Origin of the sequence: Pseudorhodobacter wandonensis (genome assembly GCF_001202035.1) — a bacterium.
Taxonomy (GTDB): Bacteria; Pseudomonadota; Alphaproteobacteria; order Rhodobacterales; family Rhodobacteraceae; genus Pseudorhodobacter; species Pseudorhodobacter wandonensis.
Genome location: NZ_LGHT01000045.1, coordinates 56,781 through 113,263, shown reverse-complemented (window position 1 = coordinate 113,263; position 56,483 = coordinate 56,781). Strand labels below are relative to the sequence as shown.

General features: G+C 56.8%; 55 protein-coding genes, 1 tRNA gene and 5 pseudogenes (2 of these 61 cut by a window edge). 19 read left to right on the top strand and 42 right to left on the bottom strand.

Annotated features, from left to right (window positions below):
• The 3 genes from hisC to AKU79_RS18115 form a co-directional block, all read right to left on the bottom strand.
• Window positions 1-994, bottom strand: the 5' portion of a protein-coding gene (hisC, locus tag AKU79_RS18125; RefSeq protein ID WP_050524998.1) for a histidinol-phosphate transaminase. Its footprint begins 92 nt before the window's first position; the window shows 994 of its 1,086 coding nt (coding positions 1-994); its start codon is at window positions 992-994; the stop codon falls past the left edge of the window.
• Between the two features lie 136 nt (window positions 995-1,130).
• Window positions 1,131-1,751, bottom strand: a complete 621-nt coding sequence (gene rpsD, locus AKU79_RS18120) for a 30S ribosomal protein S4 (RefSeq protein WP_050524997.1) — start codon at window positions 1,749-1,751, stop codon at window positions 1,131-1,133.
• Between the two features lie 179 nt (window positions 1,752-1,930).
• Window positions 1,931-3,001: a Hint domain-containing protein gene (locus AKU79_RS18115; protein ID WP_050524996.1), complete on the bottom strand. Its 1,071-nt coding sequence runs from the start codon at window positions 2,999-3,001 to the stop codon at window positions 1,931-1,933.
• Window positions 3,002-3,170: 169 nt separating this feature from the next.
• On the opposite strand from AKU79_RS18115, the gene AKU79_RS18110 reads away from it, so the two are divergent.
• The 4 genes from AKU79_RS18110 (at window position 3,171) to AKU79_RS18095 (ending at window position 7,859) form a co-directional block, all read left to right on the top strand.
• Window positions 3,171-4,382, top strand: a complete 1,212-nt coding sequence (locus AKU79_RS18110; protein WP_050524995.1) for an AGE family epimerase/isomerase — start codon at window positions 3,171-3,173, stop codon at window positions 4,380-4,382.
• A gap of 111 nt (window positions 4,383-4,493) precedes the next feature.
• A complete protein-coding gene (locus tag AKU79_RS18105; protein WP_050524994.1) occupies window positions 4,494-5,843 on the top strand; it encodes a DUF1800 domain-containing protein in 1,350 nt (449 codons plus the stop codon).
• A 3-nt stretch (window positions 5,844-5,846) separates the two neighbouring features.
• Entirely contained in the window at window positions 5,847-7,058 is a 1,212-nt protein-coding gene (locus AKU79_RS18100) for a DUF1501 domain-containing protein (protein WP_050524993.1), read from the top strand.
• A gap of 93 nt (window positions 7,059-7,151) precedes the next feature.
• Window positions 7,152-7,859 (top strand): GNAT family N-acetyltransferase, encoded by a 708-nt coding sequence (locus tag AKU79_RS18095; protein ID WP_050524992.1) that lies wholly within the window; start codon window positions 7,152-7,154, stop codon window positions 7,857-7,859.
• 3 nt (window positions 7,860-7,862) lie between these two features.
• On the opposite strand, the gene AKU79_RS18090 is transcribed toward AKU79_RS18095, so the two are convergent.
• On the bottom strand, window positions 7,863-8,651 hold the full coding sequence (locus tag AKU79_RS18090; RefSeq protein ID WP_050524991.1) for a response regulator: 789 nt from the start codon (window positions 8,649-8,651) through the stop codon (window positions 7,863-7,865).
• Between the two features lie 182 nt (window positions 8,652-8,833).
• On the opposite strand from AKU79_RS18090, the gene mce reads away from it, so the two are divergent.
• Entirely contained in the window at window positions 8,834-9,238 is a 405-nt protein-coding gene (mce, locus tag AKU79_RS18085) for a methylmalonyl-CoA epimerase (RefSeq protein WP_050524990.1), read from the top strand.
• Window positions 9,235-9,519, top strand: coding sequence for a DUF1467 family protein (locus AKU79_RS18080; RefSeq protein WP_050524989.1), 285 nt, complete (start codon window positions 9,235-9,237; stop codon window positions 9,517-9,519). The genes mce and AKU79_RS18080 overlap by 4 nt, the downstream gene beginning before the upstream one ends.
• Here the strand turns inward: AKU79_RS18080 and AKU79_RS18075 are convergent.
• From AKU79_RS18075 to AKU79_RS19900, 17 genes are all read right to left on the bottom strand, one after another.
• Window positions 9,516-10,217, bottom strand: coding sequence for an EI24 domain-containing protein (locus AKU79_RS18075; protein ID WP_050524988.1), 702 nt, complete (start codon window positions 10,215-10,217; stop codon window positions 9,516-9,518). The genes AKU79_RS18080 and AKU79_RS18075 overlap by 4 nt on opposite strands.
• Window positions 10,214-10,792, bottom strand: coding sequence for a nitroreductase family protein (locus AKU79_RS18070; RefSeq protein WP_050524987.1), 579 nt, complete (start codon window positions 10,790-10,792; stop codon window positions 10,214-10,216). The genes AKU79_RS18075 and AKU79_RS18070 overlap by 4 nt, the downstream gene beginning before the upstream one ends.
• Window positions 10,793-11,017: 225 nt before the next feature.
• Window positions 11,018-11,710: a phosphate regulon transcriptional regulator PhoB gene (gene phoB, locus AKU79_RS18065; protein ID WP_050524986.1), complete on the bottom strand. Its 693-nt coding sequence runs from the start codon at window positions 11,708-11,710 to the stop codon at window positions 11,018-11,020.
• The gene (gene phoU, locus AKU79_RS18060) at window positions 11,710-12,432 is read right to left on the bottom strand and encodes a phosphate signaling complex protein PhoU (protein WP_050524985.1); all 723 of its coding nucleotides are present in this window, start codon (window positions 12,430-12,432) and stop codon (window positions 11,710-11,712) included. Before phoU ends, phoB begins: the two co-directional genes overlap by 1 nt.
• A gap of 12 nt (window positions 12,433-12,444) precedes the next feature.
• Entirely contained in the window at window positions 12,445-13,242 is a 798-nt protein-coding gene (gene pstB / locus AKU79_RS18055) for a phosphate ABC transporter ATP-binding protein PstB (RefSeq protein WP_050524984.1), read from the bottom strand.
• A 12-nt stretch (window positions 13,243-13,254) separates the two neighbouring features.
• Window positions 13,255-14,592 carry a phosphate ABC transporter permease PstA gene (gene pstA, locus AKU79_RS18050; protein ID WP_050524983.1) on the bottom strand — a complete coding sequence of 446 codons (1,338 nt, stop codon included), beginning with the start codon at window positions 14,590-14,592 and terminating at the stop codon, window positions 13,255-13,257.
• Window positions 14,589-16,049 carry a phosphate ABC transporter permease subunit PstC gene (gene pstC / locus AKU79_RS18045; protein ID WP_050524982.1) on the bottom strand — a complete coding sequence of 487 codons (1,461 nt, stop codon included), beginning with the start codon at window positions 16,047-16,049 and terminating at the stop codon, window positions 14,589-14,591. Before pstC ends, pstA begins: the two co-directional genes overlap by 4 nt.
• Window positions 16,050-16,111: 62 nt before the next feature.
• On the bottom strand, window positions 16,112-17,137 hold the full coding sequence (locus tag AKU79_RS18040) for a substrate-binding domain-containing protein (RefSeq protein WP_050524981.1): 1,026 nt from the start codon (window positions 17,135-17,137) through the stop codon (window positions 16,112-16,114).
• A 363-nt stretch (window positions 17,138-17,500) separates the two neighbouring features.
• Window positions 17,501-18,373 carry a carbon-nitrogen hydrolase family protein gene (locus AKU79_RS18035; protein ID WP_050524980.1) on the bottom strand — a complete coding sequence of 291 codons (873 nt, stop codon included), beginning with the start codon at window positions 18,371-18,373 and terminating at the stop codon, window positions 17,501-17,503.
• Between the two features lie 12 nt (window positions 18,374-18,385).
• Window positions 18,386-18,973 (bottom strand): GNAT family N-acetyltransferase, encoded by a 588-nt coding sequence (locus tag AKU79_RS18030; protein WP_156209893.1) that lies wholly within the window; start codon window positions 18,971-18,973, stop codon window positions 18,386-18,388.
• On the bottom strand, window positions 18,967-19,362 hold the full coding sequence (locus tag AKU79_RS18025) for a ketosteroid isomerase-related protein (RefSeq protein WP_050524978.1): 396 nt from the start codon (window positions 19,360-19,362) through the stop codon (window positions 18,967-18,969). The genes AKU79_RS18030 and AKU79_RS18025 overlap by 7 nt, the downstream gene beginning before the upstream one ends.
• Window positions 19,359-19,760: an arsenate-mycothiol transferase ArsC gene (locus tag AKU79_RS18020; protein ID WP_231580234.1), complete on the bottom strand. Its 402-nt coding sequence runs from the start codon at window positions 19,758-19,760 to the stop codon at window positions 19,359-19,361. Before AKU79_RS18020 ends, AKU79_RS18025 begins: the two co-directional genes overlap by 4 nt.
• A 62-nt stretch (window positions 19,761-19,822) precedes the next feature.
• Window positions 19,823-20,299 carry a UPF0262 family protein gene (locus AKU79_RS18015; RefSeq protein ID WP_050525111.1) on the bottom strand — a complete coding sequence of 159 codons (477 nt, stop codon included), beginning with the start codon at window positions 20,297-20,299 and terminating at the stop codon, window positions 19,823-19,825.
• A 63-nt stretch (window positions 20,300-20,362) separates the two neighbouring features.
• The gene (gene hisD, locus AKU79_RS18010) at window positions 20,363-21,664 is read right to left on the bottom strand and encodes a histidinol dehydrogenase (RefSeq protein WP_050524976.1); all 1,302 of its coding nucleotides are present in this window, start codon (window positions 21,662-21,664) and stop codon (window positions 20,363-20,365) included.
• A gap of 148 nt (window positions 21,665-21,812) precedes the next feature.
• Entirely contained in the window at window positions 21,813-22,289 is a 477-nt protein-coding gene (locus AKU79_RS18005; protein WP_050524975.1) for a DUF2948 family protein, read from the bottom strand.
• Window positions 22,286-23,554: a UDP-N-acetylglucosamine 1-carboxyvinyltransferase gene (murA, locus tag AKU79_RS18000; RefSeq protein ID WP_050524974.1), complete on the bottom strand. Its 1,269-nt coding sequence runs from the start codon at window positions 23,552-23,554 to the stop codon at window positions 22,286-22,288. Before murA ends, AKU79_RS18005 begins: the two co-directional genes overlap by 4 nt.
• On the bottom strand, window positions 23,555-23,689 hold the full coding sequence (locus tag AKU79_RS19900) for a hypothetical protein (RefSeq protein ID WP_269430781.1): 135 nt from the start codon (window positions 23,687-23,689) through the stop codon (window positions 23,555-23,557).
• Window positions 23,690-23,846: 157 nt separating this feature from the next.
• Here AKU79_RS19900 and AKU79_RS17995 point away from each other — a divergent pair.
• From AKU79_RS17995 to AKU79_RS17990, 3 genes and pseudogenes are all read left to right on the top strand, one after another.
• A tRNA-Thr gene (locus tag AKU79_RS17995) sits at window positions 23,847-23,921 on the top strand.
• Between the two features lie 89 nt (window positions 23,922-24,010).
• Window positions 24,011-24,181, top strand: a pseudogene (locus tag AKU79_RS19960) (DUF6538 domain-containing protein); the annotation flags it as partial.
• A gap of 255 nt (window positions 24,182-24,436) precedes the next feature.
• Window positions 24,437-25,105, top strand: a pseudogene (locus AKU79_RS17990) (IS6 family transposase).
• Between the two features lie 359 nt (window positions 25,106-25,464).
• On the opposite strand, the gene AKU79_RS17985 reads toward AKU79_RS17990, so the two are convergent.
• From AKU79_RS17985 to AKU79_RS17970, 4 genes are all read right to left on the bottom strand, one after another.
• Window positions 25,465-26,454 carry an ABC transporter permease gene (locus AKU79_RS17985; RefSeq protein WP_050524973.1) on the bottom strand — a complete coding sequence of 330 codons (990 nt, stop codon included), beginning with the start codon at window positions 26,452-26,454 and terminating at the stop codon, window positions 25,465-25,467.
• Window positions 26,444-27,949: a sugar ABC transporter ATP-binding protein gene (locus AKU79_RS17980; RefSeq protein WP_082224116.1), complete on the bottom strand. Its 1,506-nt coding sequence runs from the start codon at window positions 27,947-27,949 to the stop codon at window positions 26,444-26,446. Before AKU79_RS17980 ends, AKU79_RS17985 begins: the two co-directional genes overlap by 11 nt.
• On the bottom strand, window positions 27,946-28,887 hold the full coding sequence (locus tag AKU79_RS17975; protein WP_050524972.1) for an ABC transporter permease: 942 nt from the start codon (window positions 28,885-28,887) through the stop codon (window positions 27,946-27,948). Before AKU79_RS17975 ends, AKU79_RS17980 begins: the two co-directional genes overlap by 4 nt.
• A 69-nt stretch (window positions 28,888-28,956) precedes the next feature.
• Window positions 28,957-29,910 carry a sugar ABC transporter substrate-binding protein gene (locus AKU79_RS17970; RefSeq protein WP_050524971.1) on the bottom strand — a complete coding sequence of 318 codons (954 nt, stop codon included), beginning with the start codon at window positions 29,908-29,910 and terminating at the stop codon, window positions 28,957-28,959.
• Window positions 29,911-30,254: 344 nt separating this feature from the next.
• Here AKU79_RS17970 and AKU79_RS17965 point away from each other — a divergent pair, with 344 nt between their 5' ends.
• Window positions 30,255-30,959: a FadR/GntR family transcriptional regulator gene (locus AKU79_RS17965; protein ID WP_050524970.1), complete on the top strand. Its 705-nt coding sequence runs from the start codon at window positions 30,255-30,257 to the stop codon at window positions 30,957-30,959.
• A gap of 18 nt (window positions 30,960-30,977) precedes the next feature.
• On the opposite strand, the gene AKU79_RS17960 is transcribed toward AKU79_RS17965, so the two are convergent.
• The 9 genes from AKU79_RS17960 to AKU79_RS17920 form a co-directional block, all read right to left on the bottom strand.
• The gene (locus AKU79_RS17960) at window positions 30,978-32,414 is read right to left on the bottom strand and encodes an aldehyde dehydrogenase family protein (protein ID WP_050524969.1); all 1,437 of its coding nucleotides are present in this window, start codon (window positions 32,412-32,414) and stop codon (window positions 30,978-30,980) included.
• A gap of 10 nt (window positions 32,415-32,424) precedes the next feature.
• Window positions 32,425-33,939, bottom strand: a complete 1,515-nt coding sequence (locus tag AKU79_RS17955) for a sugar ABC transporter ATP-binding protein (protein ID WP_050524968.1) — start codon at window positions 33,937-33,939, stop codon at window positions 32,425-32,427.
• Complete coding sequence (locus AKU79_RS17950; protein WP_050524967.1) at window positions 33,936-34,904, bottom strand: ABC transporter permease; 969 nt, start codon at window positions 34,902-34,904, stop codon at window positions 33,936-33,938. The genes AKU79_RS17955 and AKU79_RS17950 overlap by 4 nt, the downstream gene beginning before the upstream one ends.
• A 58-nt stretch (window positions 34,905-34,962) precedes the next feature.
• On the bottom strand, window positions 34,963-35,997 hold the full coding sequence (locus tag AKU79_RS17945; RefSeq protein WP_050524966.1) for a sugar ABC transporter substrate-binding protein: 1,035 nt from the start codon (window positions 35,995-35,997) through the stop codon (window positions 34,963-34,965).
• A gap of 63 nt (window positions 35,998-36,060) precedes the next feature.
• Window positions 36,061-37,017 (bottom strand): ABC transporter permease, encoded by a 957-nt coding sequence (locus tag AKU79_RS17940; RefSeq protein WP_082224113.1) that lies wholly within the window; start codon window positions 37,015-37,017, stop codon window positions 36,061-36,063.
• Window positions 37,018-37,118: 101 nt separating this feature from the next.
• The gene (locus AKU79_RS17935) at window positions 37,119-38,735 is read right to left on the bottom strand and encodes a GMC family oxidoreductase (protein WP_050524964.1); all 1,617 of its coding nucleotides are present in this window, start codon (window positions 38,733-38,735) and stop codon (window positions 37,119-37,121) included.
• Window positions 38,736-38,737: 2 nt separating this feature from the next.
• Window positions 38,738-39,763: a zinc-binding dehydrogenase gene (locus AKU79_RS17930; protein ID WP_050524963.1), complete on the bottom strand. Its 1,026-nt coding sequence runs from the start codon at window positions 39,761-39,763 to the stop codon at window positions 38,738-38,740.
• A 2-nt stretch (window positions 39,764-39,765) separates the two neighbouring features.
• Window positions 39,766-40,482, bottom strand: coding sequence for an SDR family NAD(P)-dependent oxidoreductase (locus AKU79_RS17925; protein ID WP_082224112.1), 717 nt, complete (start codon window positions 40,480-40,482; stop codon window positions 39,766-39,768).
• A gap of 3 nt (window positions 40,483-40,485) precedes the next feature.
• Window positions 40,486-41,601 (bottom strand): extracellular solute-binding protein, encoded by a 1,116-nt coding sequence (locus AKU79_RS17920; RefSeq protein ID WP_156209891.1) that lies wholly within the window; start codon window positions 41,599-41,601, stop codon window positions 40,486-40,488.
• A gap of 210 nt (window positions 41,602-41,811) precedes the next feature.
• Here AKU79_RS17920 and AKU79_RS17915 point away from each other — a divergent pair, with 210 nt between their 5' ends.
• The 7 genes from AKU79_RS17915 to AKU79_RS17885 are packed head-to-tail and all read left to right on the top strand — an operon-like array spanning window position 41,812 to window position 48,501.
• Complete coding sequence (locus AKU79_RS17915) at window positions 41,812-42,765, top strand: C4-dicarboxylate TRAP transporter substrate-binding protein (protein ID WP_197087404.1); 954 nt, start codon at window positions 41,812-41,814, stop codon at window positions 42,763-42,765.
• A 54-nt stretch (window positions 42,766-42,819) separates the two neighbouring features.
• A complete protein-coding gene (locus AKU79_RS17910) occupies window positions 42,820-43,311 on the top strand; it encodes a TRAP transporter small permease (RefSeq protein WP_082224110.1) in 492 nt (163 codons plus the stop codon).
• On the top strand, window positions 43,308-44,588 hold the full coding sequence (locus AKU79_RS17905; protein WP_050524958.1) for a TRAP transporter large permease: 1,281 nt from the start codon (window positions 43,308-43,310) through the stop codon (window positions 44,586-44,588). The genes AKU79_RS17910 and AKU79_RS17905 overlap by 4 nt, the downstream gene beginning before the upstream one ends.
• 11 nt (window positions 44,589-44,599) lie before the next feature.
• Window positions 44,600-45,361 (top strand): enoyl-CoA hydratase/isomerase family protein, encoded by a 762-nt coding sequence (locus AKU79_RS17900; protein ID WP_197087402.1) that lies wholly within the window; start codon window positions 44,600-44,602, stop codon window positions 45,359-45,361.
• An 8-nt stretch (window positions 45,362-45,369) separates the two neighbouring features.
• A complete protein-coding gene (locus tag AKU79_RS17895; RefSeq protein WP_050524956.1) occupies window positions 45,370-46,167 on the top strand; it encodes an IclR family transcriptional regulator in 798 nt (265 codons plus the stop codon).
• A 19-nt stretch (window positions 46,168-46,186) separates the two neighbouring features.
• Window positions 46,187-47,356 (top strand): CaiB/BaiF CoA transferase family protein, encoded by a 1,170-nt coding sequence (locus tag AKU79_RS17890; RefSeq protein ID WP_050524955.1) that lies wholly within the window; start codon window positions 46,187-46,189, stop codon window positions 47,354-47,356.
• Complete coding sequence (locus AKU79_RS17885; RefSeq protein ID WP_050524954.1) at window positions 47,353-48,501, top strand: CaiB/BaiF CoA transferase family protein; 1,149 nt, start codon at window positions 47,353-47,355, stop codon at window positions 48,499-48,501. The genes AKU79_RS17890 and AKU79_RS17885 overlap by 4 nt, the downstream gene beginning before the upstream one ends.
• 77 nt (window positions 48,502-48,578) lie before the next feature.
• On the opposite strand, the pseudogene AKU79_RS19400 reads toward AKU79_RS17885, so the two are convergent.
• Window positions 48,579-48,665: pseudogene (locus AKU79_RS19400) on the bottom strand (IS6 family transposase); the annotation flags it as partial.
• Between the two features lie 40 nt (window positions 48,666-48,705).
• Between AKU79_RS19400 and AKU79_RS19395 the strand changes: the two are divergent.
• Window positions 48,706-48,858, top strand: a complete 153-nt coding sequence (locus AKU79_RS19395; protein WP_156209889.1) for a hypothetical protein — start codon at window positions 48,706-48,708, stop codon at window positions 48,856-48,858.
• Here the strand turns inward: AKU79_RS19395 and AKU79_RS17875 are convergent.
• The 6 genes and pseudogenes from AKU79_RS17875 to AKU79_RS17845 form a co-directional block, all read right to left on the bottom strand.
• Window positions 48,850-49,113, bottom strand: coding sequence for a FeoC-like transcriptional regulator (locus tag AKU79_RS17875; RefSeq protein WP_050524952.1), 264 nt, complete (start codon window positions 49,111-49,113; stop codon window positions 48,850-48,852). The two genes, AKU79_RS19395 and AKU79_RS17875, sit on opposite strands and share 9 nt — an antisense overlap.
• A gap of 1 nt (window position 49,114) precedes the next feature.
• The gene (gene feoB / locus AKU79_RS17870; protein ID WP_050524951.1) at window positions 49,115-51,406 is read right to left on the bottom strand and encodes a Fe(2+) transporter permease subunit FeoB; all 2,292 of its coding nucleotides are present in this window, start codon (window positions 51,404-51,406) and stop codon (window positions 49,115-49,117) included.
• Window positions 51,403-51,639, bottom strand: a complete 237-nt coding sequence (locus AKU79_RS17865) for a FeoA family protein (protein ID WP_269430780.1) — start codon at window positions 51,637-51,639, stop codon at window positions 51,403-51,405. Before AKU79_RS17865 ends, feoB begins: the two co-directional genes overlap by 4 nt.
• Window positions 51,640-51,883: 244 nt before the next feature.
• Window positions 51,884-53,077 carry an anaerobic sulfatase maturase gene (locus AKU79_RS17860; protein ID WP_231580233.1) on the bottom strand — a complete coding sequence of 398 codons (1,194 nt, stop codon included), beginning with the start codon at window positions 53,075-53,077 and terminating at the stop codon, window positions 51,884-51,886.
• Between the two features lie 461 nt (window positions 53,078-53,538).
• Window positions 53,539-53,838: pseudogene (locus AKU79_RS17850) on the bottom strand (transposase); the annotation flags it as partial.
• A gap of 206 nt (window positions 53,839-54,044) precedes the next feature.
• Window positions 54,045-55,226, bottom strand: coding sequence for an MFS transporter (locus AKU79_RS17845; protein WP_050524949.1), 1,182 nt, complete (start codon window positions 55,224-55,226; stop codon window positions 54,045-54,047).
• 162 nt (window positions 55,227-55,388) lie between these two features.
• On the opposite strand from AKU79_RS17845, the gene AKU79_RS17840 reads away from it, so the two are divergent.
• Complete coding sequence (locus AKU79_RS17840; RefSeq protein ID WP_050524948.1) at window positions 55,389-56,273, top strand: LysR substrate-binding domain-containing protein; 885 nt, start codon at window positions 55,389-55,391, stop codon at window positions 56,271-56,273.
• Between the two features lie 12 nt (window positions 56,274-56,285).
• Here the strand turns inward: AKU79_RS17840 and AKU79_RS19090 are convergent.
• A pseudogene (locus AKU79_RS19090) lies at window positions 56,286-56,483 on the bottom strand (heavy metal translocating P-type ATPase) (its annotated part continues 44 nt past the right edge of the window); the annotation flags it as partial.

The window sequence follows — 56,483 nt, the reverse complement described above, 5'->3', positions numbered from 1 at the left end:
TATACCCCGCCACGCGGCGCACGATCAGCCCTTGGTCACGCAAGAACGCATCACATGCCTCGGCCTCGGCGGTATCGGCAAAGCGGGCCAGCACAAAATTGGCCAAGGACGTATCCGAGGGCACACCAAGCTCGGCCAAGGCTTCGGCAAGCCATATCCGCATCCGCGCGTTATCAGCGCGGCACCGGTTGATATAATCCTGGTCGCGCATAGCGGCCTCGGCGGCCTCAAGTTGCGTGTTGGACAGGTTGAACGGACCCCGAATGCGGTTCAAAACGTCGATAATTGCGCGGGGGCCATAGCCCCAGCCGATGCGCAGGCCACCTAAACCATAGATTTTTGAAAACGTCCGCGTCATCACCACGTTGTCGCGCGACTCGATCAGCGACAGACCGCCATCATAGCCATCGACGTATTCGGCATAGGCACCATCCAAAACCAGAATCGCCTGCGGCGGCAAGCCTTCGGCCAGTTGCGCCACTTCGGCGGCCGAAATCATTGTGCCGGTCGGGTTGTTGGGGTTTGCAATAAACACCAGCTTCGTACGCTCGTTGCAGGCAGCCAACAAGGCGGCGACATCGGTTGTGCAGTCACGTTCGGCCACCTCAACCGGGGTTGCACCTGCGGCCATTGCCGAAATGCGATACATCAGAAAGCCGTGCTCGGTGAACAAGACTTCATCGCCCGGCCCGGCATAGGCCTGACAGAGGAAATGGATGATTTCGTCACTGCCAACGCCACAAATCACGCGGTCGGCATCCAGCCCTTGCACCTCGGCAATCGCTTCGCGCAAGGCTGCGTGATCGGTGCTGGGATAACGGTGCAAGTTGTGGACAGACCGCGAAAACGCCTCTTTGGCCTTATCTGACGGGCCAAACGGATTCTCATTCGACGAGAGTTTGATAGTATTGGATTTGCCCGCAACCGTGGCCGCACCGCCTTCGTATAAGGCGATATCCATAATGCCCGGCTGTGGCCGAATGTCAGACGTCATAAACGCGCTCCCCCGAGATGCTGCGCCTTGTTAGCGGCTTCGTCTGCGCCTGACCAGAGGTCGCAAACGCAAAACGCCGCCCAATTTGGGCGGCGTCTCATTTGGCCCACAGTTGAGGGCCGTATTGCAACCAAGATTAGTTCTTGGCGTAATATTCGACCACGAGGTTTGGTTCCATAACAACTGGATATGGCACGTCGCCCAAAGTTGGGGTGCGTACGAAAGTCGCAGTCATTTTCGAGTGGTCTACTTCAACGTAATCAGGAACGTCACGTTCAGCCAGAGCAACAGCTTCTAGAACGATTGCCAATTGCTTGGAACGGTCACGAACAGCGATCACGTCGCCTTCTTTAACGCGGTAGGACGCGATGTTTACGCGCTGGCCGTTTACAGTAACGTGGCCGTGGTTCACGAACTGACGTGCAGCAAACACAGTTGGCACGAATTTCGCGCGGTATACAACAGCGTCCAAGCGACGCTCGAGCAGACCTACCAGCATCTCGCCGGTGTCGCCCTTAACGCGTTCCGCTTCGGTATAGATCTTGCGGAATTGCTTTTCGGTCAGGTCGCCGTAGTAACCCTTCAATTTCTGCTTTGCGCGCAACTGTGTACCGAAATCGGACAGTTTGTTCTTGCGGCGCTGGCCGTGCTGGCCCGGACCGTATTCACGCTTGTTCACTGGCGACTTTGGACGGCCCCAGATGTTTTCGCCCATGCGGCGGTCAATTTTGTACTTGGCAGAGGTGCGTTTTGTCATCTCTGATCTCCTTCTTAGGTTACGAAGGGCGTTGTCCTTCCCCTTGGCCCCCCGATAACTTGGGCAACCGCGGGTGACAGGGTTCCTTTTGCAAGGGCCACCAACACCAATGAAAAGCCCTCGGACGTAAATCCGAAGACAGGCGGGCTTATATAGGCCCATGGCGGGGTGTCAACCAGTTAAGCTGCTAAAGCATGTCGCAAAATAGCGGCTTCGGGGCCCGAAAGATTGCGCCGCGCATAATCGCCGTAGATTTGCGGGGTATCGGCAAGACCCGGCAGAACCTGCAGCAAGCCTTGGCGTTGGTCGGGCGCGACATTATCCAAGGCGGTGTTAGACGGATGAAAGCTCTCGGTTTCAAGCCCGTTTGCCCAGATGACCTGATGGTTTTCCAGCAAGATATGAATATAGGTCACGTCCCGCAAAGTTTGGTCAATGAAAATAGAGGTATCATTAATCAGGTCATGTGCCGCGACCAAAACTTCGGGGGTGTTGAACAGGGCCATCGCCGCCGCGCCTTGCACCAACATGCGGTGTTGCGGCGAAACCAAAAGGTCATGCTCGGGGCGATCAAGGCCCAGCGCCCCTGCCCGCAGCCAAACTGGCCGTAAATGGGGCATTGCGTGCAACCTTGCGCCCGATATCCGGCGAGTGCCAATCCACAGGATTTTCTGCAAGCCATTGTCTTTGGTGGCAATAAAATCGCCGACGCGTAAATTCTCAACCAATCGGGGGCCGTTTACGCCGCGAATGGTGGTTCCGGGGGTAAAGCAAATCACCCCGGCTGGTGCCTCTGCCTCCGCCACTTGCGCACCAAGGTCTACAGCCGTTCGGACAACCCAAAGATCTTGGTTTGCAGGTGGCAGTTCACCGACCAACATCAACAAACGACTGCCGCTGCCAGGCACATCAATCAAAGTAATCGTATAACTCTGGCGGCCATCGGTGACGATAAAGCCTTGTTCTGGCAAGTCATTCCCGATGTCGGTTGCCGCCGATGCGCTGCTGTTTGGCGCAAACTCGGCCCCCAACAGCCGCCGCACCTTGCGCGCCGCGCGCAATCTGAGTTCCGCCGCCCCTTCGGCTCCGCTAAGTAACAAGACATCTTTCGCACCGTCAACGCGAACCGGCTCTCCCATCCAGCGCCACGTGGCGCCAACGGCAAGTACGTCCATCGGTGCGGCCATTAAACCGTCTGTTTCTGTCTGCGCCCAAGAGATGACGAACGTGCCGTATATGCCCGTTCCCATTGCCTGTATGCCTGCTCGTTTCTTTATTGTTTATGGGGTTAGGCTAACAGGTGGTGTGCCGCTTGGCTATGGCATAGGCGCCACAGGTGCGAAGAAATGAATAGTCACGCCCGACATATGGATTCTTAACTAACATACAAGTATACCACTATTGATTTAGCAGGAGTCCATGATGAAACCCTACCCATCTCGCCACACAGACGCACACAATGCCACCAGCCGCGATGCGGCGTTTTGGGCCGATTGGTTTTGGCGCGACCTGTTAGGCGGTTGGATGGCGCAAGTACAGGATGGCGATTTTGGCGTTTTCGACGCGCTTGATGCCAAAGGCAAACCGGACTTGACCGCGCCGAAATCACTGCTGGCGCAGGCGCGCACATTGTTCACCCTGTCCCATGCCGCGCTGCTATCAGGTGACCCTGCCCTAAAGGCCGCAGCCGAAAAGCAAGCGGCCTTTCTGCAGCGTTTTCGCAAGGCACCCGGTCTTTACCGTTGCAATGCCAAGCGTGACGGCAGCCCAACCGGCCAAGCCGCAGATGAGGCCGCCCGCAGCTATGACCAAACCTTTGTCATTCTGGGGCTGGTCACATGGAACCGCCTATCCCCCTCGGATGAGGTTCCACAATTGATTGAGGACTGCTGGCAAGCGCTGACAACCCAGCTGACGGACCCTGCCACGGGGTTGCTGTTGAACGATGACATCGGGGGCAACCTGACGCCAGCCCAGAACCCGCATATGCATTTGTATGAGGCCTGCCTGCAAGCCATACGCATGACGGGCGATCCGCATTGGCTGGAACGAGCGGCAGATTTGCGCAGCATCGCTTTGCGACATTTCATGGACCACGACAGCGGCAGCATTGCCGAATTCCTGACCCCTGACCTTTTGCCCCTGCCCGGTGCCGATGGCCAACGGCGCGAGGTTGGCCATCAATGCGAATGGGCCTGGCTGCTGCTGCAAGAGGCCGAGTTGGCGGCACAACCGGACATCGGCGCACCCGCAGCGCAGCTATTGGCCTTTGCAGACCGCTTTGGATTTGCAAAAACCGGCCCACTGACAGGCGCTGCGTTCGATGCCGTCTCGGCCGCGGGCGAGGTGATGGAAAACAGTTTCCTGTTGTGGCCGCAGACCGAGGCGATCAAGACGCTTGCCATTCGCCACATCGCAGGTGAACCCGAGGCGGCAGCGCGTGCACAAGCCTTGATGTGCCTGATGTTTGAAAGCTGGTTTGCAGGCCGCCCCGTGTTCGTAAACCGGCTGGACGCCACAGGGGATAGCCTGTGGTCCGAGGCACTTACGCGGCTAATGTATCATATCATACTGGCAATGACCGAAGGGGCGCGTGCAGGGCTGTGGCCCGGCCCGACAACACGGGCATAAGATCGGCGGCCTTTTGCTTGTAGGGCATGGCGATCACGGGCTTTGCGTATTGAGAGATGAAAGCGCGGCAGCAATCGGCTAGCCTGTGGTCAAAGTGATTGGACCGCGCGCATGATTGACACGCCAACCCTTGCCGCCTTTCGTTTTGGCTATGGTCTGCCCTATGCCAACTCCCCCTCGCCAAAGGCGATGCTGGCGGCGTTGGCTGGCCCTGATGATATGGCTGTGCACCATCCGACAATGGGCCTGGTCGAGGCATTGCCACTAATGGCCCGCGCGTTTGAGGCGCGGAAAATGGCACGCAAAGACAAGATGTTGGGGGACAAATACAAATCCGCCATCCGCGCGGTTACACTAGCAGCCGAGGCGGATATTCGGGCGCAGTTTGCCCGTGCGTTGGATGCCCAAGACGGGTTTCGCGAACGCTTGGTCGCCTTTTGGGCAGATCATTTCACCACAAAGGCACGGTCGGCAATGGAACGGGGCCTGCCCGGCGCGATGATCCATGATGCGATCCGGCCACATATATCGGGCCGGTTTGCCGATATGTTGATCGCGGCCACCTTGCATCCGGCGATGCTGTCGTTCCTTGATCAATCCGCCTCGACAGGGCCAAATTCGCCGGTTGGCCAAAGGCGCAAACGTGGCCTGAATGAAAACCTTGCACGCGAGCTGTTGGAACTGCACAGCCTTGGCGTAGGGGCAAACTATAGCCAAACCGATGTACGGCAAATGGCGCTATTGCTGACGGGGCTAGAGTCTAACCCGCTGAAAGGGTTTCAGTTTCATGCCAATCGGGCCGAGCCGGGGGCTGAAGTGGTTTTAGGAATGCCCTATGGCGGCGAAGGCATTGCGCCGATCAAAGCCGCGCTGACCGACCTTGCACAACGACCCGAAACTGCCGCCCATATCGCAAACAAGCTTGCCGTGCATTTTGTGGCCGACCAGCCAAACCCTGAATTGGTGGTCGCGATGACCCGCGCCTATCTGGACAGTGGCGGCGATTTGCAAAAGGTTTATGCCGCGATGCTGGATCACCCAGCTGCGTGGGCACCCGAACGGGTAAAGGCCCGCCAACCCGTCGAGTTTGTGCTGGCCGCGCTGCGGGCCTTTGGCATGACGGGTCCTGCACTCCGGCGTATGGGGCGCGGCCAGTTTTTGCGCATTGTTCTGCGGCCTATGCGGTTGATGGGGCAAGAGTGGCAGCAGCCCATCGGCCCCAATGGCTGGCCCGAGGACGCTGCGGCATGGATCACGCCGCAAGGGCTGGGCGCGCGGATCACTTGGGCAATGGAGGTGCCGGGCCGCCTGATGACACCAATGCCCGACCCTGCAGGCTTTGCCAGAACTGCATTGGGCACTGCTGCGGATGAGCGGCTTCGTTGGGCAGTGGCGCGGGCGGAATCAAAACGCGAAGGCGTGGGGCTGGTGCTTGCCTCGCCCGCCTTTAACCGGAGGTAACCGATGGATAGACGGCAGCTTTTGCGTGCGATGACTTGGGCAGGATGCTCGGCTGCGGCCTATCCTTGGCTTACCTCGGTCACGATGGCCCAAGGCGCGGGCCTTGGCGAAAACCGCCTGATTGTTGTGATTTTGCGTGGGGCTATGGACGGGCTTGATGTTGTGCAACCCATAGGGGACCGCGATTTCGCAGCACTGCGACCGGGCCTGCCGACCAGCGAGATCAACCTGTCAGGACCGTTTGCGTTGCATCCGGGTTTAGGGGGGCTGCAAAAGATGTGGCAGGCTGGCCAATTGGGCTTTGTGCATGCAACATCAACGTCTTACCGCGACAAGCGCAGCCATTTCGACGGCCAAACCCTGCTTGAGGCTGGCACCGGAATGGACGTGCCGATCGGCGCGCAACATGATGGTTGGCTGAACCGCATGTTGCAATCTGTTCCGGGTCTGACGGCCGAAACCGCCTATGCCGTTGGGCGAGAGGCACTGCCTTTGCTTGCGGGCAAAGGCGCAAGCCGGGCCTGGACCCCAGAAGTGAAGCTAGTGCTGTCGCAACAAAGCCAGACCTTGCTGGACCACATCTATCACGATGATGACCTGTTTCGAGAGGCCGGGACTGAGGCGATGGAACTGTCACAAGAGCTTGCTGGTCGCGTGGTGCGCAGCGCCAACGAAAGCACAACCGGCAACTCTGCGATGGGCGAAGACAAGGCGTGGCCTGACATCGACAGCTTGGTCGATTTCGCGGCCGGGCGATTGGCCGGTGCCACGCGCATTGCTGCGTTTTCGCTTGCAGGATGGGATACCCACCGCCGACAAGTCGCCGCGATTGGTCGCCCGCTGTCACGTTTACAAAGGATCATCCTGCGCATGCAATCGCAACTCGGTCCGCAGACATGGGGGCGGACCACACTGATTGCGATGACAGAGTTTGGCCGCACCGCACGCCAGAACGGCAGCGGCGGCACCGATCACGGCACGGGCGGTGCGATGATTCTTGCAGGCGGGGCGTTGCGGGGCGGTTCTGTACTGGGCAACTGGCCAGGATTGGCCGAAGCAGCGCTGTATGATCGCCGCGACCTGATGCCAACTTCGGATGTGCGGGCCTGGGCCGCCTGGGCAATGCGCGGCATGTTTGGCCTGCAGCGGTCGGTGCTTGAAGGCGCGGTTTTTCCGGGGCTAGACATGGGCGACGACCCCAAGCTTATCCTGTAACGGCAGCAGGATTATCCTGCATCAATTGGGTGTTGCCGTTGCGCGGGTAAATCCGCATAACTGGGCAATTCACTTTTTGAACAGGGCGCGCATATGTCAAAAGATCTTTCAAAGTGGGCCCCACCTGTGACCCCCGTTGGTGCGCCGCTTAGGGGCATCTATGTCGCGCTAGAACGGCTTGACGCCGATGTACATGCGGCAGATCTTCACCGTGCGTTTTCTGGCCATGATAGTTTGTGGGATTATATGCCCTATGGCCCTTTCGCCTCGGCGGCAGCATATCATCGCTGGGCCAAAGAAATGGCCGCACAGGAGGATCCGCTCTTTTATGTTTTGCGCAATCTGACGACAGGTCATTGCGGTGGCGTTGCAAGTTATTTGCGCATCGCGCCGACTGCCGGCTCTATCGAGGTTGGCCATATCTGCATTAGCCCCGAGCTGCAAAACAGCGCCGCCGCAACTGAGGCGATGTTTTTGATGATGCAATGGGCATTTGACGCGGGCTATCGCCGGTATGAGTGGAAGTGCAACGCAGCCAATTTGGCGTCACGCCGCGCGGCACAGCGCTTTGGCTTTTCTTATGAAGGCATCTTTCGCCAAGCCGCCGTTGTCAAAGGCCGCAACCGCGATACCGCCTGGTTTTCGGTAATCGACAGTGAGTGGCCTGCTTTGCGCGAGGCGTTTTCGGCATGGCTTGCGCCTTCGAATTTCGACACGAACGGTAGGCAGCGCGAACGCCTGAGCGACCTGACCAATCTGGTACGCGCCAATGATGACCCTGCCCTGAAAATGATTACCTGATCGTCAACCACAAGGGTTACTGTCAGCGCTTCGCCTTGTGGTTGCTGGCTTTGCAAATGGATCACTGGCGCAATTTATCCGCTGTGAGAGGGCTTGGCCGAGCCCCGCCAGACCTTGGGACGAGCTACGGGCCTGCATGGCGGCACCTTCAAGGGTCAGATCATGGCTGCTGCGGGCCAGCCCGCGTACAAAATCGACAACATATCGATCGTCAGCACCGCCGCCACTTTCGATCAGATCGGCGGCATGTATCAGATCGTCTTGCAGTGCTTGTTTGTCTGGCTGAATGTGTCGCTTTTCCTGTTCATCGCCATATTGCGCCAACCTGACGTGCGGCGTGCCCGTAAGATGGCCCAAAATCACTTGTTGAAACTTGGACAGGCTTTCCAATGGCTTTTCAATGAACCCGGCCGCGCCTGCCCGCACGGCAGACGACCAGCCATCAGGATCACCGCTAATGGCCAGAACCACGCTTTGGCCTTGTTTGTTCTTGACCAGTTCACGGATCAGATCAACGCCATTGCCATCAGGCAAACCCAGATCGATCAGCACGACATCGGGGCGATACACGGCAAGGTGACGACGTGCCGCTGCCAGAGTGTCAACCCTGCGCAGGCGTGCGCCGCTGCGTTGGCACAACAAGCGCAACGCCTCCGATGCAAAACGGCTGTCTTCGACCGCCAAAATGGTAATTCCGGCTAGTGGAAGCGCAAATGTGTGTTTGATGTGGGCAAAACCTGGTCCTTCGGGCAGTGCATAAGACGGTACGGCAAGAGGCAACGGAGACGGCATGGCGGTCCTTTCAATCTGGCAAAGGCTGTCACCAAGTTGAACGCCGAATCCCCTAACGAAGGGTGAATCAGCCCCATAAAAACTGAATCTATCCACAAAAACCCCCGCGGCAGCGCGCCCCCTTGCCCCTGCCGCGATGACACCGCATAAAGCCACGCAAACCCGCCAGAACGGAGCCACAGATGATTGGACGCCTGAATCACGTTGCCATTGCCGTGCCTGACCTAGAGGCCGCCGCCGCTCAATACCGCAACACGTTGGGTGCCGATGTCGGCCCCCCACAAGATGAGCCCGACCACGGCGTGACGGTTGTGTTCATTACGCTTCCGAATACCAAGATCGAACTGCTGTACCCATTGGGCGAAAACTCACCCATCAATGGTTTTTTAGAGAAAAATCCGGCTGGCGGCATTCACCATATCTGCTACGAAGTCGATGATATTCTGGCTGCACGCGACAAGCTTCAAGCTGCAGGCGCGCGGGTTCTGGGCAGTGGAGAGCCGAAAATCGGCGCACATGGCAAGCCGGTTTTGTTTCTGCACCCCAAGGATTTCAACGGCTGTCTTGTAGAATTGGAGCAGGTATGACCATCACCGCAGCAATCGTCATGTTCGCCGTCTGCTGGTTCATGACGTTTTTCGTCGTGCTGCCCTTGCGGTTCAAGTCACAGGGCGACGTGGGCGAGGTTGTGCCCGGCACACCCAAAAGCGCGCCCTCGGGTTTCGTAGTGAAACGCAAAGCCTGGATCACTACGATCGCCGCCACGATCATCTGGGTAATATTGTGCAGCATTATCCTGTCGGGCAAAATCACCGTGCGCGATTTCGACTTTATGGGCCGGATGCCGCCAACAACGATACAGAATTAACGGCGCTGTTCCATCGCCTCCAAGCGGTGGAACAAATGCGTAAAAGTAGCGGCTCCCAACACGGGTATCAGCAGGTTGACCAAAGGGATAGACAACGGCGCAGCCATCAGCCCCCCTGCCCACCATACAGTCAGCCAATGGCGTTTGCGCAGCGCTTTAGCCGCCTTACGCCCCATGCGCCGCGCGGCCACCAGCGTAAAATACTCGCGCCCCAGCAACAGGCCGTTGACAGCCCAAAAGACCACCGGAATGAATGGCCCTGCAAAGGCATAAAGCACCAGCGCCAACACGTTCACAAAAACTAGCAACGCAAAGAAATTCAGCGTATCGATCGCGGCATCGCCAAAGCTTTGCTTTTGTGCGGGCGGCAGGCCGGGATAGTGCCTGTCCTCAACGGCTTGCGCCACATCATCAAGAAACAACGAGGTAAAAGCCGAGGCCACAGGCATCATCAAGAAGACCGACAAGCCGATCATCAATAGCGCCGAGCCCCAGCTAAGTAACGTATCAAGCCCTCCCACAGCGCCGACAAAAGGGATGTTCACGCTGTCAGGGACAAAGGTCTGGATTACCGCCAAAAAGCCAGCATAGACGCCTACCAAAAGCGCTAGCGTAAGCCCCACGCCCCAAAGCAAAACACGGCGAAAGCGGCGGTCGCCCAACTGGCCAATCGCTTTTAGAAAATCTGAAAAGATCATGCACTTACCCATTCCACTCGCGCCGCGACATCAGGGCGCGGCCGGTCGGGCGGGCTGTTCTGCGCAGTTCCGATATGAATGATGCCGGCCACGGTTTCCGTATCATGCAGGCCTAGGCCTCGGGCCAAAAATTCGCGATCATGCGACGGCCAACCAGAAAGCCAGTTCGCCCCCCAACCCGCCGCCAAAGCCGCATTCAGCAAAGAAAGACACACAGCGCCGGCCGAATAAACCTGCTCGCTCAGCGGTATTTTATCAGACGGCTTAGGGCTGGAAATCACCACAACCGCCAGATTGCCCGTTTCAAACTGTGCCGAGCCTTTGACAGCTTTCTCGGCATCCAAACCAAGCTCGCCCGCTCGGGTCACGGCCAAAGCCGCAAGCCGCGTCATTGCGGCCTTCTCCAGCACCAATAGACGCCAAGGCTCCAGCTTGCCATGGTCTGGCACGCGCAAACCGGCGGTTAGCAACGGCATCAAAGCTGCGCGGTCCGGCACCGGAAGACCCAGCATCTTGGCAGGCACAGACCTGCGGCTTTGCAAAAATGCGGATGCTGATTGTTCGATATTTGCCATGAGCGGCCTCCTAAGGTTCCCTCTTGATGTCGGGGATTAGCAACGCTTGGTCAAGGGGAACCACACAAAAGCAGCAACACATCACGCTTTAGAAAGCGCCATTTGCTTGCAGCAAGAAATATTCCACACGCAAATCCAAAAACGATCCAACCCGTTCATCTTGGCAAAAATACCTGCGGGGGGTCCGGGGGCAGCGCAGCCCCCCGGCGGTCGGATCAAATCGCATCACCCCAAGGCGTAGCCCGCCCCGCGCACCGTGCGCAGCGGATCCTCGCCGCCATGCTGGCACAGCGCCTTGCGCAAGCGGCCGATATGGACGTCGACCGTGCGGGTATCAACGTAAATATCGCGCCCCCACACCCGATCAAGCAATTGGTCGCGCGCCCAAACACGGCCCGGTTTTTCCATGAATGTAGACAGCAGGCGAAACTCGGTCGGGCCCAGTTTCAACACCTTGTCCGCACGGTAAACCCGGTGGGTCTCGGCATCCAAGCGGATATCTTCAAACTCCAGCACCAGCCCCATTGTCGCGGGGCGCACCCGACGCAAAGCAGCGCGCACGCGGGCCATCAACTCGACAACCGAGTAGGGCTTGATGATATAGTCGTCTGCCCCCGTTTCCAACCCGCGCACACGGTCAACCTCTTCGGCGCGGGCTGATAACATGATAATGCCGATATTACGTGTTTCAGCTGACATTTTCAGCCGCCGACACACCTCGATCCCAGACACAAGCGGCAACATCCAATCCAACACGATCAGATCGGGTGCAGCTTCATCCACCAACATCAGTGCTTCTTCGCCATCTGCAGCCTGAACCACCCGAAATCCTTCAGCTTCTAGGTTATAGGCCAATACTTCGCGTTGGGCAGGTTCATCTTCGACCAGTAATACAAGCGGAAGTTCGGCAGCGGCCATTAGCGTTGCTCCGACAGGTTTGCCGCCGTAGAGGTCATGTCAGCCTTTGGCCGCCCCTCTTCAGGCAATGCGCCGGTGACCAGATAAATCACTTGCTCGGCAATCCCGGTGGCATGATCGCCAACCCGTTCAATGTTCTTAGCGATGAAATGCAGGTGCATGCAGGCCGAAATATTGCGCGGATCTTCCAGCATATGGGTCAGGAATTCACGAAACAGGGCGTTATACATCTGGTCCACGTCGGCATCACGTTGGCGCACATCGGAGGCAAGCTCGACATCGCGCTGGATAAGGCTGTCGAGCGCGTCTTTCAACTGCAATTGCACTGCTTTAGCCATTCGGCGAATTGCCCCTGCAGTCCCATCAATTACAGGCATTTGCGACAACACAACCGAGCGTTTGGCAAGGTTTTTGGCATAATCGCCGCAGCGTTCCAATGAACCTGCAATTTTCATCACCGTCAGCACGGTGCGCAAATCGCCAGCTGTTGGCGCACGAAGGGCGATCAATCGGGCGGCCTCGGTGTTGACCTGCTCTTCCAGCGCGTCAACGGCTTTGTCACCCGCGCGCACCTTGGCGGCCAGTTCGTCATCACGGCTTTCCAGTGCGAGGGCGGCATCCAGCAGCGCGGCCTCGACCAGCCCACCCATTTTCAAAACTAGCGCCTGAATGGCTTCGAGATCGCGGTCAAAGGCGCGGGCAATATGGGGATCGTTTTGCATCTTGTTTCTCCCTTAGCCGATACGGCCAGTGATGTAGCTTTCGGTGCGCGGGTCTTTTGGTGCAGTGAAAATCTGACCGGTTTCGCCATATTCCACCAAGTTCCCAAGGTGAAAGAACGCAGTACGCTGGCTGACGCGGGCTGCCTGTTGCATCGAGTGGGTTACGATGACTACGGAAAACTGCGCACGTAGTTCGTCAATCAGTTCCTCAACCTGTGCAGTGGCGATCGGGTCCAATGCCGAGCATGGCTCATCCATCAGCAGCACTTCGGGGCTGGTCGCAATGGCGCGGGCAATGCACAGACGCTGCTGCTGCCCGCCCGAAAGGCCGGTGCCCGGTGCTTGCAAGCGGTCCTTTACCTCATTCCAGATCGCGGCCTTGCGCAGCGAGGTTTCAACCACTTCGTCCAGCTCGGCCTTGTTGCGGGTCAGGCCGTGGATTTTGGGGCCGTAGGCCACGTTGTCATAGATCGACTTTGGAAACGGGTTCGGCTTTTGAAACACCATGCCAACCTTGGCGCGCAGCTGCACAGGGTCAACTTTCGGGTTATAGATATTCTCGCCGTCCAGCAAAATCTCGCCTTTGACGCGGCAAATATCAATCGTGTCATTCATCCGGTTCAGGCAGCGCAAGAACGTCGATTTACCGCAACCCGAAGGGCCGATAAATGCGGTCACAGTGTTGTCGAGGATGTCGACATCCACCCCTTTGATCGCGTGGCTGCCGCCGTAAAACACATCAACGCCGCGCGCAGTGATCTTGTTGGTATGGGTATTCACATCTCTCTCCACAATTCGCAGGTCGTCCATTTCAGGTCCCCTTTACCAGCGACGTTCAAAACGGCGGCGCAACAGGATTGCGACGAAGTTCATGATTACAAGGAATATCAGCAGCACGATTATAGCGCCGGAAGCGCGTTCCACAAAGGCAGGATCGGCGCGCTGCGTCCAGTTGTACACCTGCACCGGCAAGGCGGCAGCAGGGTCAAAGAACCCTTCGGGCGGCGCACCCGGATAGTCGCGCACAAAGGCCACCATGCCGATCAGCAACAAAGGTGCCGTTTCGCCCAAGGCCTGTGCAAGGCCGATGATCGCGCCTGTCAAAATGCCCGGCATTGCCAGCGGCAAGACATGATGAAAGATCGACTGCATCTTGGACGCACCAACCCCCAGCGCCGCCTCACGGATAGACGGTGGCACGGCCTTAAGGGCGGCACGCGTGGCGATGATGATCGTCGGCAAGGTCATCAGCGTCAGCACCAGCGCGCCGACAATCGGGGCCGATTGCGGCAGGCCGACAAAGTTGATGAACACAGCCAGCCCCAGAATACCGAACACAATCGACGGCACGGCGGCAAGGTTGGAAATATTCACCTCGATCAAGTCGGTGATGCGGTTTTGGGGCGCAAATTCTTCAAGATAGATCGAGGCTGCGACACCAATCGGCAGGGAAAGAACCAGCACGATAATCATCATATAGGCCGAACCCAAAATCGCCACGCCCAGGCCTGCCGCCTCGGGCCGCAGTTCCGACGCGTCGGGGGCAGTGATGAACAGCCAGTTGAACGGCATATCCAGCAAGCCCTTTTCGTGCAGCGCATCAGCAAGATGCAGCTGATTGACCGAAACATTGCTGTCCCTCTCGGCTGTTTCCAGCGTTACGCGGCCTTTCATGTAGCCATCAATCCGGCCATTCGCCAAAACCTGAAAGCTGACGGTTTGACCGATCAAATCGGGATTTGCCAGAACGCGGCCCCGAATTTGCGCAGGGGCCTCTTTGGAAATCATGTCTTTGACGTCTTTTGACGTCAGCCCGTCAACCACAATGCCATTGTCGGTGATTGCCTTGTCCAACGCATCGGAAATAAGGCGGCCATAGCCGATGGTCGTAACCTTGGCCAAATCATCCGGATTACGATTCCCTTTTTTATCCAACACCTTGGCGTCCAGTGTTACTGGCAGCTCCAGCATGGTTTGGCGAAAAGAACTGGTCCCGTTAAACAGAACGGACGACAGCAACATGACCAAGGCGGCAAGGCCAATGGTAACAGAAATCAGACCAAAAAGGCGAAACCGGGCCTCGGAGTTGTTGCGGCGCGCCGTGCGGGCATCGGGCGCAAACAGTGACGTGCGGGGCGCTTGGGCGTTTGCATCGGTCATTCGTATTGCTCCCGGTATTTACGCACGACGATCAGGGCGATCACATTCAGTGCAAGAGTAAAGAAAAACAGCATCATCCCCAGCGCAAAGGCCACCAGCGTTTCGGGCGAGGCGAACTCGGTGTCGCCAGTCAATTGGCTGACGATTTTAACGGTGATTGTGGTCATCGCCTCAAACGGGTTCAGGCCCAGCTTGGCCGCCGCCCCTGCCCCCATAACCACGATCATGGTTTCACCAATCGCGCGGCTGGCAGCCAACAAAACCGCACCGACAATACCAGGCAGAGCTGCAGGAAACACCACCTTGCGGATGGTTTCGGACTGCGTAGCCCCAAGCCCGAACGACCCATCGCGCAAAGATTGCGGCACAGCGCTGATAATATCATCCGAAAGCGACGACACAAACGGGATCAACATGATGCCCATCACCAACCCCGCCGTCATCACCGACGAAGACGACGTACCAAGCCCAAGCGGCTGGGCAAAATAGTCGCGCAAGAACGGGCCAACGGTGATAAGGGCAAATAGGCCGTAAACAATCGTCGGAATACCGGCAAGAATTTCGATCGCCGGTTTGGCAAAGGTCCGCAGCCGTTTTGACGCATATTCCGACAGGTAAATCGCAATCATCAACCCGATTGGCACCGCAACCAGCAGCGCCACAAAAGACACATAGAGCGTACCCCACAGCAGCGGCCAGATGCCAAGCGACGAGCCGCCGCGAAATTGTGGGTTCCATGTCAGGCTAAAGAAAAACTCTTTGGCGGGGTACAGTTGAAAGAAGTGGATCGATTCAAACAACATCGAAAACAAGATGCCAAAGGTGGTTAGAACTGCGACCATTGACGAGGCGATCAGCAGTGCCTTGACGAAACTCTCAAACACGTTGCGGGCGCGGAAATCGGGAGAGAGCCGCTTGTAAGACAAGGCAAGCCCTAGAACAGACGCCAACAGAACCACCGCCGCCATAACGGCCTGCGCCGTGCCTTGCTGGCCGCGATAGGCCTTTGCGGCCTCAAGCACGTTGGTCTGCACATCGCTGCCAAGTGCAATGCCGACAGAGCCCAACTGACCGCGCACATCGGCGGTCTCGGTGCGCAAGGTGGTCAGTGCGGCCTCGGTCAACTGGCCTTGGGCGACAAGGGTATCAAGCCCGTTGGCAATGCGGCGCACATCCGACATCACAAGGCTAAGCGAGCCACCTTCGGGAATATCGCCAGGTTGCAACATCGACGACACGCGGCCGTCTATCACCACCGGTTGCAGCAATAGCCAAGCGCCCAGCAGCAACAACGCCGGAACCGTGGCAAACAGAAAAACAGTATGGCCATAATAGCCGATCAGGGAATGCAAGCGGCGGCGGTCGCCATTGGCCTGCGCAGTCACGCGGGCGCGGGCAAGGGCGTATCCTGCAACGCCAAGCGCCAAAACGATGAGGATAAGGAGGGAAAGGCTCATGTTGGCTAGATCCGGTTTCAGAGGGACGGGTGGCGCTGGGATGCGCCACCCGAATTGTTTGTTTATTTCAAAGGACCCATTGGTGTTTCAGCTTCAACCATTGCTTGGGTTGCGGCCAATTCAGGATCGGACACCAAGCCATAGGCCGCCAGCGGGCCGTCTGGACCAGCCATATCATCAGACACAAAGAAGTTTACATATTCACGCAGACCTGGGATCACACCCAAGTGCGCGTTCTTTACGTAGAAATACAGTGGGCGCGACACCGGATAGTCACCCGAGGCAATGGTTTCTGTCGAAGGCAACACGCCTGACATGGTTGCCACGCGCAGCTTGTCTGTGTTGTTTTCATAGAATGACAGGCCAAACACGCCGATTGCGTTTTTGTTGGCCGACAGGCGCGACAGGGTTTCGGTATAATCGCCGTCGATATCTACAGATACGCCATCTGTGCGCAGGGCAAGGCATTCCTTGTCGGCATCCAGACCATCTGCCTCGAATGCGGCTTTGGCGCCCGAAGCTTCACAGCCAGCTTCGATAACCTTTACATCAAACACTTCGCGCGTGCCGTGCTTGGTGCCTGGGATGAAGGTCAGAATGTCTTGCGCGGGAAGCGCGGCATTCACATCTGCCCAGGTTTTGTTAGCATTTTCAACAACAGCACCGTCTTTTACCACTTTGGCCGCAATCGCGTTGTACCAATCAGACGGCGTAAAAGCGAATTCCGCACCGTCGATTTCACTAGCGAAAACGATGCCGTCATAGCCGATCCGCACTTCCATAATCGCATCAACGCCGTTGGCTGCGCAGTTGTCGATATCGGATTGTTTGATCCGCGACGACGAGTTCGCGATGTCGATGGTGGTTTCGCCCACGCCTTCGCACAGCTTTTTACGGCCAGCGCCCGAACCGCCGCCTTCGACAACCGGGGTCGGGAAATCAAAATTCTCACCAAAAGCTTCGGCTACGATGGTTGCATAGGGCAACACTGTCGACGAGCCCGAAATCTGCACTTGGTCACGCGCCGAGGCAGCGGTGGCGGAAAGGGCAGCAATTGCGATTGCTGAAGTAAGCATAGCGGTTTTCATAGCAGTCTCCTGTCTGATGGCAGCCTGTTTGGCTTGGTCCGATGCCTAACGGGTTTGTGTGACAGCCATGCCAAAACTATGTAACAGCTATATGACGATGCCCTCTTTCTAAAACTTGCTACTTCCAGCTAATCAATTGATATTAATAACTTTAAGCAAATTCACTACTAGCCAAAGGCTTTTATCACTTTGTAATATTTCTGCCTATGCTCGACACACTCGGCGCATATGCAGCGTGATTCTGCGGGGTTTCGCACCGCCCGCCCTACGACGGATGCTTTAGCCTTGAATGACAAGGTGGCGCGATTGAAAGGGGCATCGAGCCCCGTTCAAACGCGTTGCCAAGCAACTTGGGTACTGAGGTCAAGCTTGGGTTTTGGTGCCAAGACGGAGGAGTTGCTCGGGCCAGTGCATGTGGTTCAGCACGCCACCATTGCGGCGCAACTCATGGATAGCGTCCAGCGACACCTCTGCTATCGCCCAACCCGGTTCATTCAATGCCGTTTCTGCAAAAATGCCATTTGCGGGAAAGCCATGGTCTGGCGGACCATAAATTGATGCCGAACCGATGTTAACGTCAACGGCAGGGCAAAAATCGCAATCTCCAACCGTAGGCGCATGAACGACGATACACTGGTTTTCCAACGCCCGCGCCATCGACCCCACCCGCACGCGGGTAAAGCCTGCATAACTGTCAGTACAGGACGGCGCGAGAAGGATTTCGGCACCGGCCTCAACCAAGCTACGGGCCAGCAAAGGAAATTCGCTGTCATAGCAGATCACGACGCCGATTTTGCCAATGGGTGTGTCGAATACAGGTAGGCCCGCACCTGCGACCACGTCCCATGTTTCGCGTTCGAACCTGGTCATGATTTGCTTGTCTTGATGGCCTATTACACCGTCGGGCCCGTAAAACACGGCGCGATTGACGGGCCTATCGCCAATGAAAAATGGTGCCGAGGCCCCTAGAATATAAACGCCATGCTTGGCCGCGAGTTCGCAATGCAGCGCGTCGACAGCCGGCCAATGGCGGGCGACCTCATGCAAGGCGGCCTCGATATCCTTGGCCACGTCATGGCCGCCAAGGCTTGCCAGTTCCATCGCGCCATATTCAGGAAACACCAAGAGTTTTGCGCCCTGCCCTGCGGCATCGGCTACCCATTGCGTAATCTTGGCGCGATACTCGGCGAAATCAGCAAGATCACTAAGCGGATAGGCGGCGGCAGCGATTTTCATAGCGGTATTCCTTTACAGCGAGCGCATCCAGAATTGGAGCGATTTTCGGCTGGGCACGGTTTGCCCCACATCCAGCCAGTCGAATTCAGCAACAACACCAGCCAAAGGCGCATAGCCACGCCCGCGCCAGAACGCGTGGTTGGAACGCGCATCAGCAGGCCGCAGCGGGTGATCTTCGGGGCGAATGACAGAACAAAATGCTACATGTCGACGGCCTAGCGCGCGGGCATGCGCCTCGCGTATGTCAAAAAAACCATGCCCTAGGCCTTGGCCGCGATGACTAGGCAAAAGCACCGATTCAGCGCAGTAAAATATCTGGTTTAAGGGGATATTTTGCGTGGCAAAGGGGGCTGAAAATTCGCCCGCGTGATCCTCCATCGGGGTGCCAGTGGCTGCGCCAACCTGTGCCGTGCCGTCAAAAGCACCGACAACAATCGCGGATTTGCTGTTGCGGTAGGTCGCCATATAGTCGCACTCATGTTGCAAGGTACCGTCATACAGATAAGGCCAGTCGCGAAACACCGCGATACGCAGACGGGCAACATCATCCAAAGCGGCATCCAGCGCCGCGCCGGTCAGGGTACGCAGGTCAGTCACGATATTTGAGCGATCCAGTCATTGAGGTTGTAAAACGTGGTGATCCGCGCGATTTTGCCGCCGCGCAGGTCGAAAAACGCCCCGGCAGGCAAGATATAGGTCTGGCCATTGGCCTCCGGCAAGCCCGGATCGGTTTGCAGATAGGTGCCGTGGACGGTGAATTCCGCAGCACCCCGACTGCCATCGTCCGAGGCAAAAACAACAATGTCGCGCAAGGTTTCGCGGTAACTGACGCCCATGTGGCTGCAAAATTCAGCAAACTTGTCGCGGCCATGCCGAACGCCGCCCTCATTCACGCGGTGTTCCACATCATCAGTCACACAGGCCAGCATGCCATTTGCATCGCCAGCGTTAAAGGCCGCATAATAGCGCGAAATCAGGTCTTTGCTCATGTGTTTTCCTCAATCGGGGGGCCAAAACGGTCCAGCATCTTGGTGCGAATCTGATCACGCGCCTGACGGTAGGCCGACAGCTTGGCCTCGCGCGCCTCGCCCAAGCCCGTCGGGTCGAGTATCGGCCAATATTCGATATCCAGATGGTGAAATCGCGTCAATTCCAGAGCCATGCGTTGGCTGGCAGGCGACAGTGCCACGATCAGATCGAATTGCGACAGATCATCGCCCCATAGCTGCATTTCTTCAAACGACCTGCTGCGATGGCGCGACAACTCAATCCCCAATTCGCGGCATACGGCGATGGAAAACCCGTCCACCTCCATATCGTTCTTGACACCTGCCGACTGCACATAGGCCTTTTGACCATACAGCTTTTTCATCAAACCTTCGGCCATGGGCGAGCGCACAGCGTTATGGTCGCAGCAAAACAACACCGATTGGGGGAAACCGGCCAAAACTACCCCCAATGCAAAACGCAGATCAGGGTAAACAGGCGGCGGGCGGTGTCGATATCGACCTCAGCCTTGCCTTCCAGACGCTCTTGCAAAACCCGTGCACCTTCGTTGTGTATCCCGCGGCGGCCCATATCGATCGCCTCGATCTGGCTGGGCGGCAGGCGCTTTACGGCCTCAAAATAGCTTGCACAGATCTGGAAATAGTCTTTGACAACCTGCCGGAACGGGCCGAGCGACAGGTGAAACTCGCCCACCTTTTCCATGTCTTCAGTGCCAATATCAAATACCAACCGCCCCTCACGAATAGCAAGAGCAAGGCGGTACGGCCCGTCAGGCACTGGTTTGCCCTCACGCTTGGGCAGCGCAAACGTGTTTTCTTCAAGCAGGTCAAAGATCGCAACTTTGCGCTCTTGCTCGATTTCAGGCGTCGGGGCTGCAAGGCCGGATTCGTCTATTTCGATATGGCAAATGCGGGTCATTTGGGTCTTTTCCATCGCAGGTACTTTAGATTGATGGCCTTTTGCGCCCACGGGTGCAAGGGGCTAGTCATTCAACTGGTCCAAACGCGCCTGCACCGACAACCCATGCGCCTGCAAGCTTTCCGATGTGGCAAGCCGCACCGCCGAAGGGCCGATCGCGCGCAGCGCCGCTGGCGTCATCTGCGCCAAAGTCGTGCGCTTCATGAAATCCAGCACCGATAATCCGCTGGAAAACCTTGCGGATCGTGCAGTGGGCAACACGTGATTGGGCCCCCCAACATAGTCGCCAATCGCCTCGGGCGTGTATTGGCCAAGGAAAATCGCACCTGCATGGGTGATCTGCTGGCTCAAGCCGTCAGGGTCAGCGACGCAAAGCTCCAAATGCTCGGGTGCCACGCGGTTCGACAGTTTGGCTGCCTCGACCAGATCGCGCACCACGATCACGGCGCCATTATCGCGCCAGCTTGGGCCGGCAATCGCGCCGCGCTCCAACGTTTCCAGCCGCGCGTCCACCGCCTGCGCCACATCACGCGCAAACCCGGCGTCATCGGTGATCAGAATACTTTGCGCGCTTTCGTCATGCTCGGCCTGAGACAGCAGATCAAGTGCGATCCAGTCCGGGTTGTTATCACGATCCGCAATCACCAAAATCTCGGACGGGCCCGCGATCATATCAATCCCCACGCGGCCAAACACCCGCCGCTTGGCCGCCGCAACAAAGGCATTGCCCGGCCCGGTAATTTTGTCGACAGGTGCAATCGTCGCGGTGCCATAGGCCAATGCAGCCACCGCCTGCGCACCACCAATGCGGTAGACCTCGGTCACACCCGAAATTTTTGCGGCCAACAATACCAAAGGGTTCACAATACCATCCGGCGTAGGGCAACAGATCACCAAGCGTTCGACCCCGGCAACCTGCGCTGGAATGGCATTCATCAAAACGCTGGAAGGATAGCTCGCCAGCCCGCCAGGAACGTAAAGCCCCGCGGCCGAAACCGGCGTCCAGCGCCAACCCAAACGCGCGCCGGTCGGTTCGTCCCACATAGCATCTTCAGGCTTTTGGCGGGCATGATAGTTGCGAATGCGCTCCGCCGCCAACTCCAATGCCGCACGATCCTCGGCCGATACCTTGGCACACTCGGCCTCAATTTCCTCTGCCGTAAAACGCATGGCCTCGGCGGTCAGGTCTAGCCGGTCAAAGCGCTTGGTCAGTTCCAGCACCGCCGCATCGCCGCGTCCGCGCACATCCGCAATGATGCCCGCTACAACATCATCCACGTCAACGCTATCTTCGCGCTTGGCCCCCAAGAGACCTGCAAACTTGGCTTCAAAATCGGCATCCGAGGTGGATAGAAAAACCGGCATAACGCGCCCCTTTTATGGTGTTGCCACCCCTTTAGCGCGCCCCGCCCGCCACCTCAAGCACCGGCCTGGATGCACAAGGACACCCCACCATTTCATCTTGGCAAAAATACCTAAAATCGGCAGCCACATCACTGGCTTTGGCAAGCACTCAACCCTCGTGACGCGGCATCTTGCGCGAAGGGGCCGCATAGGGCCGCGTTACATCGCGCGCCGTCGCATTCACTGACTCGACGTCCAAAGCTACCTCGCCATCGCCCGCCAAAGTCAGCACTACACGGCCCGTTCCATCCGCCCCCGGCACAAAAGCCACCGATAACAACGACACGACCGTATCCTTGTCCCGCTGCGAAATCCCTTGCGATCGAACCGCCAAAACATCACCGAACACCAGCATGCAGCGCACCCGCTCATAGGCACGCCCAGCCCGTTCCGCTGCCGACTGATCCTCCCACCGAAACCGGTTCAATAGCAATCCAAACTCGCGCCGCTTGGCATCATAGCGCATGTCAGACACCATCAGCACTGCATCTTGCAGCAGCGCCGACATCACCTGCAAATCATCGGCATCGGCAGCGATCAGCGCCAACGGGGCCTCGGCGCCATCTTGGAAACGGGCATCAGTCATGTTGCGATCCGCTCGATATGGGCACCACATGCGCCCAATTTTTCTTCAACGCGTTCATAGCCACGATCAAGGTGATAAACGCGGCTGACCACGGTTTCACCCTCGGCTGCCATTGCCGCCAAAATAAGGCTGACGCTGGCCCGAAGATCAGTCGCCATAACGCGGGCGCCTTTCAGCTTTTCAACACCGGTCACAGTTGCATGGCCGCCATGCACATCAATTTTGGCGCCCATGCGGATCAGCTCTGGCGCGTGCATAAAGCGGTTTTCAAAGATCTTCTCTTCCAGCACACTTTTGCCGTTGGCAGTGCACAGCAACGCCATCATCTGTGCCTGCAAATCGGTAGGAAAACCGGGGAAAGGCTCGGTGGTCACGTCAACCGCATTTACACGACCGTTCTTGCGCTTCACCTTCAAGCCACGCTCGGTTTGCTCAACCGAAACGCCTGCGGCATCCAATTTCTCACAAAACGCACCAACAAGCTCTATCCGGCCACCAAGGCATTCCACTTCGCCACCGCAAATCGCTGGCGCAAGCATATAGGTGCCCAACTCGATACGGTCGGTAACCACAGGATGCGTGGCCCCACCCAAACGATCCACACCTTGAATGGTAATGGTATTCGTGCCCTCGCCTTCAATCTGCGCGCCCATGCGACGTAGACATTGGGCCAAATCAACGATTTCAGGCTCGCGCGCCGCATTTTTGATGACAGTCGTGCCTTTAGCCAAAGTGGCCGCCAACAGCGCGTTTTCTGTGGCCCCGACCGAAACAATCGGAAATTCAATCACGCCACCGCGCAAGCGCCCGCCTGTCGCCTTGGCATGCACATAGCCGTCGCGCAGGTCGAGCTCGGCGCCCAAAGCCTCAAGCGCTTGCAAATGCAAATCGACCGGCCGCGCGCCAATCGCACAGCCACCGGGCAGTGACACAATCGCATGGCCGTCGCGCGCCAGCATCGGCCCCAGCACCAGAATCGAGGCCCGCATCTTGCGTACGATGTCATAATCGGCCGTATGATTATTGATATCGTGGCTCGACATCGCCAAGACTTGCCCGCCCTGAAGACTTGCAACCTCGGCCCCCAATGACCCTAAAAGCTGCGTCATCGTCCGGATATCGGACAACCGCGGCGCGTTGGTCAATGTCAGCGGCTCTTCTGTCAGCAAAGTGGCCGGCATCAAGGTCAGGCAAGCATTTTTTGCGCCCGCAATCGGAATCACTCCGTTAAGTTCGCCGCCGCCTCGTACCAGAATCGAATCCATCTACTGCCCCTCAGTTTTGTCATTAACTTGGCCCGTTCGGGCCTTTGCCTGTGCCTTGCGCCGCGCCATATTGGCCTTCAACGCCTGTTTTTGCCGCTCTTCACGCAACTCGGCGCCTGTTTTCTGGCGCCTCATAGCAGTGTTTTTTGGGCTTGGATTGCTTTGTTTATCGCTATTCATCCCCCTTCTCTACATCGCAATGCAAAAAGGGTCCAGATTAGGCTTGCGCCCTCGGTAGTTTCAGATTAATCAGCCGCCACGCCAACCGAAAAGAACCGGTAACGCGAAAGATGCTGTGGTAGCTCAGTGGTAGAGCACACCCTTGGTAAGGGTGAGGTCGAGAGTTCAATCCTCTCTCACAGCACCATCTTTCCCGTTGAAATCATTATATGCTCTTGCAAACAAAAGGGTTTTCCCGTTTGACTGCTACAAAGCTTGTTACAAAACGGGTGCATAATGGCGGGCAAACTCAGATACTTTCAAACGCGCAACGGTAGCTACTACGCACGCATGAGCGTTCCCAGATTACTGCGCCCAATTATCGGAAAAGACGAACTTACAAAGGCTTTAGGACCCGACCGACGAGCGGCGGAGCGAGCGCTTGCAGGTGTGGTTGCCGGTTTCCAAACTCAAATCATGGATGCGGCGCGACAACACGCAGAACGGCAAGGTGCGCCCGTGCAACTTGCCCCCTTCCCCCTGACGAACAGTCAGATCGCCCGTAAGCAGTACGAGATGCGTCTCGAACAGGATGCCGAGGCCCGCAATCACGGCACAGCTTACTCAAGTGTAGGTAGTGTCGTAAACTTCTCTGGGTTTCATCTGAACCCCGATGGAGCAATGCTTGGCTCTCCGCGCGAAGCAGACAGGCGGGTCAGAACGGTGATAGATTTCAAGCGCGTTCACTACCCAAAGGCGGTAATCCTGCATGCTGTGTTTTTCTATGCACGCTATGCCGTCTCATACCGCGACATATACGAAATCCTGGCCGAGCGCGGCGTGGCCCTCGACCACGCTACGCTGAACCGGTGGCTTGTGAAGTCTTCGCAGCTGATCGCGGCCACCGCCCAAGCCAAAAAGCGCGCGATGGCCAAATGTTGGCGGATGGACGACTTATGTAAAGGTTCGCGGCAAGTGGGCGTATCCAATCCAAGCGGTCAACCGCGCAGGATAAACCCTTGATTTCATGCCCTCAAAGCGCCGCGATACGGCTGCAGCGCGACATTTTTCAAGCAGGTGATCACCGTAAACAGCCAGCCAGACCGCGTAAACACTGATAAAAGCTGCACCAATTTTGCGGGGATTCAGGCGGTGAACGTGATCCTTAAAATTAAAGGGAATGGCCAGTTGATCACCATCCGGCAAAGGAACACCTCAAAAATATCCTTGAACAAAATCACCGCTGCAAAAAGCATATCACCGGTCCGATGCTTGGCTTCAATGCCTTTCATTGTGCGGCAGCAACCAACGCTGGCATTGAGGATTTGCAAGGGTCAGTTCGGCGCCATAAGGCTTTCCGCATTCCAGCAATTTGCCGCCCTCGCAGCGTAATCATATCGCGAAGTTTGGCACCCTCTGGCTACCCCAAAGTGTGAGACACAACCAGATCCTCTTTGTCTCGTAAGTTGAGAGCAAGTCGATTCTACGCCCAAACTGCGCAAGAGCTCACGGAGCGCGGGAAGGTATAGCCTTTCAGGCGGGGCTGGCAAATCTGACGACCCATCGTCGCGCGCAAAACACAGTTGATGCACAGGTCAATAACTTGGCAATGCTTGGTTGGCGAATGCTCTGCGCGAGGGGCGGCACTTCTACAGCAAGTTCAAGTTTAAATTTTGGTAGAAAGCGCACGCTCTATCCCTGTGAAACTTGGATGCTGTTTGGGCATGGCGCATCGCAAACCGGGCCGGTCGCTAATCAACAATCCTTGCTTCACGCCGCGCCTCTAGCACAACACTTTGGCGAAATGCGGAATAGCGATCAATCGCAACGGCAGCCATAAGCACTGCGCCGCGCACCATGTCATAGATGTAGGGCGAGGCATTCAGCAAATTCAAACCATTGTCGATCAATACTAGAAACACCGCTCCAATAACCGAACCAACAATGGTCCCTGACCCGCCGGTCAGTTTTGTGCCCCCCAGAATTACCGCCGCAATCACTGTAAATTCGATGCCGATACCGATGCCCGATTGCAACCCCCCTACGCGGGCCAGCAAAATCAAGCCTGCTACACCGGCCATAAAACCGCTGAGCGCGTAGACCAGAACCGTTATCCGCGCCACCGGAAGGCTGGTTTCACGCGCCGAGCGATCAGAGTTGCCAATCGCGCGGGCATATACCCCAAGCCTTGTATGGTTCAGGATATAGACGCCGATAATGACTATAACTATCAGCACAAGGATCGGCACCGGAATGCCCCAAAGGCGCCCGTTGCCCAAAAAGCCCATCTCACGTGGGACCGGAATGTTTTGCGCGCCGGTCAGATGTATCGCCGCGCCGCGATAGATCGAATAAGTGGCCAGCGTGGTAATTAGGGGTGACACTGCAAAACGGACAACCAACAAGCCGTTCAACAACCCGAGCACGGTTGCACTGATCAATGTGACGCTGAAGGCCAAGGCATAATTGCCCGTAACCAGCATCAACTGTGCAAACAGCGCCGAGGTCACGAACAAGATCGCCCCGACCGAAATGTCGATACCGGCAGTTAGAATGATAAAGGTCATGCCAACTGCCATGATGGCCGTTACGCTGGACTGCACAAGGATCGCTTGAAAGTTGGACAGCGTCAGGAATACCGGCGACACCACCGACAAAACACCCGCCAACACGATGGTTGCAACCGCAATCGCGACCCATTTTTGCCGCGAGACGATGGTTTGCAATCTTTTAGGCTGCATCCTGGCCTCCTTCGTTCGAGCTGGCGGCAAGGGAAATAATTTTAACTGAGTCAAAATCCGAGCGCAGAAACTCGCCGACAATCCGCCCTTTGCGCATGACCAGCATTCGGTGCGTTATGTGCAGCAGCTCTGGAAGGTCAGACGAGACAATGATTATCGCCTTGCCCGTGGCAGCCAAAGCCGCAATTTTTTCATGGATGTCGAACTTGGCACCAATATCCACGCCCTTGGTCGGCTCGTCGAAGATCAGAATCTCGGGGTTCGTCGCCAACCACCTTCCGAGCATGACTTTTTGCTGATTGCCGCCCGACAAGTCGCTGACGTTGTTTTCAATATGCGGAACTGAAATATTCATGTCGGAAACAAGGTCATGCGCGCGCGCTTTTTCTCCACGAAACCCAAAGCCGCGCAGTTTGCGCTGCACAAACCCCGCGATATGCGCGGCCGACAGGTTCTCGCGCACGGGGCGGTTCAGGAACAGCCCGTTTTTCCGGCGGTCCTCGGTCACGTAACACAGCCCGCTGGCCATCATCGCGGACACGTCGCGCGGAACAGCCTTGCCGTCGATCCGAACCTCGCCCACGGCTGCCCGCAGCCCGAAAATCGCTTCGGCAATCTCGGTGCGTCCTGCGCCCATCAGGCCCGCAATGCCCAAAATCTCACCGCGATGCACCGTCAGATTGATATCCTTAAAGTCGGATGAAGACAGGCCGCGAACCTCTAACGCCGGAGTTTGCGAGGGTGCCGCCAGATTGACCCGCGCATCCTCTAGCGTGCGCCCGACCATCATTTCCTCTAGGCTACGCTGGCTAACCTCGGCCAACCGCCCTTGCCCAACCTGACACCCGTCTCGAAGTGCCACAAAGCTGTCGCAGACGCGGTAAATCTCTTCCATGAAATGCGAGATGAACACGATGGCCAAGCCGCGCGCCTTTAGCTTGTCAATGATAACAAACAGCTTTTCCCGCTCGACAGCGGTTAGCGATGTTGTCGGTTCATCTAGGATCAAAACCTTGCTGGCATGCAGCAACGCCTTGGCGATCTCGACAATCTGCTGCTTGCCCGCGCCCAATGTCTCGACCAAAGCGCGGGCGTCAATTTCGATACCCAAGAATGCGATCTGCTCCTGCGCGATCCGTTCGGCGGCCGCCCAGTCAACCCGCATCTTGGCACCGGGCAAATCCGAGATACAAATATTCTCGGCAACGCTTAACGAGCCAAACAGTGACAGCTCTTGATGCACCGCCGAAATGCCATGTTCGGCCCCGATGACCTTGGGAACGGTTTGACCGTTAACCAGAATTGTACCGGTTGTGGGGGTCAACAAGCCGCACAGCATGTTCTTGGTGGTTGACTTGCCCGCCCCGTTTTCACCAACCAGCGCCAACGCTTCACCCGCAAACAGATCAAAGGTAACGCCAGACACAACGGTTTTACCGACAAATGATTTGCTCAGCCCGCGCACCGAGACCACAGGGTTGGAATGAACACTCATGCGTCTCTCCGATTGCCAAACCGTGTGGCCATCCAGGTGCCAATGAAAATTAGCACGCCTTGAATGATTAGCTGGTCATAAAAGGGAATACCTATCAGGTTTAAGCCGTTGGTCAGAATAGCCAAAATGGCAACGCCCAAAACGGTACGCCCGATCGACCCTTCGCCACCCGCCATCCCTGTTCCGCCCAAAACGACAGCGCCGATGATAATCAGCAGCAGCGTGTCGCCAACGCCGGGAATCGCATTTCCCAGATTGGCGATTGAAATAAAGCCCGCGATGCCACCTAGCGCCCCTGAAAAGAGATAAACACTAAAGGTCACCCACGGCACATGTATGCCGCTGAACCGCGCGGCATCGACGTTCGAGCCTACCAACATGACCTGCCGCCCCCATGTGGTCTGCGTCATAGCTACGCCGGCAAGACCGACAATCATAAGGCTGATAACTGTTACCGCCGGAATGCCAAACCATTGAACGAACCCGAAATCGAGCATCCAGAACGGCGTTCCTTTGACGGCGATGCCCGCGCTCATCACAAAGGCCACGCCCCGCGCGATCAGCTGGGTTGCCATCGTGGTGATGAACGGGGTCAACTGGAAAAAGCCGATAAGAACGCCATTCAACGCGCCAAAACCCAACCCAACCGCCACAGCCACGGCGGCACCCAAGGCTACACTGCCCGTCGCGGCCATTGCCAAACCGGATATCACCGCGCTAGCACTGATTACGGTTGAAATTGAGAGATCAATGCCCCCTGCCAGAAACACCACCGTCATACCGACGGCAGCAATCATCACAACCGCATTTGCGCCAAGCATCGCCTCAATATTACCCGAAGACGCAAAATGTGGCGACAAGACCGAAAAGCCGATTGCAAGTGCTACCACAATCACCAGCGCGGGATAAGTTTTTAGCAACGTCAGAATTCGCGGCACGCGGCATCCTCCACCAGAAATCAAAATGCGGCGCCTCCCCAGTGGGAAACGCCGCAACGCGGTTTGCGATTATTTCGGTGCGCCCCAAATCTTGGCCGCATTCGCCGCAGCATCGGCACCCGTATATAGATTGCCGCCAACATAGTTGGTCCGTTCAACAGCCTTGCCGTCAAGGATATTTGCGACCAGTTCAACCGCTTTGCGACCGGTTGCCTCGGTTCCCATTACGACAAACGCGTCCGCAGTGCCATTCACCACTGCGTCATACCCGTCACGCGAGCCGTTGACGCCGGTAATCACCACGTGATCTTTTTCGCCAACGGGCACCAAGCGGCCAAGGTCGGTCAGCACGGTTTCAACCGCTGGAATATGTGTATCGGTTGCCGCAAATACCGCTGCGATATTCGGTGTCGCTTGAAAGGCGTTCTGGGTGCCAGACAATGCGCGGGCCGAATCCCAATCGGTTGGAACCTCGATGATATTCACGTCTTTCAACGAGGCAATCCCCTCGCGGAAACCGGCAGAGCGGTCGATGCCGTTCTGGTCGTTCAACGCGCCGATCAGTTCTAAAATGTTGATCTGGCCCTCATATCCTGCAAGCGCCTTGGCGGTGTATTCCCCCGCCAAACGGCCATCGACTTTGGAATCCGGCCCGACAAAAGATTGCACGACGGCGCTGTCTGGCAAGTCACGATCATAGGCAACGACAGGAATATCGGCTCTTTTAGCTGCGACCAATGCACGCTCGACAGTGTTTTGATCCACGGCGCAAACCAGAATGGCGCTAACCCCTTGTGCGATAAGCGATTGGATCTGTGCATTTTGCTGCTGTGCGTCGCCGTCGGCCACGACCTCTACGACCTTATACCCACGATCTTTGGCCTCGGCGTGAATCCCGTTATTCACGGCAACACGGCTTTCGAACAGTTGGTCAACGGCTAGCCCGATTGTTACATCGGCAGCATTCGCCTGCGATGATAGTAGAATGGCCGCGCTTGCAGCAGCACCAAGTATCTTTTTCATGATTGTATCTCCTCCATGTAGTACCCGACGCCTTGGGGCGCCTCCTCCGGGTAGATTTCATTCACTTTCATATAGACAAATAATTTTGACTTATGCAAGTACCGATGTCATTTTTACTTTAGACAGACTAAACTCAACTCTTTTACTCAATACTGCAGAATAATCAACATATGATGCATTTTTGGTAGAACCAAATTTCACTAAATGCGCGCCGAGAAATAAAGCAGTCAAACTTCCTCAGGTCTGCGTCCAGTCGGCCACTGAAATCGCCGGATTTCTTGTGCGGACGGCGAAATAATCCTAAACGAATTAGAAACCACATTGTGGGCAAGGGAATTGGCACGATGATGCAAAACACCACTGGAAGAGCCGCCGATCATGTCGTCAGCACCCTAGAGCAGCGAATCCTGGAGGGTATCTGGGCAGATGGCCAAGCTTTGCCGTCAGAGCGCGACTTGATGCTGGAGTTTGGGATCAGCCGCACCGTGGTACGCGAAGCGGTACGGCTGTTATCCGCCCGCGGGTTGGTCGAGGCTAAACCGCGTTTTCGCCCCGTGGTCCGCAAGGCAGGGTTTGAGGCCGTGGTCGAGGCTGCGGGATCGGTTGTCACAAACTTGCTGCAACAACCCGGCGGCGTACGAAATATGTTCGACACCCGTATTCTGATCGAGGCAGGGCTGGTGCGCGAGGCTGCAAAATCGGCCAACGCAGCAGATATTGTTGCGCTGAAAAATGCGCTTGCGGCAAATGCTGCCGCGATCAATGACAGTGATCTATTTTACCTGACCGACACCGCCTTTCACGCGGTATTCTATGCAATCCCCCGCAATCCGGTTTTGCCCGCTATTCACAGTGCCTATTCCACTTGGCTTGCACCACAATGGAGCCAGATGCCCCGCCTTTTGGATCGCAATAAGGCGAACCTAGCCGCGCATACCGCGATTTTTGACGCGGTACTGATGCGCGACCCGGATGCCGCCGAAGCGGCATTACGCAGCCATTTGATTGCGGCATGGAACCAAGTGCGTCAAACATTTGGCGATATTTGACGCACAAAAGAGTGGCCCTTAATAGGCCATGTAAACTGTCCGCTTTTGCAAGTAACCTTCCAAGCCATGGATGCCATCCTCACCACCGACACCGCTTAGCTTGTGGCCATTGTGATAGCCCTGCACCAAACCGGTTATGCCAGAGTTCAAGAAAATCGTACCCGTTTCCAGCCGTTGGATTGCGTCCATATAAACGGCAGGGTTGCGCGTCCAAAGATAGGCTGACAGCCCATCCGGCCGCGCGTTGGCAATGGCCAGCGCCGCCTCATAATCCGCCACGCGCACAATAGGCAGCACGGGACCAAAGATTTCTTCGCGCACGGCGGCCGTATCTGCGTTGGCATTGACCAGCACTGTCGGCTCGTACCAATTGCCTTTGGCGAACGCTGCGCCCTCTGGCCGTTTGCCACCCGCAACAATCCGCGCGCCACCCGCGACCGAGTCTGCGACGATCCGTTCAATACGCGCCAACGCATCGGGGGTTGTCACCGGTCCCATGCCGCCGTTGGTCTTGGGGTCGCCCAGCTTTACTTGCGCCACACGTTTCAGCAGCTTTTCCGTGAACTCATCCGCGATTGCCTCTTCGACCAGAACGGTCTCGTTGCAAATACAGACCTGCCCCGCATTTGCAAATCGCGCGATCACAGCCGCATCAACTGCCGCATCGATATCGGCGTCTTTCAGCACGATAAACGGCGCCGAGCCACCAAGTTCCAGCGACAGTGCCGTAATATTCTTGGCAGCCGCAGCCATTACCCCCTGACCCGCGCGGATAGAGCCTGTCAGCGTGATCATCCGCACGACCGGACTTTCGACCAAAGGCGCGCCTACATCTTTACCCGTGCCGGTGACCATGTTGATGACGCCGGCCGGCAAACCTGCCTCTTGGCAAATCTGGCAAAACACCGATGCCGTGACGGGTGTGGCCTCATGTGGTTTCAAGATCATGGTGTTACCTGTCACCAAGGCAGGCCCAGCTTTGCGCCCGATCAGCGCCAACGGGTAATTATAGGCACATAGCCCCAAGGTAACGCCGTAAGGCACGCGGTAGATATACAGCTGTTCGCGGGGCCGGTCAGAGGGCAGTATCTCGCCTTGGATCCGCCGCGCACCTTCGGCTGAATAGGTCAAATAGCGAATTGTATCCGTTACCTCACCCGCTGCTTCGGCACGGGTTTTGCCCTGTTCCTTGACCAACAGTTCTTCAAGCAGATCCCGTCGGCGCTCAATCCCCTCGGCTATCTTATAGATATAGCCCGCCCGCTCAATCGCAGGCAGCATCTTCCACGTTTGCTGTGCGCGCGCTGACGTCTCGATTGCGCGCGCCACATCTGCCGCGGTACACGCAGGCACCTCGGCCCAAATCTCACCCGTGGCTGGGTCCGATACGGACATGCGTTTACCGTCAGAGGCGTCGCTGAATGTGTTGTCGATAAAGGCTTGATAATAGGTCATTTTGGTTCCTTCAGTGTGCGGTGGCGGCCTGGGTTCCGACCCCCGCCATATCGGCGAGCATCCGGTCTTTGTTGAAGTGGGGGTGGGCGTACTCGGCAACTGACCGCCCTTGATACAACGTGATCACCCGATCTGCGAGCAACATAACCTCGTCTATTTCATAGCTGAGAACCAAAATTCCCACACCTCGCAGCGCCAGATCTTCGATGATACGGTAAATATCTGCCTTGGCGTGGACATCAATGCCACGGGTTGGTTCCAGCAAAATCAGCAGCTCCAACCCGTCATCCAGCCAGCGTGAAAAGCAGATCTTTTGCTTGTTTCCGCCCGAAAGAAACCGGATTTCCTGGGCCGCGGATGCCGTTTTGGTCGATGTATCCCGGATCGCCTTGGCCACCAGTGCATCTATACGCCCGCCGTCAATCAGGCCACCGCGCGTGGCCTTTTCCAGATAGGGCAAGGCGATATTGTCGCGCACGGACAGCGGGGCCAGAATACCGTTTTTGTCGCGGTTTTCAGTCACAAGGCCCATACCGTCGCGCACCGACACCGCAGGCCCGCGCCCCGGCGATAGCGGCTTGCCGCGATAGTTGACCGTACCGCTATAGCCGCCATCTAGACCAAAGATCGCCTTGGCCAGCTCTGGCGCGCCGCAACCCCTTAGACCCGTCAGCACCAGTATTTCGCCTCGTCGCAAGGAAAATGATACATTTTCATAGTGTTGTGGCTTACTTAGCGTCGCGACTTCCAGCAGCACATCGCCCTGTATCTGCTTGGGTGGTTTGACAAAATCGTCAAGTTCGGTGCCGGTCATGGATTGGATCACCGCCGCTTCGGTGGTGTCACCCGTCCGCTCGGATAGCACGATCTTACCGTCACGCATCACCGTCACCTGCTCGGCTATTCCGAAAATCTCTGGCATATGATGCGAGATATAGATGATCGCTACGCCTTCGGCCTTCATCCGCCGGATGAATTCGAACAAGCGTTCTTTATCCTCTTCGGACAGGGCCGAGGTCGGTTCATCCATCACGATCAGCCAGCTATTGGACATCAGCGCGCGGATAATCTCGACAATCTGCTTTTCACCTGAATTCAACTCTCGGACAGGGCGCGCGGGATCCAGCGTCAGGCCAAACCGGTCTAGCTGTGTCCGCACCTGCCTTGCCATTTCGCGCTTATCCAGAAAGGGCGTTCGGCCAAGGTATAGCTCGCGGCCCAAAAAGATGTTGGCCGCAACCGTCAGCTCGTTGATCAAGGAATATTCTTGATGGATCATCGCGATCCCCAATCCTGTCGCATCGGCGGGTGAGGCGATGCGCACGGCCACGCCGTCAACTGTGATTGCACCTTCGTCGCAGGCGATCACCCCGCCAAGCACCTTCATCAGGGTGGATTTGCCCGCACCGTTCAGGCCAACCAGCGCATGAACCTCGCCCGATACACAGGAAAAATCAACGCGGTCAAGGGCTCGGGTAGCAAAAAAGCTTTTGCCGATTCCGGTCATATCGATACGTTTGGTCATGATGTTTTCCCCCGCTGGGTCCATGTATCCAGCAACACCACACCAAGCAGGATCATCCCTTTGATAAGGCTTTGCAGATAGGGGTTGGTGCCAGTTAAGACCAACCCGTTGATAATAATGCCATAAAGCAAAACACCCAAAATCGTCCCCAAAAGCCGCCCTCGGCCGCCAAACAATGACGTGCCGCCAAGGATCACGGCGGTGATGGCATCAAATTCAAGGTAAAGCCCGGACCACGGCTGCCCGGATGAAACCCGCCCCACAGTCACGATTGCCGAAAGCCCGGCCAATGCGCCCGACAGCACATAAATCCACACAAGAGTCCGTTCAGGTCTGCGGCCAAGCACAAAGGATGTGTTAAAATTGGCGCCGGCTGCATAGACATTCCGGCCAAAGGGCGTGTTGTACAACAAGACCGAAAGCCCTACAAAAACCACGACCACAAAGGGAATAACAACTGGCATACTGCCCCAGCTAACCCCACCCAGCCACAAGAATGCCGCGTTTGAAACGTTGATCGAATTTGCATCATAGATTACAAGCGCAAGCCCCCGCGCCAGCGCGTAGGTCGCAAGCGAAACCATGAACGCCGAAAGCCGCAGCCGCCCGATAAAGACGCCGTTTATCGCCCCAATTGCCATGCCCGCCAACACCGCAGCCGCAAACCCAAGCGGCGCACTGCCTGTGGTGGTTAAGGTGATAACGCCAACCCCGCCCGAAAAGGCTACGTTCGAGCCGACAGACAGGTCAATACCGCCAGTCAGCATCACAAAGGTCATGCCCATCGACACCAAGAACAGCACAGCAATGGAGCGCAACAAAATGCCGAAATTTGTGAGGGAATAAAAGTTCTCATTCGCAAGGCCAAAGCCCACGGATGCGATCACGATCAACCCAAGCAGCACAAGGTATCGCAGGCTTAGGCCGCTCAGACGCGGAGTTGTAGATGTGGAAATGCTGGTCATGGGGCACCTTTCAGAAAAGGCGCCGCCGACACAAATAAGTGCCGGCGGCGAATTCAAGCTATTTGACCGAGTCTGGGCCGAATTCGATATCACCCTTGGCCGCCACATCCAGCGCCTTGGCGACGTTGTAAACTTCGATATCAGCCGGGAACCCGTTCTTGAGCGCAAGTGCATAGTTTTCATCGCTCATCACCAGCGGGGTGAAAAAGTCGTAAACCTTTTCAACCTCTTGCCCCATATGGATACGGTAAGCCATTTGAACGAAATTCCAACCTTCACGCGTGCCCGACAGCAAGATGTCGGCCTTAACCTGCCCCCCCTCCATTTGCTGGATGATCGGAATATCACCGTCATAGCCATAAAACTGAAGATCGGTTCTGCCAGAGTTGGCCGCAATCGCGATTGACGGGTACATATAGCCATCCGTCACACCCGAAATCGCATTCAGGTCGGGAAATTGGGTCATCCAGTTTTCGGCCAGTGTCTGCGCCTTGACAGTATCCCAATCTGCGGGTTGCTCGGCCACGACCTTAACGTTGTCACAGGTCTTGATGCCTTCCAAAATACCCTGGTGGCGTGCATCGCCCGACGGGTTGCCCGCCTGCCCCAGCATGATAGCGACGTTAAAGGGCTTGCCACCCGACAGCGCGCACATCGCAAGGCCTTGGTTTTTGCCGTTTTCCACATCGCCAAGGGTAAAACTGTAGTCGGCGCTTTCCATCGGCGAATGAACTGCGATCCAAACGATACCCGCGGCTTTGGCCTTGGCAACAAGCGGCTCAAACGCGTCTACGTTGATCGCGTTGACGAACATGACATCGGGTTTCTCGTTGATTGTGACTTCGGCCTGTTGGATCATTTTTTCCAGGCTGCCTTCGGCTGAAAGCCAGCGACCGGTAATCTTGGTATCCGGAAACGCAGTGTCATAGGCCGCAATCGCGTCTTCAAAACCCGAAAGCCACGCAACATGATACGGCGCGACATGGCCGTCATTGATGAACACGATGTCCAGCTTGCCATCGCTGGCAAACGCCGTAGTGCCCATTGCCGCGCCAAGCACAAGCCCAAGTGCCGTAGTTGATGTAAATTTCATTGGTTCTTACCTCCATAATGAACCGTTGGATTGACCACAATTGGCCGTAAAGCAGTGCCGTTGCTAATGCGCCTCTGATTGCCGTGACTGCCACAACAGCCAGTTCACACCGAGCGCCGCAAGGATCACGAGACCCTTGAAAACCTGATGCCAAACGTCCTCTACATTCAGCAAATTCAACGCATTATTGATAATTCCGATAAAGGCGACGCCCCAAAGCGCGCCGCCAATCGTGCCTCTGCCGCCTTGGATCAAAGTGCCGCCGATAATGATTGCGGCAATCGCGTCTAGCAGCAGACCGTTGCCATCAAGCCCCGGCTGCACAAACCCCATCCGCGTTGACAGCATGATCCCGGCAAACCCGCTGCACAGGCCTGAAAACATAAAGACGCCGATTTTTACGCGGTCAACGTTGATGCCCGCCAGCTTGGCGTTGTCTTCGCTGTTGCCGATGGCAATGATCGCAGCACCGATGCGGGTATGGTTATAAACAACATAGGCCAGCCCGCCCAGCGCGATGAGGAACCAGACGGACAGGTAAATTCCAAGCAGTTTCTCCGAACCGGCCCATTGGAAAAATCCACCCATCAGAAAAATCTGCTGCCCGCGTGAGATAATCAGGCCTGACAGGCCTTGCGCTACGAATAAGGTTGAAAGCGTGACAATAAAGGCAGGCAACCGCAGCTTGGCAACCAGTGCGCCATTCACGAACCCCATCGCCAAAGACGCCACGATCACGGCCAATAGGCCAATGCCAACACCGCCCGTCAGTCCAAAAAATACCCCCAGCACCACCGCAAACAGAACCGAGGCCATGCCCAGCGACAGGTCAATATTGCCCGACACAATGACAAAAAACTGTCCCAGCATAATCAGACCGATCGGCACGATTTGGCGCGATATGGCCGACATGTTATCAACGCTCAGAAACCGTGGGCTGAGAACGTAAAAGACTATGCAGCACAGCAATGTCACCACGACGATATTGCGTTCTTGTAGGGTTCTCGCGATGTTTTGCATGTTAGTCCTCCAGTTTCGGTTGCCAAAAAGGCAGGCACTTAGGGCAGGCAACGGGGTGTAGTTTCCCCCCAGCCAAAACGGTGTTGGGCCGGGGGGGCATTTCACAATCTGCCCAGAACAAGATCTGCACAGCGGTCGCCCAATACCATCGCGGGGGCATTGGTGTTTCCGGCCGGAATGTCAGGCACAGCCGACATGTCACAAACCCGCAGTCCAGCAATGCCGCGCACCCGCATCCGCGCATCCAAAACGGCCATCGGGTCGCCATCCGCGCCCATTTTGGCAGTGCCGACGGGGTGGAAATTGGTTTTGACCACTTTGCGGCAATGCGCGGCCAAACCGGCGTCTGACATATCCAGCGGTGCGACCACTTCCTTGATACGGTCGGCCAAAGGCTTGGTATCCATGGTTTTGCGGAAGTAGCGCAGACCAGCAATCATCGCCTCCATATCAGCCGGATGCTTTAGGAAGTTTGGCGAAATCATGGGCATCGCTGCAGGATCGGCCGATCGTAGGCGGACCTCGCCTACTGATTGCGGCTTCAGCAGCACCATTTGAATGGAAACCCCGGGCCCGTCACCGATTTGCTTTAGCGTCGCGGGGTCGAGGTACATCACGGGGATGCAATACGCCTCATGCGTGGGGGGCGCATCGGGGTCAGTCGGGTTGACAAAACACGCCGCCTCTAGCCCCGTTGTGGTGATAAGCCCGCGCCCGAACAGCTTGAATTCAAGCCCGTTGCGGATCATATTCCAACCGCTATCCTGACCATAATAGCCGTAAGGCCCGTTGGCCCGCGCGACCACCGACACATCGGGGTGGTCTTTCAGGTTTTGGCCAACGCCGGCCAAATCGACCTCTACATCAATACCATGCTTACGCAGATGATCGGCGGGGCCAATGCCCGACAGCATCAGTATTTTCGGCGTAACAAACGCCCCCGCAGACAAGATCACTTCGCCGTTGGTTCGAACCTCATGCAGCCCGCGTTTGTCGCGGTACACAACACCCACCGCACGACCATTTTCGATGACAATCCGTTGCACCTCGGCCTGCAACCGAATGGTCAACCGCGGGTCGCCTTTCAGTGGGTCAAGGAATGCATAGGCCGTGGATACCCGCTGGCCCTTGTCATAAGTAAACTGAAAAAAGCCGACGCCGCGTTGGGATTTGCCATTGAAATCAGGGTTGAACGGCTCTCCTTGGGCCTGAAGTGCCTGCACAAACCAACGGGCCATATCGCCAATATGGCCGGGGTCTGAAACCGTCAGTTTGCCCTCGGTGCCGTGCAGATCGTCGTTAAAGGTCCGGTTACCCTCTAGCCGTTTGAAATGCGGCAAAACATCATCCCAGCCCCAACCGATCGCATCGTTATTGCCGCGAAGCGTTTCATTCCACGCGTCATAATCCGATGGTCGCCCGCGCACATAGGCCTGCCCATTGACCGAGCTGCCGCCACCCAGAACGTTCCCTTGCGGAATCTCGGCGCGTCGCCCGTCCAGTTGCGCCTGCGGTTCAGACAAGTGGGTTTTGAAAAACTTGGACCCGTTTTTCAGCAGTTTGAACACACCCGGCGGCATATCAAGCAAGGGGTGGCGGTGATGATGCCCTGCCTCAAGCAGCAAGACGCGCCCGCCACCGTCTTCGACCAAGCGCGACGCGGCAACCGAACCGGCAGAACCGCCGCCTATCACGATATGATCAAAGACCTCGGCCATGGTTACCCCCCCTGACCTAGCAAGATAATCTTGCCGAATGCCTGCCCTGCCCCCATCGCCTCAAGCGCCGCTGCGGCCTCGGCCATGGGATAGGCTTCGGCGGTCAGCACGTCGAAATCAACGGTTCCGGCCTCGATCAGTTGCACAGCCTCTTCAAACTCTCGGTTGAACTGGAAAGACCCGACAACTTCGATTTCCTTAAGCATGATCTGGTTCAGGTTCACCTGTGCTTCACGCAGCTGAATATTGCTTAGAATGGCGACGCGGCCCTTTTGGCGAATGGCGCGTAAGGCAGTGTTGAATGCGGGAATCGCGCCGCTGGCCTCGACCACCACATCAAACTTGCGGTCCAAGATCGCCTCGTCAAACGCGCCAATCACAAGGCCGGTCGCACCTGCACGCACGGCAACATCCACCGCACCCGCACGCAGATCAATCGCCGTAACTTCGGCCCCGCGCGCAACGGCACCGGCAATCGCCAGCAAACCCATAGGGCCGCATCCGGTTACCAAAACCTTTTGCCCCGCCACAACGCCGCCTTTGTTCAGGGCGTGCAAAGCGCAAGCCATTGGTTCTGCAAAGGTCAAATGACGCGGGCTCACCCCATCGGCCACCGGACGGCAGCAGCGCGCCGGATGGTCAATCACATCGCGGAAAAACCCGTCCAAATGCGGAACTGTGGTGGCCGAGCCGGGGAATTTCTTAGCCGTGCACAGGTTTTCCTCGCCACGCAGGCAGGCCGCACAGCTTTCGCAATTCATAATCGGATTCAACGCCACAAGTTGCCCAACCTTCAGGTCAGTACCATTGGCATCGGTGACATAGGCGCAGGCTTCATGGCCCAAAGTCACAGGATTTTGCAGCAAGAATCCGGCGTTGGAAAAGTGGGAATAATAGTGCAGATCGGTGCCGCACAGGCTTGCCACAGCCAGCTGCAGGCGCACATGCCCATCGGCAATCGCGTTGCTGGGAGTTTGTGGACCTACGACAATGGTGCGCGCCGCTGTCAGTTTTGTCTCAATGCTCATGTTTAGAACCCCACCGCATAACCGCCGTCAACCTGCAAATTGACCCCGTTCACATAGGCTGCTTGATCCGATGCAAGATAGAACACCGCGTTAGCGACATCTTCGGGCGTGCCAAATTTGCGCCCCGGAATACGCCCTTCAATCTTGTCGCGGCGCGCCGGATCTTTGGCCAGAATGGCGCGCGTCATATCGGTATCAATGAAGCCAGGGCTGACCGCGTTGCAGCGAATACCAAATTGCGCCGCATCAACCGCGACCGAACGCGTTAGCCCGACAACTGCGGTTTTGGCCGTCACATAGGCGGCCGCCGACGGCAGCGCCATAATTCCACCCATGGAAGCAATGTTAACGATTGCGCCGCCTGTATCGCGGTGCAACGCGATATACCGCCCACAGGCAGCAAACATTGCGCCGACGTTGATACCCAAAACATGGTCCAACTCATCGCGCGATACGTCCCACACGGGCTTTTTCAGATGCACACCGGCGTTATTCACCAAAGCGGCAATCGGGCCTGCTTTGGCATGGATTTGGGTTACGAAATCGGCGTCACGGTCTGCGGCCACATCGCATTCAAAGAAATGCGCACCTGCGCCAAGGCTCGCGGTATCGGCCGGCGTGCGGGCGACAACATAAACCTCATATCCGGCCTGCAAAAACCTGCGGCTCTGGCTTAGTCCGAGGCCTTTATTGCCCCCCGTGATAATTGCGATGGGCATCGATCATGCTCCCTTAAGATGATGGCGGTAGAGGGTGTTCAGCGTTCCAAGGAAGGTTTCAGCCGGAATCGCTTTGCGGAAAAAGTCTGGCATAATGGCGCAAACATCATCGACAAAGCCCAGAAACCAAACATCGCGTGGGCGGGTCCACGCCGTGTCGATTGTGCTAAATCCACCTTGGAAGAACGGCGCAACAGCGGGGTCGGCAGCTTGTGCCAGCCATGTTTTGCGGTTTGCAGGTTGGCCGTTATTTGCCAAATAGACGCCTGACTGCACCGGTTCGGATGTGATCCATTGCGCGAAAGCAAGGGCTGCCTGGGGGTCGCTTGTGCGGGCCGAAACCCCAATGCCGGCCCCGCCCAGAATGGACCGCGATCCTGTGTAGCCATCACACTGCGGCAGGTCGAAATACCCTAGCCGATGCTTGCGAAACCCCGGACGGGCATAGTTTACATAACCGAACAGACAAGGCGAACAAGCAAAGTCATCCGTGCCAGACAGCGCCTCGAGCACCGCAATCGGGTTCATCGCGACCTGTTCATCCGGCCCCAGCGCATAAAGCGCCCGCAAGATGCCCAAGGCATAAAGCCCGTTTGCGTCGGTAACAAATTCCTGCGGGTTGCGCGGTAGATCAGCCTCACCCCGACCGGCGACAATCGTCATCAACATATCAAAGGCATCAACCGGCAACAGCGGTGTCAGGGCGCGGTATTTCGCGGCATCCGCGCGCAAGAAATCTTCCCATTTACGCGGCAGAGGTGCGCCCAGATCTGGCCGGTACGCCGCCATTTGACACGCCGCGTCCAACGCATAGGCCCAGCATCGCCCGCCCCAAAAATAGCTTTCCTCGGACCCACCCAACGAGGTGCCTTGGCCAGTCGAGGGGGGCAAGGCCAGCAGCGCGCCGGTCTCGGCAATTTGCCCGACATGTGGATGGTCGAGCACAATAAAATCGTATTTCGCGGCCAAATCAAGAATTGGCGCATCGGCAAAGGCCTGAAGCGACCGCTTATCCCACTCAATCTTTACGCCGGTTTCGGCGCCGTAGGCCTCGGCCGCAGCGACCACGCAGTCGTAGCCGCGCGGATGGTCCCAAGTCATGCCTCTTAGCGTCGTCATCCGTGCCCCCCTTGAATCTCTGGCACTGTCACTATGGGCGCAGCACTCCCTAATTTGCAAGTATAAAAATTACTTTGACATATGAAATATGCATGCTATCCCAAAAGCACTCGCCGGATGTTCGGCCAGCGAGACCGGCGGCGGGAGGGCCGCAGACATGGGAGGAACCAGATGTCATTCCACACCGGCCTAAAAGGCCTTGCATTCCTTATGACCACCGCACTCATCGCGCCCAACATCGCAGCGGCACAGGATTATACGTTCCGCCTTGCGCATGTGACCTCGGACAAAGAGCCGATCCAGCAAGCGATGCAGCAATTCGCCGATAACGTGGCCAAGCGAACCGAAGGCCGCGTAGCGATTGAGATTTTTGCGAATGCGATGCTCGGTTCGAACCCCGAAGTTTATGAGCAAATGCGCAGCGGCGCGCCGATCATCACCATTGCCGACCCCGGTTTTCTGTCAGATTTCGTGCCAGACTTTGGCGTGCTCGGCGGCCCGTACCTGATGAAAGATCCACGCGACTTCCAAAAGATCGTTAATTCCGACCTCTACACAGATCTTGTTGACCAGCTGCGCAAGGACGGCGGGATTGAGCTTTTGGCAATGAACTGGTTTTTTGGCGCACGGCATATGATTGCGAACAAGCCTATCACCGGACCGGATGACATCGCAGGCATGAGCTTCCGCACACCCGAGAATATCATGTGGACCGAAACCTTTACCGCCATGGGCGCGCGTCCGACCACTTTGGCCTGGGCCGAGGTGTATTCCGCGCTGGGTTCTGGTGTGGTGGATGGGGCAGAGGCACCGCTGCCGTCAATCTACAGCTCTAAACTGCATGAGGTACGCCCATACATATCGCTGACAGGGCATTTCAAGGGCTTTACCGGACTTATCATGAATGGTGATACATTTGCGGCCTTGCCGGCCGATATTCAAACAATCCTGTCCGAAGAGGCTACAAGTGCGGGCGTCTATATGACCGACCTGATGCTGACCTCGCAAGACGACTGGATCGCCAAGCTGGAGAGCGAGGGGGCTACGGTCAACCGTGATGTGGATGTAGATGCATTTCAGGCGATGACCGATGTCGTTTACACCAAATTCCCCGCTTGGTCGGACGGTCTCTATGGCAAGGTCCGCGCCATCCTCGACAACTGATCCAATGCGGCCCGGCGATCTGGCGTCGGGCCGCGAACACCTTGGGGGGATGCCATGACCGCTTTATCTAAATTTGTACGCCATACGGAAAATGCTGTTACATTTATGGCGTTGTTGATGTTGGTTCTTTGCGTGCTTTGGGGTGTTTTTACCCGCTACATCAGCACGCAACCGGCGGCCTGGACAGGCGAGCTTTCGGGTATATTGTTCACTTGGGTCGTGTTTATCGGCGCAGCCACCGCTTTTCGGGACGGGCGCCATATCCGTGTAGATTTATTGGTGGAAATGTTGCCATCCCGCGCCGCATGGGCCTTGCGGCTCTTGGCCGATCTGATCGTGGTGGCCTTTTTGGCCTATTCCACATTTCTAAGTGTGCAAATGTTGATGCAAGGCGCGTCGCGCGTGTCGCCCGTGCTGCGCATTCCGTTTTCTTGGGTGTATCTGGCCCCCGCGATTGCCTTTGGACTTATGACCATTGCCGCGGCGCTGCGCCTGCTCGGCCTTGCCGCAGCCCCTGCCCCAATCGCGCCCGAGGACACATTATGACCCTGCTTCCCATCGCTTTGCTGCTGCTGGGCATTGCCATCGGCATTCCTGTCGCCCTTGCAATCGCCATTGCTGGCCTGTCATTTTTCCTGACATCGGGCGCAATGCCACCGGAACTTTTCATCCAGCGCATTGTCGCAGTTACCCAATCCTTTCCCCTGCTGGCTGTGCCGCTGTTTGTGATGACAGGCATTGTGATGAACTATGCGGGCATCACCGGCCGCATGATGCAGTTTGCCGAGGCGATGACAGGACATTGGCGGGGCGGCTTGGCGCAGGTCAATGTGCTTTTGTCAACTTTGATGGGCGGCGTATCGGGTTCTGCTAATGCCGATGCAGCGATGCAATCTAAAGTGCTGGTGCCAGAAATGACCAAGCGCGGCTATGACGTCGCGTTTTCCTCAGCAGTGACGGCGTCATCCTCGATTATCAGCGTTATCATTCCACCGGGCATTGGCCTGATCCTGTATGGCTTTATGGGCAACGTCTCTATCGGGCGGCTGTTTTTAGCGGGGATTGTGCCGGGGGCGCTGCTTTGTATCGCGATGATGCTGCTGGTGGCTTTGCTTGCCAAACGTCACGGCCTGCGCCCTGCGTTTGACGCTCCAATGCCTTGGCCACAGCGTTTGGCAACCCTGCGCGCGGCATGCCTTGCTATGACAGTGCCTTTCGGTATCGTTTTCGGAATTCGGTTTGGCTGGTTCACCCCCACCGAAGCCGGCGCAATGGCGGTTTTGTTCGCAGTGATCGTAGGGCTGCTGTACCGAGAGCTGAAGTGGTCGCATGTTGTTCCTATTCTGGAGCAAACGGCGCAAGCAACGGCGATCATCCTGCTGGTGATCTGTGCGGCACAGGCCTTTGGGTTCTACATGACATGGGAGCGTATTCCCGAAACCATTGCCCGCGCGATGCTGGCATTGACCGAAAACCCCATTCTGCTGTTGTTGATTATCAACCTGTTGCTGATCATTGTCGGCATGTTCATCGAAGGCACTGCGGCGATTATCTTGCTCGCCCCTATTCTGGTGCCGGTGATTGCGTCGGTGAATATTGATCCCGTGCATTTCGGTATCATCATGGTGCTGAACCTGACCATCGCCGGCGTCACGCCACCTCTTGGCACGCTGATGTTTACAACCTGCGCCATCACCGGCGTTTCAATCGGGGCTTTTGTGCGCGCGTCACTGCCGTTCTACGCCCTGCTTTTTGGCATGCTGATGCTCATCAGCTACCTGCCCGAACTGTCCTTGTGGCTACCTGACTTTAGAATGAACTGATGGAGATCTCTATGTCCGAAATATCCCAACCAATGGACGACGGCTGCGTGCGCTTTGAACATAGCGGCAGCGTGGCCGAGATCATTCTGGACCGCCCCACAAAACACAATGCCTTAACGCCCAAAATGTACCGTGACATCGCCGACTGCTGCGCGCGCGCGAATGAGGATGACACGGTTCATGCGGTCATTTTCCACGGCGCCGGTGAGCGGGCGTTTTGTGCGGGGTCCGACATCAAAGCGCTGGACGGCTATGCCGACTTTTGGGCATGGCGCAACCGCACCGACTACATTCCCCCAATCATCAACCTGCGCAAACCGGCGATAGCGGCGGTGAAAGGTTGGGCCTTGGGGGGCGGGTTAGAGATTGCGCTGGCCTGTGATATCCGCGTCGTGGCGCGTTCGGCGGTCTTTTCGGCGCCCGAGGTTGCGCTTGGCTGGAACGGCGCCGGCGGGGCTGCGCAACATCTGGCGCGGATGTGCGGCTATGGCCAGGCGATGAAGTTGCTGCTGACCGGCGACCGCTTTGACGCCCATGAGGCACACAGCATCGGCATGGTCGAATATCTGGTTGATGACAGCGAAGAGCTGGCAACCGCCCGCGCCTTGGCCGAAAAAATCGCGGCCCATTCTTCGGTGGCTACCCAAGCGGTTAAGGCTGCGGTACGTTCTGCGCTTGATGTAACAGTCGCGCAGGGATTGAAGATTGAGAATGACCTCATGTCCCTGTGCTTTGCCAAAGTCGAACAGACCAAGGCCAAATCCGCAAGCTAGGGAACGCCATGACCAAACAGGCCGCCAACAACGATGATACAAAAAAGAGCAAATCGGCGGTTCCGTCGGTTGAAAAGGCGTTCGATATTCTCGAACTTCTGGCAAACGTTGAAGACGGCCTGACGATGAACGAAATGGTGGATGTGCTGGGGCGCACCATGGGCGAAATTTACCGCATTGTGATCTATCTGACCGAACGCGGCTTTCTGGTACAGCACCCCGACACCAGCAAATACGCCCTAACGCTCAAGCTGTTCGAACTGTCGCACCGCCATGACCCGACCGCACGTCTGATTGCACGGGCCATGCCCATTATGGAACGCATTGCAAAGACGACCGAGCAATCCTGCCATCTTGGGGTCTTGAACCATAATAACGTACTGGTTTTGGCCTCGGTACCCAGCCCCCGTCCGGCAGGGTATGCCGTGCGAACCGGCGCGCTGTTTCCGGTCGAGCGTACAAGTTCGGGCCATGTGATTTTGGCCTTTTCCGCCCCGCATGTGCAGACGGGCTATCTGAACAGCGCCGGTTGTGCAGACGGTACTGACCTGCGCTTTGCCGCCATTCGGGAAAGCGGGTATGAGGATACGCCCAGCACGATGATTGCAGGCGTCCGAAATCTCTGCGTTCCAGTCTTTGACAATCGCGGCATCACAGCGGCGATAACCACCGGCTATATTTCCCAAATCGACACAAAGGCTTCGGCCGAGGAAACCCTTTCCATCCTGCGCACTGCCGCGCTTGAGCTGTCACAATCGCTCGGGTTTGGCATTGCAGAGGCTGCGGAAGGGGCATCAACCCCCTAACACACAGAAATGAAACACCATGCTCCAGTCTGATCACCCTGTCGCCGACCTTCCGCTTGCTGGCCTTCGTGTCTTGGATTTTGCCCAGTTTCTTGCAGGGCCAGTGGCCGCGCTGCGGTTGTCCGATCTGGGGGCCGAGGTGATCAAGATAGAGCGGCCAGATGGCGGCGATTTGTGCCGATCTATGGTGGTCAACAACCAGATTCTGGATGGTGACAGCTTGGTGTTTCATACCTTTAACCGTGGCAAGAAAAGCGTGGCAGCCGATTTAAAGGCCCCCGCCGACCTGGCCAAGGTACGCGCCCTGATTGCCACCGCCGATGTGATGATTCACAATTTCCGGCCCGGCGTGATGGAGAGGATCGGGCTTGGCTATGACGCCATTCGCGCACTGAACCCGCGTCTGGTCTACGGGTCAGTAACTGGGTACGGCACTATGGGGCCGTGGCGCGATAAGCCTGGGCAGGATTTGCTGGTGCAGTCGCTTTCGGGCATCACATGGCTGAACGGCAATGCCGCCGATGGGCCCGTACCGACCGGTTTTGCGATGCTTGATGTGGCAACTGCGGCCAACTTGGTGCAAGGTATTCTGGCCTGCCTTGTGCGGCGTGGCGTCACGGGCAAAGGCGGCCTTGTCGAGGTTGATCTAATGTCTTCAGCCATTGATGTGACCTTTGAGCAATTCACCTGTTTTCTGAATGACGGCGGGAAGCAACCGCAGCGCCATGCAATTGGCAACGCCAACCCCTATCAGCCGGCCCCTTATGGCATATACCGCGCGTCGGACGGCTACTTTGCCTTTGCAATGACCCCGCTTGCCAAAGTGGCAGAACTGCTGGACGCCCCCGAGATCGCCGCCTTTGCCCAGACCGAGGCGTATAGCCGCAAGGATGACATCAAAGCCATTGTCGCGCGCATTTGCGCGGGCAAACCGGTACAGCATTGGCTGGACATTTTGGAACCCGCAGGCATCTGGTGCGCGCCGGTTCTGGATTGGCCGGACTTTGTGGCAACGAATGGTTTTGCAGCACTTGACCCGGTTCAAACGATCCGCACCGCCGCAGGGACCGAGGCCCGCACCACCCGCTGCCCTATCCGGCTTGATGGCCATAAACTGGCTTGCGCGGCGGCTGCCCCAACGCTTGGCGCCGACACCACAGCGGTATTCGAAGGCCTCGCCCCCCTATGATCTGGCCCCTCGAAGGCATTCTTGTTGTTGATTTCAGCCAGTTTTTGGCTGGGCCATACGCCTCATTGCGCCTGCTTGATATGGGCGCACGGGTTATAAAGGTTGAAAATGTGGATGGTGGTGATCTGTGCCGCTATCACTACTTGTCAGACACACGAATTGGCGGCGACTCGACCCTGTTTCACGCGATCAACCGCGGCAAGGAAAGCATCGCGCTCGATCTGAAATCTGCCGAAGGGCTGGCCTGCGCCCGCAGATTGGTTGCAAAAGCTGATGTGGTTATCCAGAACTTCCGGCCCGGCGTGATGGAGCGGTTGGGTCTGGGGTATGAGGCCGCGCGCGCCATCAATCCGGATGTGATTTACGGCTCGATCAGCGGCTATGGCGTGGCGGGCAATTGGTCCCACTTGGCCGGCCAAGACCTGCTGGCGCAGGCTCGGTCGGGGATTATGTGGCTTAGCGGTAACGCGGATGACGGTCCGGTGCCAATAGGCCTGCCGATTGCCGATATCAGCACAGGCGCAAACCTTGCGATGGGCCTGCTTGGGGCGCTGTTTCGCCATGCGCGTATGGGGACCGGTGCTTTGGTCGAAACCAGCCTACTGGAATCGCTGGCGGATATGCAATTTGAACTGCTGACAACCTTTTTGAACAACGGGCACAAACCGCCACAACGCCTTGGTTCTGGTTCGGCGCATGGCTATTTGGGCGCACCATATGGCGTCTATGAAACCGCACGCGGGCATCTGGCGCTGGCGATGTCACCGATAGCGGATCTCGCCGAAGCCCTTCAGCTCGACGCCTTGCACGGGTTTTCGGGCCAAGCCAATGCGGGGTTTGCGCATCGTGAAACGCTGCACCGCCTGATAGGCACACATTTGCGCACCCGCCCCGCCGAAGAATGGGAAACCATTCTGGCCACGAAAGACATCTGGTGCGCCCGCGTTTTGACTTGGCCTGAAATGATCAATAGCCCCGCCTTTCGCGCCCTTGATATGGTGCGAACCATGACCACCCCCGATGAAGCGCCCGCGCATTTCATGCAAGGCCCGTTTCGCATGGACGGGCAAAGACCACAGGTGCGCGGTGCCGGCCCTAACCTGGACGCCGACGGCGACAAGGTCCGTGCCGAGTTTGGGCCTTAAGCGCCGATTGGCGGGTCGCGAAAGTGGTGCGAACGCAATCATGCGGTGAGCCCGTTTTCGTCGAGTTGCTCCTTTCAGATCATGTGCGCCGTCTCGATCCCGGCCGATATTGCCTTGGCCGAAGCGGAGGCCTTGCAGCCAAGCATCGGGCGCGTGATCCGCTGCTGGTTGCAGCCCCCCGCCTGGGGCCGACAACGGCGCAAAATGATCGTTTCGCTTCAAGCGATGGATGACTGGCTGCTGCGTGATGTCGTGAGCAGGTTTGATGACTGCGAACCGTTGATGGCCCTGCCGTCAACGCGGCAACAGGCACCGACGATCAACCAGCGCCTAGGGCAGCGCGACGGATCACTGTGACTGCCTCAACGTCGCCCCGCCTTGCCAAATGAACAGTTCGGTTTGCGCCGGAACTGCGCAACTGCCGCATTTTGAAATGGCGCATCCGCCGCAAGCTGTGGTCTCCATCTGCCGTCGGATCAGGCCTTTTTGCACCCAATGTTCCAGCATTCCGCGCAGCGCATCGGGGGGGTGCCGAAACCGGTTCGCCAGATCTTGCAAACTAACCGCGCCTTGATCGGCAATGTGATTTCGCAGCGTCAAAAGCAGTGACATGTCAAACCCCCGTCATAAGCTGCGCGCGCCGCCGTTGCCCGACACCGTGCAAAGCCAATGCCACAAGCCCGAGCGCACCAAGCATTCCTGAGATCCACCACAGTGACGACACCGGATGCCGCGCAAAGGTCGCCGCTTGGTAAAACACCACCGCCGAGCCATAGGCGAGACCCATGGTCCACAGGCTTGCGAAACTTGCCCATTTCCAACCGGTTTCGCGCCAAATTGCGCCCATCGCAGCAACGCAGGGCATATAAAGCAGGATCATCAGCAAATAGGCAAAGGCACCGGCCTGGCCGTCAAACCTCGCCGCCATCGAGCCGAAAGTTGTGGTTTGCACGCCCTGGGCCTCGGCTGCGATTTCGGCATCCCTAATATCACCAAGGTTCAGGCCCAGCGGGTCGCCTGCCATACCCATCGCATCGTGCAAATTGGGGCCGATGGTTGCGGCGGCTTCTTTAAATCCGTCGATCAGGGAAAATGCGCTGCCGTCCACCTCCGATGCGCCACCATAAAGCGTGTTCAAGGTGCCGACGACCGCCTCTTTCGCCAAAATACCGGTAAAAATACCCACCGTTGCGGGCCAGTTGTCTTGCTCAATCCCCATCGGTGCAAAGACTGGCGTCAGCGACTGCCCGATCTCGGACAGAACCGAGTTTTCGCCATTATCATTGCCGAAACTTCCATCCGCACCCCACGAATTTAGAAACGCCAGCACCGCAACCATCACAATAATCACTTGCCCCGCCTCTTGCAAAAAATCGCGCAACCGGTGCCATGTGCGGGTTGTAAGCCCGTAAAGCGTGGGCAGATGATAGGGTGGCAACTCCATCACAAACGGGGTCGGCTTGCCCTGCAAAACCGTAGCTTTCAGCAAAAGCCCCGTGCCAACAGCCGCCAGCAAGCCAAGGAAATACAACCCGAAAACAATGTTTTGCCCACCCGTTGGAAAGAACGCCGCCGCAAATAGCGCATAGACCGGCAGACGCGCGCCGCAAGACATGAAGGGGGCCATCATCACCGTCAACACGCGGTCGCGTTCGCTATCCAAGGTGCGCGTCGCCATGATCGCAGGCACGTTACAGCCAAAGGCTACGATCAACGGCACAAAACTTTTACCGGGCAACCCGATCATCCGCATGAACCTGTCCATCACAAAGGCCGCGCGGGCCATATACCCGCTATCCTCTAGCACCGAGAGAGCGAAAAACAGGCAGGCAACGATGGGAATAAAGGTGGCCACCGTCTGGATGCCGCCGCCAACCCCTTGGGCAAGCAGAGTCACCAGCCAATCGGGCGCGCCAAGTTGCGCCAGCAACACTGCCGCCCCATCGACAAAAACCGTACCGGCAGCGATATCGAAAAAGTCGATAAAAGCGCCACCGATATTGATCGTGAACATGAACATCAGATACATCACGCCAAGAAAAATCGGGATACCAAACAGGCGGTGCAAAATCGCACGGTCGATGCGGTCAGACAGCGGGCGGCTAACCTCATCCAGCCGGTTGACGGAACCGGCGACCAGATTGGCAACAAAATCGTAACGGGCGCAGGCAATCAGCGTGTCGGCATCGACGCCTGTATCCGCCTCTAGGGCCGCGCGCACTGTGGCTGCATGGGCTTGTAAACTTGCATTAGTCATCTCGGGGCGCAATACGTCGCCTTCCAGATGTTTAATCGCACGCCAGCGGTTTGACCCCTCCCCCTGCGCAGTGACCATTTCAGGCAATAACTGCGCCAGTGCGGCCTCTATCTCGGGGCTAAAACGGGTGGTTTGGGGTGCGCTGGCGGGGGGTGTAATCATCTGGTCACGCAGCTCTGCCAACCCGTTTTTGCCCGAGGCGACAATCGGCACCACGGGGCAACCAAGCTGCGCCGCAAGGGCTTCGGGATCAATCTTGATCCGCCGAAGCCGCGCAATATCCATCATATTCAACGCCACAATCAGCGGCGCGCCCATCTCTAACAGCTGGGTGGTCAGGTACAGGTTGCGTTCCAAATTAGCGGCGTCGAGGACGTTGATAATCCGATCAGGCCGTTCGGTCAGAATGAAATCCCGCGCAAGCCTTTCATCAATCGAGCCGGAGTCGGTAACCGAAAGAGAGTAAACACCCGGCAAATCGATTAACCGGATCGCATGATTGCCATGCCGAAGCCTGCCGGTTTTCTGTTCAACCGTGACGCCCGGCCAGTTACCGATTTGCTGATGTGATCCGGTTAATGCGTTGAATAACGTCGTCTTTCCGCAGTTCGGATTGCCGACTATTGCGATGGTTAACGGCGCGTTCATGATGCAATCCGACTTAGGTTCAGGGCGTCCGCCTCATCTTTGCGCAGGCTTAATGCATAGCCACGCAGCCGGATTTCGATCGGGTCACCAAGCGGTGCGATACGCTGCACGGTGAACTGCGTGCCAAGCGTTAGGCCCATAGACAAAAGTTTGCGACGATAGGCAGAGGAACTTGCCGCAAAGCCGCTGATCAGGGCGCGGTCCCCCAAACTCAACTCTTTCAATTTCATCATCGGGGCCTTTCCGAGCGCTTTAATCCTGAGTAATTTTGTATCCTTTTAGTGAGGGCCGCAGCGCATCGTCTTGACTAAAGTCAAAACGATGCTGTCTGATTACAAATTGCGAAGATGGTTTTCTGGGCAGTTTTAGACTGGACCATCCGATGAGAACACTCCAACCTCGGCTTAATCCTCGCAGCCGACAGCGAAGTTCACTTCTGCCCTAAAGCCGCAGTGTTTTAGGACGCTTACTGACAGGTCACTTTGGCCTGTAAAATGCGGCCCGGGCCTCGCTTGCGGGTCGGCCAAACCGAACCAGATTGGCCATTTCCTTCAATCTATCCCCCGCGTGGTGAAAGAACATTTTATAACTTTCACAGAAATAATTATGGCCATGCTCGCCATTCCGTGTGCGAGCAAAACGATGCTTGGGGCACCCGCCATTACAGGCGAAACGGAAAGCACAAGACCGGCATTGCGCGGTCAACTGGTCAAGTTTGTCGTTGCCGAATGCCTGCTGCCGTTCGGTCCAAAGCATTTCGCGCAATGGCGTTTTTGTCAGATTGCCAAGGCGGTATTCGGGATAAACATAGTGATCGCAGGAATAAAGACTGCCGTCATGTTCCAGAGCCAAACCGTTCCCGCAGCTTTCTGCAAAAACACACAGCGTAGAAGGTGCGCCCAGCCAAAGCCCAAGCTGTACGTCAAAAAACTGAACAAATGTTGTGCCAATATCGTGCCGAAACCAGACATCGAAAACATCGCACAAGAACTTGCCATAGGCACGGGGGCTAACGCTCCATGCTGTGACGCTGTTGCCAGGTTCCATATCAACCTGCGGCGCGCTGGCAAGGCCAGCCCCTGCGCTGCGTTCGACAATCGGGATGAATTGAATAAACTCAATCCCAAGCCCCTTTAGAAAGCTGTAGACCTCTTTGCCTTTGCCACTGTTTGCGTGCTGCACAACGGTCAGCGCGTTATGCTCTACCTTGTGGCGCTGCAGCACATCCAGCCCGCGCATGACGGCATCGAACGTGGGCCGCCCCGCCCGATCAAGCCGGTAACGGTCGTGGATCTTTTTAGGCCCGTCAATGCTGATCCCGACAAGAAAGCGATTGTCATGCAGAAAAGCGCCCCATTCCTCATCAAGCAACGTCCCATTGGTTTGAAATGCATTTGTAATTTTCAAACCGTTTGGCGCATGTTTTTTCTGTAACGCAACGATTTTTCTGAAATAATCCACGCCCAGCATCGTCGGCTCGCCTCCTTGCCACGCAAACGGCACCTCGGTCAAACCCGCCTCGGCAGAGGCTGCGATCACTTGGCTAATCGTTGACTCTAGCACATCATCGGCCATCCGGAATTTCTTTTCATCGGGGTAGAGTTTTTCTTTCTCAAGGTAGTAGCAATATTCGCAGCTGATGTTACAGCGCGGACCAATAGGTTTTATCATTATATTAAAGGGACTTGCGGTCTGCATTGCGTGACAATCCTTGTCGGCGGCGCCTTGCGGGCTTTGGCTGCGATATGCCAAACAGATGCAAAACATTGGGCGGCACCGCGATGATCTCAATCAAGGCTTTCAGCCTTTGCCTGCGACAAATTACCCGCCCTGGGCCGTGGGTTAGCGCCGCGCGGACCGTTTCAACGGCCTTTAATAATCAAGTGCGGCAAGACGGCTTTGAACACGCCGTCAATGTGCTGCGTCCGCTTGCCATTTGTGACCCCGTTTGACAAAGGTTCGCCCTATCCCGCTGGCGCCCTAAAGCTGCCCCCGACCAAAACGCCGGAGTCGTCGTTTTCTGGGGTTTCCAGTGAAAAGCTGACGCTCGCCGGATCCTCGGCCTGATCTGCCAGCCAGCCGGAATTCCAGCCGTCCGCCTGATCGCTAGGGTCTGGACTCATTGAGTTTAAAAGCCAGCAGATGACAATGGCCGCGAGAGCGATTGCTGACAGAAAGACCTTCGGACATCTATCGTATCGGGTCGCCACACGCCGCCAATCCTTGAGTCTGCCGAACTTGATCTCGATCCGATTGCGCTGTTTGTATGGGCGCTTGTCGTACTTCACAGCCTTCTTCCGCTGTTTCCGACCAGGGATGCAGGCTCGTATGCCTTTGCCTTTCAACGCTTCTCTGAACCAATCCGCGTCATAGCCCCGGTCGCCGAGCAGACAATCGACATTCGGCAAGCTGCTCAACAAGGCCCGCGCGCCGATAGGCGGAAATCAATGGGCCTTGCCCCTAACGCGTGACACGCTCGTCGCAGCCTTGGAACAAACCCAAAGCCGTGTAGAAACCGCAGATGCGAAGGTGTGCGCCTATGCCAAAAGCTGAACGGGTGGTGGGTCACTGTTTGCAGGCAGACCATAGGCTTCCTATCCAGTCCCAAGCGTTCGTGGAATAGCCATTAAGAGCCGTCTCAGTCCATCCTCGGCAAATAGAATGTCAGAAAACCTAGAAACAATAGCACTGGCAAACCGTTAAAAACCTGCTGCATACCGAACTGATCCGCAAAGGCCCCCAACGCCGCAGCCCCAAGCGCCCCTATTCCGAACGCAAAACCAAAGATAAACCCCGACACCATGCCGACCTTTTGTGGCATCAACTCTTGCGCGTAGACCACTATGGCCGAAAAGGCCGAGGCAAGAATAAACCCGATCAGGATGCTAAGCACGATCGTCCCCATCAAATTCGCCTGCGGCAACATAAGCGCGAAAGGCAATGCCCCCAAGATCGACACCCAGATCACCTTTTTACGGCCAATACGGTCGCCGATAGGGCCACCCGCAAAGGTGCCAAGAGCAACAGCCCCCAAAAAGACAAACAGTGTTGTCTGCGCTGCTTTGATCTCTATCCCGAAGCGCTCGATAAGAAAAAACGTGTAATAGCTTTTGAATGTTTCAATATAAACGAACTTGCTCAGCAGCAGCGCCCCGATAATCGAAAACGCAAGGATGAGCCGGGGCTTTGGTAATGTTGGGGCAGTGACTATCGGTTTTCCTGCTGCTTTTGTGACGCGTTGATGGTTCACAAACCATCGCGCAACCCAAACTAAAACCATCACTGCGACCACGGCAAGCAGGCCGAACCAGACCGTACTAATCTGACCCAGCGGCAGAACGAAAAGTGCCGCCGCAAGTGGCCCTAATGCGGTGCCGGTGTTGCCGCCAACCTGAAAACTCGATTGCGCAAAGCCAAGTTTCCCACCCGATGCCATACGACAAACCCGCGATGCCTCGGGGTGAAACAGGGCGGACCCTATGCCCAAAACCGTTGCTGCCAAAAGCAGTAAAGCAAAAGAACCAGCTGTCGCGAGCAGAACAATCCCCACAGCAACCACCGCCATTGAAACTGCCAGTGCATATGGCTTGGGCTTCAAGTCTCCGTATAGGCCCATGACCGGTTGCAAAATACAGGCCGTGATCTGCTGGGCCAAAGTAAGCAGGCCAAGCTGGAAATAACTCAGCGCATATTCCGATTTGAAAACCGGATACAGCGCGGGCAACAAAAACTGGATTAAGTCATTGATCAGATGTGTGCCGCTAACGGCCAATATCACTGAATAAGACGTGGGTATCAGGGTCTCGTGTCTCGTCGCCATCTTGATGCTCGTTCTTGTTTGGGTGAGACAGATATTGTCCACGGTTAACCTGCACATTGGTCTAAAGTCGGCCATAGCCGTGCAAATCACATTGACCTAATTCCATCAGGCTTTCGCGCCAGAAAGGAACGCGCTATGCTGTAGAAAATCTATAGGCTTGAAATGTTGAAATCGCGCCGTACCTTGCCACCCCTTAACGCTTTGCGGGCCTTTGAAGCATCAGGGCGGCGATTGAATTTCCGTGAGGCATCGGAAGAGCTTGGCGTTACACAAGGCGCCGTTGCCCAACAGGTGCGACTACTTGAGGATCATCTGGGGCTATCGCTTTTTTATCGCTTGCCGCGCGGAGTGGCGCTTACGACGCAGGGCACGGCCTACCTTGCCGAGATAACGCGGGCTTTTGATATTATGGGCAAGGCAACAGGTCAGCTCTATAATCGTGCCGATGCGTTGACGATTAGCGTCACACCAACATTTGCAACCAAGTTGTTAATCCCTCAGCTATCACTGCTGAAAACAGCGTTGCCGTGGATCGAGTTGCGCACAATCGCGACCGAGGCCGTTTCCGACTTTGACCGCGACCAAGTCGATATTGCCGTACGCCAGACCCGCCCCCCCTTTCCCGCAACACTCGAGGCCCAGCTTTTGTTTCGCCAAGACCTCGTCGTCGTGGCAAACTCACATCTGTTGCGCGATCTTCGCCTTCCTTTATCGGTCGAGCAGATTAGGGCTTTGCCGCTGCTGCACGATGCCTCCCATCACTGGCAAAAGTTTTTTGGCGCGGGCGAGCCTTTGTCCGGTGCGGTTTTCAACCAGACGACGCTGGCTCTTGATGCCGCGCTGGCCGGTCAAGGCGCTGCAATCGCCTGTCGTGCATTTGTGCAAGCAGACCTGGAGGCTGGGCGGTTGATAGAGATTTGCCCCGCAGGCTTTGATGTCAAGTCGGATTTTTACCTCATCCGCAAGCACAGACCGCAACCACGCGAAAGCGTTGACGCAGTTTGGGCATGGTGCCTTTCAAACTGGGTCGCGCCGAAAGCAGAATGACCGGCGGTATCATCACCCCTTCCGCTCGTGGTTAGAACGCAGCAGGCGCAATGCGTTCAGGGTCACAAGCAGGTTGCGCCCGTGTCGGCCAGAATGGCGATGCTCTGGCCGGTTATCCCAAAAGCCGAGGCCACAAGAAACACCCCCTTCAGCCCCAAGGCCAGCGTCACATTCTGCCAGATAGTCGCCATTGCCGCGCGCGACAGCCGG

Coding starts and splice junctions, on each gene's coding strand:
- rpsD (WP_050524997.1), bottom strand. CDS start 1,751: ATGACAAAACGCACCTCTGCCAAGTACAAAATTGACCGCCGCATGGGC.
- AKU79_RS17840 (WP_050524948.1), top strand. CDS start 55,389: ATGTTGAAATCGCGCCGTACCTTGCCACCCCTTAACGCTTTGCGGGCC.
- AKU79_RS18095 (WP_050524992.1), top strand. CDS start 7,152: ATGTCAAAAGATCTTTCAAAGTGGGCCCCACCTGTGACCCCCGTTGGT.
- AKU79_RS17935 (WP_050524964.1), bottom strand. CDS start 38,735: ATGGCCGAGGTCTTTGATCATATCGTGATAGGCGGCGGTTCTGCCGGT.
- pstA (WP_050524983.1), bottom strand. CDS start 14,592: ATGACCGATGCAAACGCCCAAGCGCCCCGCACGTCACTGTTTGCGCCC.
- AKU79_RS17845 (WP_050524949.1), bottom strand. CDS start 55,226: ATGGCGACGAGACACGAGACCCTGATACCCACGTCTTATTCAGTGATA.
- AKU79_RS18015 (WP_050525111.1), bottom strand. CDS start 20,299: ATGACCCGCATTTGCCATATCGAAATAGACGAATCCGGCCTTGCAGCC.
- AKU79_RS18005 (WP_050524975.1), bottom strand. CDS start 22,289: ATGACTGATGCCCGTTTCCAAGATGGCGCCGAGGCCCCGTTGGCGCTG.
- AKU79_RS17940 (WP_082224113.1), bottom strand. CDS start 37,017: ATGCAAAACATCGCGAGAACCCTACAAGAACGCAATATCGTCGTGGTG.
- phoB (WP_050524986.1), bottom strand. CDS start 11,710: ATGGCCGCTGCCGAACTTCCGCTTGTATTACTGGTCGAAGATGAACCT.
- AKU79_RS17920 (WP_156209891.1), bottom strand. CDS start 41,601: ATGACGACGCTAAGAGGCATGACTTGGGACCATCCGCGCGGCTACGAC.
- AKU79_RS17965 (WP_050524970.1), top strand. CDS start 30,255: ATGATGCAAAACACCACTGGAAGAGCCGCCGATCATGTCGTCAGCACC.
- AKU79_RS17890 (WP_050524955.1), top strand. CDS start 46,187: ATGCTCCAGTCTGATCACCCTGTCGCCGACCTTCCGCTTGCTGGCCTT.
- AKU79_RS17930 (WP_050524963.1), bottom strand. CDS start 39,763: ATGAGCATTGAGACAAAACTGACAGCGGCGCGCACCATTGTCGTAGGT.
- pstB (WP_050524984.1), bottom strand. CDS start 13,242: ATGGACGACCTGCGAATTGTGGAGAGAGATGTGAATACCCATACCAAC.
- hisD (WP_050524976.1), bottom strand. CDS start 21,664: ATGCCGGTTTTTCTATCCACCTCGGATGCCGATTTTGAAGCCAAGTTT.
- AKU79_RS17860 (WP_231580233.1), bottom strand. CDS start 53,077: ATGATAAAACCTATTGGTCCGCGCTGTAACATCAGCTGCGAATATTGC.
- AKU79_RS17875 (WP_050524952.1), bottom strand. CDS start 49,113: ATGTCACTGCTTTTGACGCTGCGAAATCACATTGCCGATCAAGGCGCG.
- AKU79_RS18070 (WP_050524987.1), bottom strand. CDS start 10,792: ATGGCAAATATCGAACAATCAGCATCCGCATTTTTGCAAAGCCGCAGG.
- AKU79_RS18025 (WP_050524978.1), bottom strand. CDS start 19,362: ATGAGCAAAGACCTGATTTCGCGCTATTATGCGGCCTTTAACGCTGGC.
- AKU79_RS18105 (WP_050524994.1), top strand. CDS start 4,494: ATGATTGACACGCCAACCCTTGCCGCCTTTCGTTTTGGCTATGGTCTG.
- AKU79_RS17970 (WP_050524971.1), bottom strand. CDS start 29,910: ATGAAAAAGATACTTGGTGCTGCTGCAAGCGCGGCCATTCTACTATCA.
- AKU79_RS17915 (WP_197087404.1), top strand. CDS start 41,812: ATGACCACCGCACTCATCGCGCCCAACATCGCAGCGGCACAGGATTAT.
- AKU79_RS17865 (WP_269430780.1), bottom strand. CDS start 51,639: ATGATGAAATTGAAAGAGTTGAGTTTGGGGGACCGCGCCCTGATCAGC.
- mce (WP_050524990.1), top strand. CDS start 8,834: ATGATTGGACGCCTGAATCACGTTGCCATTGCCGTGCCTGACCTAGAG.
- AKU79_RS18100 (WP_050524993.1), top strand. CDS start 5,847: ATGGATAGACGGCAGCTTTTGCGTGCGATGACTTGGGCAGGATGCTCG.
- AKU79_RS17925 (WP_082224112.1), bottom strand. CDS start 40,482: ATGCCCATCGCAATTATCACGGGGGGCAATAAAGGCCTCGGACTAAGC.
- AKU79_RS17900 (WP_197087402.1), top strand. CDS start 44,600: ATGTCCGAAATATCCCAACCAATGGACGACGGCTGCGTGCGCTTTGAA.
- murA (WP_050524974.1), bottom strand. CDS start 23,554: ATGGATTCGATTCTGGTACGAGGCGGCGGCGAACTTAACGGAGTGATT.
- pstC (WP_050524982.1), bottom strand. CDS start 16,049: ATGAGCCTTTCCCTCCTTATCCTCATCGTTTTGGCGCTTGGCGTTGCA.
- AKU79_RS17885 (WP_050524954.1), top strand. CDS start 47,353: ATGATCTGGCCCCTCGAAGGCATTCTTGTTGTTGATTTCAGCCAGTTT.
- AKU79_RS17980 (WP_082224116.1), bottom strand. CDS start 27,949: ATGAGTGTTCATTCCAACCCTGTGGTCTCGGTGCGCGGGCTGAGCAAA.
- AKU79_RS17910 (WP_082224110.1), top strand. CDS start 42,820: ATGACCGCTTTATCTAAATTTGTACGCCATACGGAAAATGCTGTTACA.
- AKU79_RS19395 (WP_156209889.1), top strand. CDS start 48,706: ATGATCGTTTCGCTTCAAGCGATGGATGACTGGCTGCTGCGTGATGTC.
- AKU79_RS17950 (WP_050524967.1), bottom strand. CDS start 34,904: ATGACCAGCATTTCCACATCTACAACTCCGCGTCTGAGCGGCCTAAGC.
- AKU79_RS18080 (WP_050524989.1), top strand. CDS start 9,235: ATGACCATCACCGCAGCAATCGTCATGTTCGCCGTCTGCTGGTTCATG.
- AKU79_RS17945 (WP_050524966.1), bottom strand. CDS start 35,997: ATGAAATTTACATCAACTACGGCACTTGGGCTTGTGCTTGGCGCGGCA.
- AKU79_RS17955 (WP_050524968.1), bottom strand. CDS start 33,939: ATGACCAAACGTATCGATATGACCGGAATCGGCAAAAGCTTTTTTGCT.
- AKU79_RS19900 (WP_269430781.1), bottom strand. CDS start 23,689: ATGAGGCGCCAGAAAACAGGCGCCGAGTTGCGTGAAGAGCGGCAAAAA.
- AKU79_RS18075 (WP_050524988.1), bottom strand. CDS start 10,217: ATGATCTTTTCAGATTTTCTAAAAGCGATTGGCCAGTTGGGCGACCGC.
- AKU79_RS18115 (WP_050524996.1), bottom strand. CDS start 3,001: ATGGGAACGGGCATATACGGCACGTTCGTCATCTCTTGGGCGCAGACA.
- phoU (WP_050524985.1), bottom strand. CDS start 12,432: ATGCAAAACGATCCCCATATTGCCCGCGCCTTTGACCGCGATCTCGAA.
- AKU79_RS17985 (WP_050524973.1), bottom strand. CDS start 26,454: ATGCAGCCTAAAAGATTGCAAACCATCGTCTCGCGGCAAAAATGGGTC.
- AKU79_RS18090 (WP_050524991.1), bottom strand. CDS start 8,651: ATGCCGTCTCCGTTGCCTCTTGCCGTACCGTCTTATGCACTGCCCGAA.
- feoB (WP_050524951.1), bottom strand. CDS start 51,406: ATGAACGCGCCGTTAACCATCGCAATAGTCGGCAATCCGAACTGCGGA.
- AKU79_RS18040 (WP_050524981.1), bottom strand. CDS start 17,137: ATGAAAACCGCTATGCTTACTTCAGCAATCGCAATTGCTGCCCTTTCC.
- AKU79_RS18020 (WP_231580234.1), bottom strand. CDS start 19,760: ATGGCCGAAGGTTTGATGAAAAAGCTGTATGGTCAAAAGGCCTATGTG.
- AKU79_RS18110 (WP_050524995.1), top strand. CDS start 3,171: ATGATGAAACCCTACCCATCTCGCCACACAGACGCACACAATGCCACC.
- AKU79_RS17905 (WP_050524958.1), top strand. CDS start 43,308: ATGACCCTGCTTCCCATCGCTTTGCTGCTGCTGGGCATTGCCATCGGC.
- AKU79_RS17895 (WP_050524956.1), top strand. CDS start 45,370: ATGACCAAACAGGCCGCCAACAACGATGATACAAAAAAGAGCAAATCG.
- AKU79_RS17960 (WP_050524969.1), bottom strand. CDS start 32,414: ATGACCTATTATCAAGCCTTTATCGACAACACATTCAGCGACGCCTCT.
- AKU79_RS18035 (WP_050524980.1), bottom strand. CDS start 18,373: ATGAAAATCGCTGCCGCCGCCTATCCGCTTAGTGATCTTGCTGATTTC.